Below are 55382 nucleotides of genomic sequence, written 5' to 3'. Positions count from 1 at the left end.
GACGGCAGAAGCTCGGACCGGCGCGCGTGAGCGACGCCGCCCAGCAGGAGGAGAAGCACGAAGGCGGGAAGCGGCATCAGAACGGGGTCGCCCGCGAGGAGATGGCTGCCGACCGCGCCGGCCATGAGCACGGCGAGAAGACCGGCGCCGAGGGCGACGCAACCGGGCGTCCAGAGGAGCACCGCGCCGAGGAGTTGCAGGGCGCCGACCACGTCCATGAACCACAGCGGGTAGCCGAAGCGGACGAAGCCCTCGACCTCGAACGGCACAGCGGCGAACTTCATGCCGGCGGCCACCAGGAACACCGCGGTCAACAGGCCTCGCAGCGCCACGCTGCCGACACTCCGCCTATCCCGAACCCGAGCCATCCCCACACCACTCCCTGCAGGCATCACTCTCGGCGGATCAGACGAAGTGCGTCGGCAGCGCCGCGGTCAGGGCGATCTGGAGGACGGCGAGCGCCAAGCCAGTCAGCATCGACCAAGCCACGATGTGGTCGGTGACGGTCATGCCCTTGGTCATCATCTTGGTGGCCATCGGTGGTTGCCTCATCCGTGCAGCCGTGGATCGGCTGTCCCAGGACGGTCATATGGCCAAGCTGGATTGCGCCGTTATTGCTTCGATTATTGCGTTGGATTGCACCAAATCAGTTGAGACGCCGTTCTCGGTGAGCGATCCACGGCGCCACGCGCGATCGCCGGCACGCCTCCGGGATGCGCCGCGACGCCATGGCCGCGCGGCGACTGACCGCCGCCGGCCACATCGTCGGCTACATGCCGGGGTGAGGCCGTCCTCGCCCACGCTGGCCCGGAGCGCCGTCAGTTTGCCGCCGTCCCGCTCGGCGGTGACGAAGACCTTCGCGTCGGGACGGATCGCCGACGGATCGACTGGCTCATAGGCGACGATCGGTGTCTCAGGCGACACCGCCACGGTCTCCGACGCGCCGCCCCCGTAAGCCTCCGCGGCGGGGACCCGACAACCCGGGAAGACGGGCGCGGCGCTCGGCGACGCCCGGGGTCCAGCCCGCCCGTCCGCGGGCGCGACGACGGTGCTGTCGGGAGGACGCTGCCGATTCAGGCGTCCGCGTCGGCGCGTCCGTCCCACGCGTCGAGGCGCGACGGCGCCATCGGTGCCGCGGCGGCGATCCCGAGCCGGGTCGCGGCAGCCGCAGCGGCGATGATGAGGCCGATGAAGAGCAATGGTTCGAGCATGGCCGTGCCCTCAGCTATGGGCCCGCGCGGCGAGATGGCGGCGCGCCGAACGGTGGCGGGCACGCGCATTGTGCTGCCGCCGCATCTGTTCTTGGAGGATCTCGTCTTCGTGCCGAGGGAAAACTGTGATCGCGGTCGATTGCGGGACACGCAGACCGTCCTCACGCTGCGGATAGATTGGTTTCATGACCGCTCCCCCGTATTACCTACGTAGAAGCTTAACCGTTCTTTAACCGATTGCAACCCGGTGGCAGGGTCGGGTTCCGACGGCGCCGGCGCGCGCTGGAGATCCTTCTCCCTCGGGTAGTCCGCCCTGATCGCCGCGGCGACGCGCCTTCCCTCACCAGCCCGGGCACTGGCCGCATTTCGGGCCCGACGGCTCCGGTCCCGGCAGACCCCCCGATCTCAGAGGCCGGGCGGCTGCTGATCCGGGCCGGGGAACTACCTCAGGCACGGTTGCCGCCTATGTCATCTGACCGGGAGCCGCCGTCGGACTGACTTTGATCGTGGAGGACGCAACGATGCCGCCCAAGCTGACCAAGACCATCATCGGAGCCGTTATCGCCGTCGCGCTCGCCGCTGCAGTCTCCTACGGAGTCATCAGCCAGCAGACGGCCGACAAGATCCAGACTCAGGCGAACCAGACCCTGCAGAACGATCAGGCGCCGGCCAGCACCGGTCAGCAGCCGCCGCCTCCGCCTCAGAACTCGATCCCGCAGGCACCCGCACAGCCGGGGGCGTCGCCGCAGAACCCCGCGCCGGCACCGCGTCAGTGAGCGAATCCGGGCGCGTCGATGGTGGGTCCGCAACGTCGAGCACGCCCCGGGATCGGCCCGGGTCACTGGCATCGGGGTCGACGGCACATCCTCCCCTGTCGGCGATGACCTGAAGCCGCGGCAACGAGATCGCGGCCCTGTTCGAGCAGAATACTTCGGAGATACGGCGGTCATCGCGGAGGTGCCCTTGGCAAAACCGTTTGCCACGCTGCTGCTCGCAGCAGCCGTCTCTGTTCTGTCAGATCTGCCGGCGCGATCTCAGGTCGCGCCCGTCAACAACTGGGCTGAGTTCCGCGAGGCGATGGCGGCGTGCTGGACGGTGCCGCCCGGCACGGAGGGATCCCTGATTGCCTACCGGTTCGGCCTCGACAAGACGGGTGCCATCCGGGGCAAGCCGCTCATCACCGCGCGGCGACTGGTCGGCGACCAGGACGCGCACCGTCGCTACGAGGAGGCGGCATCCGCTGTGCTGGCACGCTGCTTCCCGCTCAAGGTGACACAGGCGTTCGGCGCGATCCTCGGCGAGAGCCCGATCTATCTGCGGTTGGTCAACACGAAGCCGACGGCCGCCTACCAGATCAACAGCAACGTGACGATCTTCGCGCCTCGCTAGGCTGCCCCTCGCGGATGCTCGCCTTGCCCGCCCGGGGGCCTCCCGAGACCGGCTGACAGGCGGTCCGGGAACGCAATGCCTTCGCGGGCAGCGCGCTCGACGGCCCGTTCCATCTGTGTTTGCTGACACGGCCGGCCAGGAGAACGAGCCGCGCGGGAGGGGGGACCATGCGGACCGGTTGGGTTCTTGCCGGCGCGCTCGGCTGCGCGCTCGGCGTCACGCCGGCACAGGCGCGGATCACTCAGATCGAGGTCGTCACCGTCGAGCCGTTCGCCGACGGCGCTGAATTCGGACCTGCCGGCGCGTACGAGCGGGTCATCGGTGCCGCCCGCGGCGAGCTCGATCCGGCAGATCCGGCCAATGCCGGCATCGTCGACATCGCGCTGGCGCCGCGCAATGCGCGCGGCATGGTCGAATACAGGACCGACCTGTTCATCCTGCGCCCGAAGAACCCTGCCCGCGGCAGCGGTACGCTGCTGTTCGAGGTGCTGAACCGCGGCCGCAAGTTCCTCTTCAACTGGGTGCTGGACGCGCCGGCCCAAGGGGCCCAGGCCGTCAACGATCCGCGCAACGCCGTCGACGCCGGAACCGGCCTCGTCCTGCGTCGCGGCGACACGATCGTCTGGTCGGGCTGGGAGGCGGACGCGCTGCGCCAGCAGGGCGGCATGGCCATCGACGTGCCGGTCGCCTCCAGGAACGGCAAGCCGATCGTGGAGATCGTGCGCGACGAACTCGTGAGCGCGACGCGCGGGCCGCCAGAGGCGCCCTTCTATCTCACCTTCAAGGCGGCCAGCCAGGACAAGGCCGGCACGCAGCTGACCGTGCGCCGCCGGGCGGCCGACCCGCCTCGGCCGGTTCCGGAGGAGGCGTGGCACTACGCGACGCCGCGGCAACTCGAGCTCCTGCCCAAGGGAACGAAGCCGCTGCCGGGCTCGATCTACCAGTTCACCTACCGCGCCACCGAGCCGAAGGTGCTCGGCATCGGCTTCGCCGCGACGCGCGACGTGGTCGCCTACCTGCGCGGCGATGCCGCCGGTGGCGCCAACCCGGCGGGCGGAGCGATCCGGCACGCGGTCGCGCTCGGCATCTCCCAGAGCGGGCGGTACCTGCGCGACTTCATCGCCCAGGGCTTCAATCGCGACGAGGCCGGGCGCCGGGTCTTCGACGGCGTGCTGTCGCACATCGCGGGGATCGGCGGCGTCTTCCTGAACGCGCGCTTCGGCCAACCGTCCCGCACCAACACGCAGCACGAGGACCATCTCTATCCGGAGAATGCCTTCCCGTTCTCCGCGGCGGCTCAGCACGACCCGGTGACGGGACGGACCGGCGCGCTGCTGCGCGACGACGGCTTCGACCCGTTGCTGATCGAGGTGAACACCGGCACCGAGTACTGGCAGAAGGGTGCCTCGCTGCTGGCGACGGATCCCCTGGGCCGCACCGACCTGGCCTTGCCCGACACGACACGCGTCTACTTGGTCTCGAGCGGCTTCCACTACGGGCGCGCCGGACTGACCTCGAGCAGAGGCCCCTGCGCCAACATGCGCAGCACCCTCAATCCGGCGCCTGCCCTCCGGGCGCTTCTCGTCGCACTCGAGGACTGGGTGACGCTCGGCACGCCCCCGCCCGACAGCCGGATCCCGCGCCTGTCGGACGGCACGCTGGTGGAGCCGGCCGAAGCCGGCTATCCCTTCATCGTCGGTGTGCCGGTCCCGACCGCCCCGAACACGATCGCCCGCTTCAGCACCTACGTCGATCCCAAGCCCGAGAGCGGGCCGCAGTACCGGCCGCTCGTGCCCCGCGTCGACGCGGATGGCAACGACGTGGCAGGCATTCGCCTGCCGGCCGTCGCCGCACCGCGCGCGACCTTCACGGGCTGGAATCTCTACGCCGATCCCTTCCCGGCGGGGGCCCTCTGCGACCGGGAGGGGAGCCAGCTTCCGTTCGCCCGGACCCGGGCGGAGCGGGAGGCCAACGGGGATCCGCGGCCCTCGCTGGAGGAGCGCTACCCGGATCCGAATGCCTACCTGGCTGCCGTGACCAAGTCCGTGGACGCGCTGGTTCGGGATCGCCTGCTCCTGCGCGAGGACGGCGACCGCCTTGTCCAGGCGGCGCGGCAGGAGTCCGCGCCATGACCGCTCCGGATTCGGTCGTGCCGCCGGCGTAGACATGCGTCGGGCGGACCTTGTCCCTCAGGGAGACGTCTCGGACAGTCGACGGTCTTCCAGGGCGGCGTAGACCATGGTGCGGGTCAGCGTGCGGTAGTGCTGGCGCTGGTCGGCCGAGGAGGTCTGCATCATCAGGAGCGCGAAGAACCCCTCTACAGGGTCAACCCAGAAGTATGTGCCTCCGACGCCGCTCCAGAACCAGTCGCCGACATTGCCGGGGAACGGCGCCTCGCCCGCCGCGAGGCGGACCGCCACGCCCAGCCCGAAGCCGTAGCCCGGCCCCGGCGGATAGTAGGCGGCCTTCGCGATCGCCGCCCCGAGATGATCCGAGGTCATGAGCCGCACGCTGGCCGGCGCCAGGACGCGCGCGCCGTCGAGACTGCCGCCGGCGAGAAGCATGCGCAGGAAGCGGGCGCAGTCCGCCGTGCTCGATACGAGGCCGCCATTGCCCCTCTGGCCGCGCCGCGGCTGCGCGGGATCGTGAAAGACAGGGCGCTGCCCCGGTGCTTGCGGCAGCGGCTGCGCGACGCGTGATCCCATCGCGGCCGAGATCTGGAACAGCGTGTCGGCCATGCCGAGCGGCTCGAGCACGGTCGCGTCGAGGACCCGCTGCAGATCCGCGCCGCCGGCGATCTCCAGGACGCGGCCGAGCACGTCGGTGGCGTGCGAGTAGTGCCACACCGTGCCGGGCTCGTGCTCCAGCGGCAGGCGGGCGATCCGTTCGGCGAACGCCGCGTTGTCGAGATCCTCGGCGAGCAGGCCGTCGGCCGCGTAGGCGCGCCGCGCCGGCCCGTCGCCGAGATAGCCGTAGGCGATCCCGGCGGTGTGGCGCAGGAGATCCTGAACGGTCGGCCTGGCCCTGGCGGGCCTGAGGCCGCCGTCCGGATCGAGCACCGACAGGTGCTCGAAGGCGGGAATGAACGCCGCCACGGGCTGATCGAGGCGCAGGGCGCCGCGCTCGGCGAGCACCATGGCCGCGGCGGAGACGACGACCTTGGTCATGGAGTAGATGCGCCAGAGCGCGTCTGGCCCGAGGGGCGCGCGCGCGACGCGGTCGCGGTAGCCGACGGTGCGTCGCCAGATCGCCCCGTCCGCGCCGCCGACGAGCATGTCGGCCCCGGCGATCGCGCCGCTGTCGACATCGGCCGTCAGGCGGTCGCCGAGGCGGTCGAGGTGGCGGGAGGAGAAGACTGGCGCAGTCCGCATGGCACCGATGTAGCGCGCGCCACCGCGCCCGCATCGCCGCGGCCGCGAAAGGCCGGACGGCGACGCGCATCGGCTCCGGTGTCCTCGGGGCGCCGCGCGCCGGGGCGACGGTCCGGCCCGGCGAAGGATGGCGCGCCACGTAAGGACCGGGCGCGGCTCTAAGCCTCTGTTTCGACGCGCTTGCTTGCGCCGGACCGGTATCCACTTCGGTGCAGAGCGCTCTAGGCCGGCCTGACGTCGTAGAATTGCGGGAAGCCGTTGCGCACGCCCGTCAGGCCCCGATAGGCCGTCGCCTCGTAATAGGCGCCGAGCGGCAGGTACGGCACGTCGATGAAGAACTGTCGCTGGATCTCGGCGCAGATCGCCTTCTGCGCCGCAGAATCGGGCGCGGTGAACCACGCGGCGCGCAGCTCCTCGAGACGGGGCGCGCGGGGCCATCCGAACCAGGCCTGGTCGCCGTTGCCGCGGATGCCGAGCTGGCCGGCGGGATCGAAGTTGTTGGTGCCGTTCAGGTAGGTGACGAAGGTGCTCCAGCCGCCCTTGTCCGGGGGCTGGCGGCTCGCCCGGCGCTGCACCAGGGTCCCCCAGTCCATCGCGACGAGGTCCACGGCGAGGCCGCATTTCTGGAAGGCTTCGGCCGCGACGAGGGCCAGGGGATGGGTGGCCGGGTAATCGGTCGGGTCGAGCATGACGACGCGCTCGCCCCGGTAGCCGGCCTCCGCCAGGGCGCGCCTGACCGCGGCGTAGTCGCGGGGGCCGACCAGCCCGTCGGTGCCCGCGCGCGTCGCCATCGGCGCCTCGGGGCTGAAGACGCCGACATGGTCCTTCCACAAGGCGCGCTCGTCGCCCGCGACCGCGCTCATGAACTCGGTCTGGTCGATGGCGCCGAGCAGCGCCCGGCGGATCGCGGGATTGTCGAAGGGCGGATGCAGGTGGTTGAAGCGCAGGCAGCCGATGCCGCCGGCCGGATCGAGCACCTCCAGCCGGATCCCCGATCTGCTCCTGAGCAGCGCCTGCAGATCCGGCGTCGGGTTCTGCCACCAGTCGACCTCGCCGGCCGCCAGCGCGCTCGCGGCGGTGGAGGCGTCGGGCACGATCCGCCACTCGATCCGCTCGAAATGGGCCCGCTTCGGTCCGGCGGTGAAGCTCGCCGCGCCGTCCGGGCGGGGCACGTAGCCGTCGAAGCGCTCGTAGACGGTGAGCGCCCCCGGGACGCGCTCGTCCGCCTTGAAGCGGAACGGGCCCGAGCCGACCATCTCGGTGACCTGCGTGTTCGGGTCGGTCTTCGCCAGGCGCTCCGGCATGATGCAGGGCATCGAGGTGCCGGTCTTGCCCAGAGCCGCGGGCAGCAGCGGGAACGGCCGCTTGAGGCGGAACTGCACGACGCGGTCGGAGGTCGCCGCGAGTTCGTCGGTGGCGTCGATCAGCGCCCGGCCGAAGGCGTCGCGGGCGGCGAAGCGGCGCACGCTCGCCACCGCGTCGCGCGCCAGCACCGGCGCGCCGTCGTGGAAGCGCAGGCCCTCGCGCAGGGTCAGGCGCCAGAGGCGGCCATCCGCCTCGACGGCGTGGCCCTCGACCATCTGCGGCTGGAACTCGTAGCCCGCGGTCTGGCCGTAGAGGGTGTCGAAGACGAGGTAGCCGTGGTTGCGCGTCACGGTCGCCGTCGTCCAGATCGGGTCGATCACCGCGACGTCGCTTTCCGGGATGAAGCGCAGGACCTTGGCGGGCTGCGCGACGGCGGGCCGCGCGACCGCGGCGGCGGCCAGGGCGGCGAGGACCTCGCGGCGCCTCATCGGCGAGCGCTCGTGCTGGATGCCATCGGAGACCGTGCGCCCGTCACCCTCGTCGCGTCGCATGGTGCCCTCGGAGAGGCTGCGAGGCAAACGCGGGGCCGCGCCCCGCCGCGTCAGCGGGCGGTGCTCGGGGCACAGAGGCGGGGCAACTCGCGCCGCGAGCCCCCTGGACGACCCCGCATCCGCCGGGCCGGAGCCTCCGTCCCGGCGCCTCGGGCCCTAGCGCTCGCGGTCGGCCCCGGAATCGGCCTGTTCGGGCGCGGTCATCTCCGGCGTCAGCAGACCGAGTTCGATCAAGAAGGCCGAAGTCGGTTCCAAGTAGACGCCGATCTGGATCGCATCCGGGTCCGAATGCGGCGTCACATAGGTGCGCCTCTCGTACAGCTCGGACTCGCCGCTCGCCAACAGGTCCAGCAACGCGCACCGGCGCATCCAAGAGATGATCCCGCGCGCGTAGGCGTCTTCGACCAGCTTGAATCCGCCGATCACGGCGTGTTCGAAATCGGGATCCGTTCGGATCACGACTCTGCGGGGTGTTTCCTGCATGTGTGTCCTGCGACGCTCTCGGATCGCGGCCAGCCGGCTCATGCTGATCTTGCGGCCGGCCGCCGAGGCTGACCCAGACTCGGACCAGTCCTGTCCAGGCGCAGAGCCCGCGCGGGCGTTTCCGTCGCCATCATTTGTGGTGCTCGGTGCTCGACCGAAGGACGTAGCACCCTGTCGCGGGCCGCCGCGCCCGCGGCTGAGGCCCCGCGGTCACATCGCTGCGCCGTGTCGTTCGATGTGCCGCACGCCTGCACGATTGCCGCGGAGCCGCCGGAGGGGCCGTTCGGTCGGGCGCTCCCCGAGCCGGCCGCGGTCCGAGCCGGCGGCCACGGCGACCCCGTCGCTCCGGCAACGCCGCCAGCGCGGGTGCTCCGGAACACGCCGGGCCTGAAAGCTTGAGCCTACATCGGGATCACACCGCGACGACAGTCGCGAGCCCGATGGAGACGACGATGACCTGGACGAACCGCATCACCGTAGCCGCGACCCTCATCGGCGGCGCGATCGCGCTGGTGACTTACGCGCAGGCCCTGAGTCTGCCGACGCACTTCGCCTGAGCCCGCCTGCCGGGGGAGCGCCCCGCGCCGCTCCTCCGACGCCGTCGTGACGGCCACCGTCGCGTTGAGACTTATCGCGCAGCCCACGATCGGGCCGCCTCGCTTCGTCCGAGGCGCGCCTGGCGGACCGCTCTGAGCCGCTCCGGGCCGCGCCGTCGGCGCGCGCGGTTCTCGGCAGGATCGGCCACGATCGCCCAGGATCGGGCGCCGGACCGCGTCGGCGCGGACGCGCCCGCCCCGCTTGCCGGGCCCGCCCTTTCGGCGTTTCAAGGCCGTGACCCCTGGAACGTGGCCCGGCCGGCGATGGAACTGAAGTGGATCGAGGACTTCCTCAGCCTCGCCGAGACCCGTAGCTTCTCACGCTCGGCCGAGGCGCGGCACGTCACGCAATCGGCGTTCAGCCGCCGCATCCGCTCCCTGGAGGTCTGGCTCGGCACGGCCTTGCTCGACCGCAGCACCTACCCGATCACCCTCACGGCGGACGGGCGCCACTTCCTCGAGACCGCCGAGGAGGTGGTGCGCCTCCTCACCCTCAGCCGCGCCGACTTCCGCAACCGCAGCGATCGGTCGAGCCTGCCCGTCGTCGCCATCACGGCCCTGCATTCGCTCTGTCTCTCCTTCCTGCCGCGCTGGCTCGGCGCGCTCCGGGGCGAGCTCGGTGCGATGAGCAGCCGCGTGCTGCCGGAGAACTTCAACATCTGCCTCCAGGCCCTGGTCGAGGGCGGCTACGACCTCATGCTGACCTATCACCATCCGGGCATCCCGATCCCGCTCGGGCCCGATCGCTTTCCCTGCCTCGTCGTGGGCCAGGACAGCCTCGTGGCCGTGGCGGCGCCGGCGGATCTCCCCCGCGACCGGGAAGGCCGCCTGCCGCTCCTGCAATATTCCCGCGGCTCCTTCCTGGGCCGGCTCGCCGCCATCGCCCAGGCCCGGGAGGGCGCGCCCGCGACCTATCCGGTCCACACGAACGAGAACTCGATGGCCGAGGCCCTGCGGTCGATGGCGCTCGCGGGACACGGGGTCGCGTGGCTGCCGAGGAGCCTCGTGGCCGGCGAGATCGCGGCGGGCGCGCTCGCCATCGTCAGCCCCGAGATGTCGATGGAGATCCGACTGTACCGCAGCGCGGAGCGGGCCCGGCCGTTCTTGGAGGCCGTCTGGTCGGCCGCCGCCGCGGATTCGAAGAACTATTCCGGTTCGGAATAGTTCTGGTCGCAACTAGCATTGGCGGCCCGCCGGCACCGGGACTATCAGACGCCGGCCGGTCAGGCGCGGCCGCCCGTGAGGGCGGGGCGACTGGCGGCGACCCTTCATCGCGCACCGTCGAGAGCGTCGACGCCCCCTCACGCGGGCCGGTCACTCACGCGCAATCGTCCGCCCAACCGTCCTGCCCTACGGCGCGCCGGATCGCTTCCGCGCGCGAGGAGAGAGCCGTGTCCGAGATCGCTTCCGCCGCCGCCACCCGCACCGAGCACGACCTCCTGGGCGACCGCGAGGTTCCGCAGGCGGCCTACTGGGGCATCCATACCCTGCGCGCGGTCGAGAACTTCCCGATCACCGGCACTACGCTGGCCACCTGCCCGGACCTGATCCGGGCGCTCGCGGCGATCAAGCAGGCGGCGGCGCTCGCCAACCGGGAACTCGGCCTGCTCGACGCGGCGCGCTGCGACGCGATCGTGGCGGCCTGCGAGGAGATCCGGGCCGGCGGCCTGCACGATCAGTTCGTGGTCGATCTCATCCAGGGCGGGGCCGGGACCTCGACCAACATGAACGCCAACGAGGTCGTGGCCAACCGCGCGCTCGAACTGCTCGGCCACGCCCGCGGCGCCTACGGGCAGCTGCACCCGAACGAGCACGTCAACATGGGCCAGAGCACCAACGACGTGTACCCGACGGCCCTCAAGATCGCCGGCATCGGCGCGATCCGTCGGCTCGTCGCCGCGATGGCGTCGCTGCGCGGCAGCTTCGAGGCCAAGGCCGCCGAGTTCTCGGACGTGCTCAAGATGGGCCGCACCCAGCTGCAGGACGCGGTGCCCATGACGCTCGGCCAGGAATTCGGCACCTACGCGCGTATGCTCGGCGAGGACGAGGCCCGGCTGGGCGAGGCCGAGCTGCTGATCCGCGAGATCAACATGGGCGCCACCGCGATCGGGACCGGCATCACCGCGCATCCCCTCTACGCGGCCGCGGTCCGCGCGCGGCTGTCCGAGATCACCGGCATCCCGCTCGTCACGGCCGACGATCTGGTCGAGGCAACCCAGGATTGCGGCGCCTTCGTGCAGGTGTCCGGCGTCCTCAAACGGGTGGCCGTGAAGCTGTCCAAGACCTGCAACGACCTGCGCCTGCTCTCCAGCGGTCCGCGCGCGGGCTTCGGCGAGATCAACCTGCCGGCCCGGCAGGCCGGCTCCTCGATCATGCCCGGCAAGGTCAATCCGGTGATCCCCGAGGTGGTGAACCAAGTGGCGTTCGAGGTGATCGGCAATGACGTGACGATCAGCTTCGCGGCCGAGGCCGGCCAGCTGCAGCTCAACGCCTTCGAGCCCGTGATCGCCTACAGCCTGTTCCGCAGCTTCGCGCATCTCGAAGCCGCCTGCCGCACGCTCGATCTCCACTGCGTGCGGGGCATCACCGCCAACCGCGAACGGCTGCGCGCCAGCGTCGAGCACTCGATCGGGATCGTGACCGCGCTCAACCCCTATATCGGCTACCGCAACGCGACGGCCGTCGCCATGGAGGCGCACGCGACCGGTCGCGGCGTCTACGACCTCGTGCTCGAGAAGGGGCTGATGGCCCGCGCGCAGCTCGACGCGGTCCTCCGGCCCGAGCGGCTGACCCGCCCGCAAGCCCCCGATCCGGTCATCGCCCGGGCCGTCGCCGGGGCCTGATCCAGAATCCGGGATCCGCGCCCGCGACGCCAGCGGTCGGATCCCGCACGCCGAACAACACGATCCCATGGGAGGACAACGGATGACGCACGCCGATACGGACCCGGATTCCACGACATCGCGCTCGGGCCGGCTCACGCTCTATACCGGGCTCGGGCTGGCACTCGGCATCCTCGTCGGCGCCGTCCTGCACGGACTGGCGGCCGGACCCGACGAGGCCAAGGCGTTCGCGGCGCACTTCACCCTCGCGACCGACATCTTCCTGCGTCTGATCAAGATGATCATCGCGCCGCTCGTGTTCGCCACCATCGTGGCCGGCATCGCGAGCTTCGGCGACGCCCGCTCGGTCGGCCGGGTCGCCGCGCTGGCCATGGGCTGGTTCGTCACCGCCTCGGTCGTCTCGCTCACCCTCGGGCTCCTGACCGCGAACCTGTTCCAGCCGGGCGCGGGCCTGGGCCTGCCGCTGCCCGACGCGGGGGCGCAGACCGGCCTGAAGGCCGCCTCGCTGAACCTGCGCGACTTCCTCGTCCACGTCTTCCCGACCAGCATCGTCTCGGCCATGGCCGGCAACGAGGTGCTGCAGATCCTGGTCTTCTCGATCTTCTTCGGCTTCGGTCTCAGCACGATCGACCGGCGCTACAGCGAGCCGATGGTGCAGCTTCTCGACGGCCTCGCCCGCGTGATGTTCAGGGTCACCGACACGGTGATGCGGCTCGCGCCGATCGCCGTCTTCGCGGCCATCGCGGCGGTCGTCACCGTCCAAGGGCTCGGCGTCCTTCTCGATTACGGCAAGTTCATCGCCAGCTTCTACGCGGGCCTGTCCCTGCTCTGGCTGCTGCTGATCGGTGCCGGCTGGGCCGTGCTGGGCCGCCGCGTGGTGGAGCTGCTGCGCCTGCTGCGCGCCCCGATGATCCTCGCCTTCTCGACGGCGAGCAGCGAGGCCGCCTTCCCGCGCACCGTCGAGGTGCTGGAGCGCTTCGGGGTGCGCCCGCGCGTGACGGGGTTCGTGCTGCCGCTCGGGTACTCGTTCAACCTCGACGGCTCGATGATGTACCAGGCCATGGCCGCCCTGTTCATCGCCCAGGCGTTCGGGATTCACATGGGCTTCGGCGAGCAGCTGACGATGCTGCTCGTCATGATGGTGACGAGCAAGGGCATCGCCGGCGTGCCGCGGGCCTCGTTGGTCGTGGTGGCCGCCACCGTGCCGATGTTCGGTCTCCCGGCCGCCGGCATCCTGCTGATCATGGGCATCGACCAGATCCTCGACATGGGGCGCACCGTCACGAACGTCCTCGGTAACGGGCTCGCCACCGCGGCGGTCGCCAAGTGGCGGGGTGAGATCGCGGGCGGCGTCCGGGAGGTGAGCGCGGAGCCCGCGGGGCCGCGCCTCGACCTCGCCGCGCGGCCCGCGGCCGGCGCCGCCCGCGCTTGACGGCGCCGCCGTGGCCCGCTCGATGGCGGACGGGATCGCGCCGCTCGCCGCTGTCACGGACCGCTCCGGGCTCTGAGAGGCGACCGCGCCCGGGCACCGCTCCGGGCGCGGGGGCGCGGCGGCAGGGGCCGTGCCGGCCGGGTCCGGTCTGTCAGGTTCCGACCCGGAGCGGGGCTGTGAGCTTGCGCAGGTAGGCGATGGCCGACAGGGCCGTGATGCGGCCCGTACGGGGGTTCTCGTCGGTCGGGACGTTCTCGATCGTCATCGCGAAGCGCGCGGCGTCGGCCTCCACCTCGATGCGGTGCGTGTTGCGCTCCAGGCCGGGGTCGGCCCAGATCTCGAGCTCGGTCCGGTCGGGACCGATGCCGGCCAGCGAGAGCGCGACCGCGACGTTGAGATTCGCCGGGAAGCCGCGGGCCGCCTCGCGGGGGCTGCCGGCGAAGATGCGCATCGGCTCGGTGATGCCGCCGATCTCGATGCCGTTCTCCGCGAGGTAGGGGGCGCCGACGAGGCCGCGCACGGGCTTGCGGGTGATCATCCGCACCGTGCGGATGGTGCCCTCCGCGGCGGCCGTCACGGCGTCGAGGCCGAGCAGCGCGCCGGTCGGGACGACGATCTGACCGCCGTGGGCGCGGGCCGTCGCCACGAGGTCCTCGTGATCGAGGAGCGCGCCGCAGCTCAGCACGATCGCGGTCTTCCCCGCCGCCACGAAGGGCCGCACGATCGCCGGGAGATGCTGGGACGGCGCGCATTCCAGCACGATGTCGGCCCGCGGCTCCAGGGCGTCGAACGCGGTGACGACCTCCGGCGGCTCCGCGAGCGCCGCGAGGGCGGCCCGGGCTCTCGCGGCATCGCGAACCGCGACGGCGGTCAGCCTCAGCCCCGATATGGCGCCCGCATCGAGCGCGCGCGCCACGGCCAGCCCGACGGTGCCGAGGCCGGCGATCGCGATGCGACCGCCGCGGATGGGCGACCTCGGGGCTTCCTGCAGCGGCATGTCGGGTATCCGTTCATCGGGGCCGGAGCGGCCGACCGCGCCAGCCCTCTGCATCGGCCATGCCGGGGGACGCGCCTCAGCCCTCGCCGCGGGCATCGCGCGACCGGACCGCGTCGCCGCGCAGGGCGCGCGCGGTCCGCGCGACGTGTCCGACGCCGACGTCACGGTCGTCGATCCTTTCCAGGGCGCTGTCGACGTCCCCCGCGACCCTGCCGCGCTGTTCCACGGCGCGCCGCTGCGCCGAGGCGAGGCGGTCCGCCTTCATCTCGAGGTGCCTCAGGCACGCGCACCGCAGGAGCGAGGCGAAATTGCGTGCCTCACCGTGGAGAGCGAGCACTTCGTCGTAGAGAAGGGTCACGAGGCGCGGAAGGGTCATGCCCTGAGCGGCGGCGATGTCCTCGAGCACGTTCCAGAACATCACCTCGATCCTGATCGAGGTCGAGTGTCCGCCGAGCCGGATGGAGCGGGTCTCGCCCTCGTAGTCGGCGGATGGCATCCCCGAGTACAGATTGCACATGTCCACCCCTGCGATCCGCGCCGCTCACCCGCGGCGGCCGCCCGCGCTTCCCCGGGATGAGGAACAATAATGCAGCGCGCGCCCGTTTCCACCGCGTCCCGGGCCCTGGCGCAACGCGCTCCGCGGAGCGTCGCGGGCCCGCTCCGCAGTAGCATGATACTACCACCGCACGCTGGAGCGGCTCTAAGTTTCCGCTCGGCGGGACCCCTCGGGGCCGTCGGCCTCGGGCCTCGACAGGGGGGATCATGCGCGACATGCCCGAGCGGATCCCCGCGATGATCCGGGTCCGGGACGCGGCGCGCTCCGCGCGTTTCTACCGGGCCGCCTTCCGCCTCGACACCGCCGACCGGCCCGGCTTCGAAACCTTCACCCCGATCGATCTCGCGCATGCCGCGTCCGGTCTCGCGTCGGAGCTGACGGTCAACACGGGCCACGACGGCGCCTGCGGCCTGGGCGTGGGGGCCGCCCGGGGCACGGCGCGCTCCTGCTTCATCGACGACCCGGACGAGCACAAGATCGAGGTGCTCGCCCGCGGTTGGCGCTTCGCCTGATGACCCGCGACGGCCCGCCATCGGCCGCCGCGGCACCGGCACGACCGACACGGACAGGGGAGGACGGGATGAGGATGCAGGAGACGGGCGCATACCTGTCCCGCCGCGGCTTCCTGGGCGCCGCCGGCTCGACGCTGCTCGCGGTCGCGGTCATGCCGGACGGCAGCGTGACCGGGCGGGCCTGGGCGCAGATGCCGAAGGCGACGAAGCCCGAGACCTTCGCCTCCCTCGTTCAGATGTCGCGCGACTGCTACCCGCACGACCGCGTCGCCGACAGGTACTACGCCGCCGCGGTGCAGATCCTCGACGACGCGGCGCGGACCGCTCCAGGAGAACTGACGCTCCTCGAGGACGGGATGGCCGCGCTCAACCGGACGGCCGTCGAGAGGCACCGCCTGCCCTACGCCAAAGTTCCGCAGGACACGGACCGGGCGGCCCTCCTCGAGACCATCGAGCCGACCCCGTTCTTCCAGAAGGTGCGGGCCAACCTGATCGTCGGTCTCTACAACCAGAAGGAGCTGTGGCCGATCTTCGGCTACGAGGGCGCCTCCTTCGACAAGGGCGGCTACCTGGAGCGCGGATTCGACGACATCGACTGGCTCTGACGGCGGCCCGGCGCCCGCGCCGGCGGCCGCGCGCGACACGCATTCACCGCTCGGTCCGACCATCCCGCGCGAAGACGGGACGGGGCTGATCCGCGGCAGGAGGAAACCATGTCAGCTCCCTACGACCTCAGCGACGGCTCCGTCTTCGTCATCGTCGGCTCGGGCGCCGGCGGCGGGACCCTCGGGACCCAGCTCGCGCTCAAGGGCATCGACACCGTCATCCTCGAGGCGGGCGACCGGCACGAGACCTTCGACTTCGTCAACGACGAGTGGGATTCGTTCGCCCAGCTCGCCTGGAAGGACAAGCGGCACGCCACCGGGCCGTGGCCGATCGCCAAGACGTTCCCCAACCTGCCGGCCTGGATCGTGAAGGCCGTCGGCGGCTCGACCGTGCACTGGGCGGGCGCGTCGCTGCGCTTCCAGGAGCACGAGTTCAGGACGCGCACGCATTACGGCGCCGTGAAGGGGGCCAACCTTCTCGACTGGCCCGTCGACCTCCCGGAGATGGACCCCTGGTACGCCATGGCCGAGAACCGGATGGGCGTCACGCGCACCAACGGCATCCCGGGCCTGCCGGGCAACAACAACTTCAAGGTGCTCGAGGCCGGCGCCCGCAAGATCGGCTACACGGAGGTGCATACCGGCCGGATGGCCATCAACTCCGAGCCGCGCGACGACCGCGCCGCGTGCATGCAGCTCGGCTTCTGCTTCCAGGGGTGCAAGTCGGGTGCGAAGTGGTCGACGCTCATCGCGGAGATCCCGAAGGGCGAGGCCACGGGCCGGCTCGAGGTCCGTTCGGGCTGCCAGGTGCTGCGGATCGAGCACGATCCCGGCGGCAAGGTCACCGGCGTGGTCTACGCCGACAAGGACGGCGTCGAGCACCGGCAGAGAGCGCGGGCCGTCGCCGTGGCCGGCAACTCCATCGAGAGCCCGAGGCTGCTCCTCAATTCGCACTCGGCGAAGTTCCCCGACGGTCTGGCCAACGCGTCGGGGCAGGTCGGGCGCAACTACATGCGCCACACGACCGGTTCGGTCTAGGCCATCTTCGAGAAGCCGGTCCACATGTACCGCGGCACCACGATGGCCGGCATCGTGCGCGACGAGGCCCGGCACGATCCGAGCCGCGGCTTCGTCGGCGGCTACGAGCTCGAGACGCTCTCCCTGGGCCTGCCCTTCATGGCGGCGTTCCTCGACCCGCAGACGTGGGGCCGCGATTTCGCCGGCGCCCTCGACAAGTACCGGAACATGGCGGGCCTCTGGATCGTGGGCGAGGATATGCCCTGTTCCGACAACCGCATCACCCTGTCGGACGACACGGATGCCTACGGGATGCCGGTCGCGTCGGTCCATTTCGCCGACCATCCCAACGACGAGGCGATGCGCGAGCACGCCTACAGGCAGGGCAGCGCCCTCTACGAGGCCGTCGGCGCGGTCCGCACCATCCGCACCCCGCCCTATCCGTCGACGCACAACCTCGGCACGAACCGCATGAGCGAGAAGCCCCGGGACGGCGTCGTCAACCGCTTCGGCCAAGCCCACGATGTCGAGAACCTGTTCGTCTCGGACGGCTCCCAATTCACGACCGGCGCCGCGGAGAATCCGACCCTCACCATCGTCGCGCTGGCCCTGCGGCAGGCGGACCACATCGCCAAGCGGATGAGTCGCGGCGAGATCTGAGCGCGGATCCTGCGCCCGCATCCGGCCGGCGCAGGCGATCTCCGCGATCTCCGCGACCATCGCGACCATCGCGATCGCGCTTCCCGCGCGGGCCCGCGGAAAGCTCGGCTCCCGCCCCCGGCGTCAGTGGAGGTGAAACTCGCTGCCGACGGCCCGCAATTCCGCGGGCCTGATCAGGCGGCTGTGGGCCACCTTCACCGAATGCAGCGGCCCATCGAGGGCGCCCTGCCAGAAGGCCAGGAAGCGCTTCAGCTCCGGGAAGACGGGGAAGAGATCGTGCTGCTGCCAGATGAAGGTCTGGAGCAGGTGGGGATGGTCGGGCAGGTGATACAGGATCTCGGCTGTCGTCAGGCTGTAGCCTTCCAGCTGACGACGGAAGGCGGTCGAAACGCTCATGGCGGCCCCTCCTGCGCGCATCGTGAGAGTGACCCACGACGAAGCAAGAAAGTTGCCGGCTGAGCTGTTAACAAACGCCGAATCGCCCGTGATCTCAGTCGGTTAGCACTCAGAGCGGCCGATGGCTGCCAGAGCGGTTCGGGGTCGCGCGCACGCGCGCGCTGCACCGAGGTCGGGCCGCGCAGGACGGGCTCGGCGACGCTCGGTTCCAGCGCCCGGACCGCGAGCCGGCCTCTCCGTCGCCGGATCTGATCCTGTTCAGGACCCAAGCGTCTCAAATATTGCGCGTCTTCGAGCAATGAAAATAAATATTACTGCAGTCGAGGCATCGCTCGTGAAGCGTCTGCCGCGCCAATGTCATTCCTCCACCGTCGCGTGGGCGGCGAGGAAATCGACGAAGCTTCGGATGCGCAGCGCCAAGCGCGCGTGGCCGACATAGAGGACGTGGACGTCCTCGGCATCGCCGGGGTTGAACGCCTCCAGCACCGGCACGAGCCGACCGGCCGCGAGATCGGCCGCCACATGGAACCGGGCGAGGCGGGCGATCCCGGCGCCGCCGAGCGCCATCAGGCGCACCACCTCGCCGGAATTGCCGTAGAAATTCCCCTGGATCGGCCGCTGGTTGAGACCGGCTCCGACGCGGAACGGCCAGGTATCGAGGGAGCGGCGGAAGCTGAAGTTGAGGCAATTGTGCGCCGCGAGGCCGTCGGGATGCTCCGGGACACCTTCCCGCGCGAGATAGGCGGGGGCGGCGACCACGATCATCCGGCTGCGCCCGAGGCGTCGGGCCCGCAGGCGGGTGTCGCGGAGTGGGCCGATCCGGATCGCGACGTCCGCCTGCGTGGCGGGCAGGTCGATCACCTCGTCGGTCAGGGCGAGATCCAGGCTCATCCGCGGGTGCTGCGCGAGAAAGCGCGGCAGGACCGGCAGGACGACGTGGGTCCCGTACGGGACCGAGGCGTTCACCCGGAGCCGCCCGCTCGGCTCGGCGGCGGTCTGGGTGAGGCCCCGCTCCATCGCGTCGAGTTCCGCCATCAGCTCGGCGGCCCGCTCGCGGTAGGCCTCGCCTTCCGGGGTCAGGGTCAGGGATCGGGTCGTGCGCCGGAGCAGAGCGACCCCGAGGCGCGCCTCGAGGCGGGCGACGGCCCGGCTCACGGCGGAGGGGGTTTGCCGCAGGGCCTTGGCGGCCGCCGCGAAGCTGCCGCACCGCGTCGCCTGGAGGAACGCCTCCATGTCCCCGAGCCGATTGTCCATCGCGCCGCCACTCGTGCACCGAAGTCACGATCATCGTGCCGCGATGCCTGCTACTCAGCAATCCGGCGGCCGTCCATCTCCCCGGGACCGACACGGCAACGAGGACGAACCGTCATGGATCTTCAGCTCACGGGACGAAGCGCCCTGGTCACCGGCTCGACCGCCGGGATCGGTCTCGCCGTGGCCAAACGGCTGGCCGCGGAGGGCGCGGAGGTCATCATCGCGGGGCGCCAGCAGGCCAAGCTCGACGCGGCCGCGGCCGCGGTCGCCGCGGCGGGCCGCGCGCGCGCGATCCTGGCCGATCCCGCCACGGCCGAGGGCGCTGCCGCGCTCGTGCGCGCGGCCCCCGCGGTCGACATCCTCGTCAACAATCTCGGGATCTACGAGGCCAAGGCCTTCCCGGACATCGCCGACGACGACTGGCACCGCCTGTTCGCGGTCAACGTCGTGTCGGGGGCCCGGCTCGCGCAGGCCTATCTCCCGGGGATGCAGGCGCGCGGCTGGGGGCGCGTCCTGTTCGTCTCGAGCGAGTCCGGGATCGTGCCGCCGCCCGACATGATCCACTACGCCGTGACCAAATCGGCCCAGCTGACGATCGCCCGCGGACTCGCGCAGCTCACCAAGAGCAGCGGCGTCACCGTGAACACGGTGCTGCCCGGGCCCACGCGCTCCGACGGGATCGGCGATTTCCTGAAGAGTGTCGCCTCCGATCCCGACCTGTCGCCCGAGGCGATGGAGGCGGAGTTCTTCCGGCTCCATCGGCCGCTGTCGCTGATCCAGCGCCTGATCGAGCCGGACGAGGTCGCCGCCATGATCGCCTACCTGGCGAGTCCCCTCGCCGCCGCGACCAACGGCGCCGCGCTCCGGGTCGAGGGCGGGATCGTGCCGACCATCGCCTGACCGCCGAGGCCCGCGACGCGGAGACGGGCGCGCGGCGCGGGCCGGATACCGGCGCGGGGAGCGGGCGGCGCGAAGGGCGGGCGATCGATCCCCGACCTCTCCCCGGCCTCTCCCCGGCCTATCCCCGGCCGGTCCGCGGCTCTTCCCCGGCCAACCGTCCTGGCCCGATCACGTTCCGGTCGAGCCTGAGCAGGAGCGTCACCGGGAGGAGACCGATCATCACGATGAGCACGGCGGCGACGGCGCCGTCCTCGTACGTGCCGCGCGCCGCCTCGCCGTAGAGATGCGTGCTCAACGTCTCGACGTTGAGGGGACGCAGGAGCAGCGTCACCGGCAGTTCCTTGGCGATGTCGACGAAGGCGAGGAGGCCGCCGCTCAGTACCGCGGGCCAGGCCAGCGGCAGCTGCACGGTGACCAGCGTGGCGAGCCGACCCCGCCCGAGCACCCGCGCGGCGTCGGGGATGGTGCGCGGGATCCGCGCGAAGCCGGCCTCGCTGGCGCCCACCGTGACGGTCAGGAAGCGCAGGGCGTAGGCGATGACGAGGGCGGCGCCGGTCCCGAGTCCCACCCGTGCGGTCGTCAGGCCGGCCTCGAACAACCCGGCCTCGACCAGCGCCAGAGGACCCAGGAGCCCGACCGCCAGCACGGTCCCGGGCATGGCGTAGCCGATCCCGGCCGCGCCGATGAGCAGGCGCCCGGCCCGGGCGCTCAGCAGGGTGGGAACGGCCGCCACCGCCAGGCCCGCCAGCACCGTCACCGCCGTGGCGAGGCCCGCGTAGTAGACCGTGTTGAGGGCCTGGGCGGCGAGCGCGTCGGGCAAGCCGCTCGCGTCGATCCGGCGCCACGCCTCGAGGCCGAGAGAGCCCGCCGGCACCAGGAATCCGATCGCGACGGGGGCCGTGCCCAGGGCCAGGGCCGCCCCGGCCCGCCAGCCGTCCAGCCGGCGGCGCGCGCCGGCCGTGTGGCGGCGGGCGCCCCCGGCATAGCCGCGGCCGGCCCGCGCGAGCCGTTCGAGGCCGACGACCGCGACCACCGCGGCCAGCATCACCAGCGCGATCTGCGCGGCGCCGGGCAGGTCCGAGCGGTTCACCCAGGTGGCGTAGACCTGCACCGTCAGCGTGCGCACCCCCAGGAACTCGGCCGCGCCGACATCGTTCAGCGCCTCCATCAGGGCGAGGCCGGTGCCGAGGGCGATCGCCGGCCGCGCGAGCGGGAGGGCGATCCGCAGGAAGCTGCGCCACGGCCCGGCCCCGAGCGTGCGCGCGGCTTCCAGCAGCGAGCCGGCCTGCATCAGGAACAGCGCGCGGGTCGGCAGATAGACGTAAGGGTAGAGCACGAAGCCGAGCAGCAGGCTGCAGCCCGGGAGCGAGCGCAGGTCCGGCAGGGCGAGATCGCGCGGGCTCGACAGGCCGAGCAGGCCCCGCAGCCCGACCTGGAACGGCCCGAGCGGGTGCAGCAGGTCGAGATAGGCGTAGGCGACCACGTAGGTCGGCATCGCCAGCGGCAGCAGCAGGGCGGCCTCGAGGAGGCGCCGACCGGGGAAGTCGAACGCCGCGACCAGCCACGCCGTCGCGGTCCCGAGCCCGATCACCAGGAGGCCGACGCCCGCGAGCAGCAGGGCGGTGTCGCGGATCGCCTGCGGCAGCACGTAGGCGGCGAGGTGCGGCCACAGCTCGCCGCCGCCCTCGGACGCCGTGAAGCCCAGGGAGATCACGGGCGCGAGCAGCAGCGCCGCCAGGGCGACCGCCCCCGCCCAGCCCAGAGAGCGGGTCACCGACATCCGGCCCGGCTCGAACTCAGTTGTCGAAGCCGACCTTGTCGACGAGCAGGCTCGCCGCCTTGCGGTTGCGGGCGATCTCGACGAGCGGCGTCGGATCGACGCTCAGCGGACCGAGTTCCGCGAGCAGCGGCTCGATCGGGGCGCCGGCCTTCACCGGATACTCGTAGTCGACCTTGGCGTAGAGCGCCTGCGCGGCGTCGGAGACGAGGTACTCGAGGAGCTTGACCGCCTGGTCGCGGTTCGGCGCGTTCTTGGCGACGACCGCCCCCGACACGTTCACGTGCGTGCCCCCGCCCTCGAAGGTCGGCAGCACGACCTTGATGGCCGCGCCCCATTTCTGCTGGTCCGCCCCGCCGCGACCCGAGCGCATCAGTCCGACATAGTAGGAATTGCCGAGGCCCACCTCGCAGAGGTCGGCCGCGATGTCGCGGGCCACGTCCCGGTCGCCGCCCGTCGCCTTGCGGGCGAGGTTGTCCTTCACGCCCCGCAGCCACGCCTCCGTCTTCTCCGCGCCGTGGCGGACGAGGAAGGCGGCGATCAGGGCGGTGTTGTAGGGATGCTGGCCCGAGCGCAGGCACACCTTGCCCTTCCAGCGCGGGTCGGCGAGCGATTCGTAGGTCTCGGCCGCGAGATCGTTCAGGCCCGTGTCGGCGTAGAGCACGCGCGCGCGCATCGAGAGGGCGAACCAGCGCCCGTCGGCGCCGCGCAGGGGCGCCGGCACGGCCGCTTCGAGCACGGGCGAGCGCACCGGCTGGGTCAGGTCGCGGTCGACGAGTTCGATCAGGTTGCCGATATCGACCGTCATGAGGACGTCGGCGGACGAGCGCGCGCCCTCCGCGGCGACCCGCTCGGCCAGCCCCTTCTCCACGAAGACCGTGTTCACGGTGACGCCGCTCTGCGCCGTGTAGGCGTCGAGCAGCGGCCGGATCAGGCCCGGCTCGCGGGTGGTGTAGAGGTTGACCTCGGCCGCGTAGGCCGGTCCGCCGAAGCAGAGAGACAGGCACAGGCTCGCCCAGGCTCCGGTTCTGCAGACGTCCAACATGATAAACCCCGTTCGTCGAGCGACGAGCCGGTGCTATACAGTAAGAATGCTCCCCTGCAAGGCGGATTTATTTAGATGTATTCTAATTACAATCTGACAACACTTGGACTCCGTCCGGCAGCGGGAAGACGTGGGCGCGCCCGGGCAGCAGCTCGATGCCGACCTGCTCGCCCGGGACGGCCTCCGGCGGGAGGTCGAGGCGCAGCGGCGCGCCGAGGCCCGCGACCGCGATGTCCAGGCGCAGGCGCGGCCCCGCGAAGGCCCGGCCCAGGATCCTGGCCGGCACCCCGGCACCCGCCGGCCCGAGGCGGATCGCCTCCGGGCGCAGGCAGACCTTGACCGCGCCCTCCGGCACGGCGTCGGGCCGGGGCAGCGTGCCGAGGGGTGTCGCGACGTGGCCGTCGACGGCGCGGCCCGAAATCTCGATGATCTCGCCGAGCGCCCGGGCGGCGAACGGCGTCGCCGGCGCGGCGTACAGCGCCTCGGCGCTGCCGCTCTGGACGATCCGACCCCGGTGCATCAGGACGATGCGGTCCGCGCAGGCGACCGCCTCGGCCGCGTCGTGCGTGACGAGGATCGCGCCGATGCCGTCCCGCCGCAGGACCGCCAGGGTGTCGGCGCGGACACGCTCGCGGGTGCCGGAATCGAGGTTCGAGAACGGCTCGTCGAGGAGCAGCACCCGCGGACGCGGGGCCAGCGCCCTGGCGAGCGCCACCCGCTGCGCCTCTCCGCCCGACAGCGTGCCCGGATAGCTGTCGGCGCGGTGTGCCAGCCCGACCTGATCGAGGCGCTCGCGGGCGATGTCCCGCGCGTCCGCGCCGCGGAGATGGGCGAGGCCGAAGCGGACATTGGCCAGCACGGTGAGGTGGGGAAACAGCGCGTAGTCCTGGAACATCAGGCCCACGCCGCGGCTCGCGGGCGGCGCGTTGCGGCCGCGCCCGGCGACGCGGCGATCGCCGAAGGCGATCTCACCCGCGTCCGGCGCGTCCAGGCCGGCGATGAGCCGCAGCAGCGTGCTCTTCCCGCAGCCGGAGGCGCCGAGCACCGCCAGGATCTCGCCCGGACCGAGCGTCAGCGACACGTTGTCCAGCGCCAGCGTCCGGCCGTAGCGTCGGCTCACGCCCGACACCGTGAGTTGCCCCGCAGCGGGACCTGAACCGGCGCCGGGCGACGCGTCGGTCGGAGAAGTCTTGCGGCGTCGAAACACGGGCAGGAGATCCGGCGGGCGACGGGCCCTCGATCGAGAACGGGTGGAGTCACCGTTCTCATCCGGCCCTCCGGCACGGCGCGGCCCGCCGGGCGGTGCGGCTCCAGGGTGTCGTTGGTTGGGCCGCCCCGGTACCTGACGCCCGGCTGTCTCGGCTCCGGTCTCCGGCGCCGCGGGTCCGGGGGGCGTAAGAAGGCTTGCCGCTGGGTCGTGCCCGGAAGTCCTGCCCGCGAGACTTGCCGCGGGGGCGTGTCCTCCTGGCTGCGCGGCCACACCGTATCGGTCGGCTCAGCACGCGACACGGCAGACGGTGCACGGCGCAATCGGTCATCGGCACGCCGGGAGCCGCTCTTGCCGAGGGATCGCGTTGTCTGGTCGATCGCGGCTCGGTGCCGACAGGTCAGGCGCGCGGAGATCCCGCGCTCTGCATTCATCAAATCAATCGAATTTGAAAGGTCATGGCAGCACTATTGAATTGGTTCGCTGCCATACTCCTCGCGTGCGGTGGGGGACATCATGCGCGCGTGGCTGGTGGCAGGTGTGGCGTTCTCTACACTTGTGGGTAGCATCGACACCGTCGAGGCGCGCGGGCGCGGGCGTCTGTTCTTCGGGCGGTCGTCGACGGCGCAGCGACCCGCGTCGCCTCCGTCTGTCGCCGCGACCGACACGGCCCCGAGCGGCCGTGCCGGCTACCGTCCCACCATCGCGATCGCGCCGGCCCCCATCGCTGCGGCCGTTCCTGCGGCGGCCGCGGCAGCGGTGGCGAACACGCCGGCCGAAGCGCGCGAGCCGGAGCTTCGGCCACAGCCGACCCTCCGCCGCCCGCCGCCCGAAACGCCGCGTGTCCAAGCGGTGCGCGCCGTCGCCCCGAGTTGCGAGACCGGGAGGCGCGTCGGCGGCGTCGACAGGGCGGAAGCCGGCTTCTGCCTGATCAACTAGATCGGGGATCCTGGCCGCCTCCCGATCGGGGCGGCGCAGCACGACGCGACGGTAGGGCCATCGCTCCGTCGACGTGGCGCGATCGGAGCGGAGGCGAGCGGTCGGTCCGCTCACTCGGCAGCATACGGAGGTCGGCTGTGCCGCGCTGCGGCCGAACGTTGCGTAGCGCAGCGTGGCGGATCGGCCCGCACGCGGGTGCGCGGCGCGTCGCTCTAGGACCCCGCCGGTCGATCCCTCAGCGGACAGGCTCCCGGTCTGGCCGGGGATTACTGCGCGCGTCCCGGCCCGTCTCTCAAGCCGAGCCGCAGAGCCCGCGCGAACAGGTCGCTGAGCGTGATCCAGTCAGCACCGTCGATCCGCCAGCGCGCGCAGTCGTCATCCGGCTCGACCGTGTACCCGCGGCACCGAAGCACGGCGACAGCGTCGAGCACCGGGTCATCCCCTTCGCCCAGGTGGGCATCCTCTCGGTCATGGGCGTGGGTCAAGGCTGACGCTCATCACATCCGCGAGTTGAAAGAGGAGGTCGCCCACGACACCGATCGGCAGCAGGACGCAGAACTCACTGTCGTCGGGCGACCGCAATCGGATCGCCAGTGTGCCGCCGCCGTCGATGACCTCGACCGAGCGCACCGCCGCAGCGCCCAGCACGTAGGGGACCGCGCTGTCCGAGACCGTCATCCTCGGAGGCCGATCACGCGATTTCCATCTCGAGCGCGACGTCGGCCAGATAGGCCGCGATGCGCGCGCTCGCCCGGGTGTCCGACGCTTCGATGATGAGGCCGGCGCCGCCGGGCGGGCCGTCGTAGCGCCGGAGAACGGATTCGGCCTTGAGCGCCGCCTCGCGCTCCGAGGTCGCGCGCAGGACGCGCCGATCGCCCTCGATGCGGATCAGGATGCGGAAGGGAGCGCGCTTCATGCTGGGACCGCCTCGGCCATCTGACCCGCGCCGTCGCGGCTCGATGGGTCAGTTACGGCGAGGCTGGCAAAACCGTTCCGCGACGGAGCGGGGGGAGAGTGAGGGGGACGTCGACCGCTTCGTGGAAGCCCGAGTGACGTTCAGGACGCCCGAGATCGGTCGGTATCTCGAACGGCATCCGTTTCACGCAGCCCTGACATTGGTCAGAAGCCGAACAGGGACGCGGTATGGGCGCAGGCGACTAACCTCTGAGGCACGTGCTCATGAACGCCTTGCGCTCGGCGCCCTTGAGGCTCTTGGCCGAGGCATCCGCATTGCAGCTCTTCATCTTCATCTGCTGCGGCGTCAGCTCCTTGGCCGGCGCGGCGCTCTTTCCCGCGAGGCAATCTGCCATGAAGCTCTTGCGGGCGGCGCCCGACAGCCGTTGCGTCCCAGCATCCACGTTGCAGGATTTCATCCGATCCCGCTGCGCGGTCTGAGCCGCCGAGGGTGCGGGGGCCTGCGCTCGGACGGACACCGTGCAGGCGAAGACGAGGGCCGAGGCGAGAGCGAGCGTACGCACGGTGGAGGACCTCCGGTGATGCGGAGAACCCTAGCGACCTGCGGTTGTACGAGCCAGCGTCAGTGCCGCGTCTGTCCCATCAATTCGCGGCGATGTCTCGCCACCGCCGTCGTCGAATGGTCACGAGGCTATGCCTTCGTTCGCCGAGCCCGATGTCTCCAGAGGTCCTGGTGCGCTCTGTCATCTGCGCCCTCGCTGGCATCACGCTCGTTCTCATCGCGCCGGTCGGCCGTGCCTTGGCCGAACCGGCCGCGGATCCGCTGGCGACGGCCGCGCGGATCGCCGCGGAGGGCCTCGCCATCGGTTCACCCTCCGGCGCAGGCGGCGATCCGCAGACCTCGGTCGCTCAGCCCGTGTTCTCGGCCGGTCGCGCGGCGGAGGTCACGACCTCGTTCCAGCCTCTCCTCGGAGCCGCCGGCGATCCCGGCGGGTTCCGCGCCTTCCTGGAGAGCCGCGGGATCACCTTCGGCCTGATCAGTGTGGCCGAGACCTACCGCAACCTGCGCGGCGGCCTGCGGCGGGGTTCCACGGGCCTGACGCTGCTCGATCTCGACGTCGATGTCGATCTCGACACACTCGCCGGGTGGAAGGGGGCGACGGCCCACGCCACCGTCTACCAGATCCAGGGCAGCGGAGCCTCCCGCAGCCGCGTCGGCAACCTCATGACGATCAGCGAGATCGAGGCCCTGCCGGCTTCGCGACTCTCGGAGCTGTGGCTGGAGCAGAGCCTGTTCGACGACAGGCTGTCCGTCCGTATCGGCCAGCTCTCCGCCGACACCGAGTACATGGTGAGCCAGACCAGCATCCTGTTCACCAACGGTACCTTCGGCTGGCCGGAGATCTTCGCCGCGAACATGGTGGACGGAGGGCCGGCCTATCCGCTCTCGGCGCCGACCGTCCGCCTGAAGTACGTCCCGACGCCCGATCTCTCGTTCCAGGCGAGCGTGATCGACGGCACACCCGGCGGCGGCCGTCCCCGCTCGGGCGTAGACCCGCAGCGCCGCAATCCGAACGGTATCCGCTTCCCCGTCTCCGACCCCCCGCTCGTCATCGCCGAGGTCGCCTACGCCTACAACGCCCGTCCGGGTTCCGAAGGCCGGCCGGGCACCGTCACGCTGGGCGGCTGGTACCGCTTCGGCCGCGTCGATGCCCTCACGCCGGATCCGGTGAGTGGCCTCGATCGGAGGGTTTCGGGCAATTCGGGCCTCTACGGGCTCATCGACCAGACGATCTACCAGGAGCCGGACGATCCCAACGACGGCGCCAGCGTCTTCCTGCGTGCGTCCGTCTCGCCGGGGGACCGCAATCTCGTGGACCTCTACATCGACGGCGGCATCGCCTATCGCGGCCTGATCCCCGGACGGTCGGACGACACGCTGGGCCTCGCCGTCGGCATCACCCGCATCTCCCCGGCGGCACGCCGGCTCGATGCGATCGCCGCGCTCCAGAGCACGACACCCGCACCGCGCCGGAGCGCCGAGATCTTGCTCGAAGCGACCTATCAGGCCGTGCTCGCGCCCGGCATCGCCCTGCAGCCGACGGTGCAGTACATCGCCCATCCGGGTGGCGGGATCGCCAATCCGCGCGATCCTGACGGCAAGCGGGTGCGCGGCGCCGCGGTGTTCGGCCTGCGTGCCATCACCCGCTACTGAGGTGAACGCGGCCCGCTTGCGTGCCCCCGCGCGCGCCGAGCGCGTTGCGGTCTCGGGAGGAGCGCGGCGGTTCGGCGCGAGCTCACGTCCGCGGGTGCGGGACGTCGCGCGCGGGAAGCCGCCTGTGTGGCCGCGGCATCGGAACGCCCCGTCGGCTGACGGGTTTGTGAGCCGGCAGAAGGGGTCAGGTGAAGGTAGCGGTATGGCATCGATCCGGGAGATCGCGGACACGCTGAGGAGGATCGCCGCGCCGGGCATGAAGCCGAAGGCGATCCGTTCCGCCATCCGTGAGCGGCATCCGGAGGCGAGCAAGAAGGAGATCGTCCGCGCCGCGTTCTACGCCGTGACAGAAGGGCGGACCGCTACCGAGGGCGCGACCGCGGAGCTTCACGACTTCGCGCTGGCTGAGCGCATCGCCGAGGACAACGCGGACGTGGTCTTGAAAGCGAGCAAGCGCAAGAGGAAGAAGCGCTCGTCGGACGCATCAGACCGATCGCCGGCGCACTGAGCAGGGCGCGCATCGTCCGGTCTCTGCACGCTGGAGATCCGCTTCCGGGACACGCGCCGATACGCTCTGACGGCAGGGTCGGGTCGGTGGGAGGCCGTCCGCATTCGCAGCGGTCGCGCTCCACGGCGGCCATTCCGCTCTCGGCCAGCATCCGCCATCGCGCGACGCCCGCCTGAACGTCTCAGACGGATGGCTTCCGGCTGGTCGGCTTTTGAGCGACATAGGTCCGGAGCAGACGTCGTTCTCGTCTCCTCTCTCGCTGTTCGTGCGCTGGCCACCCTGCAAGGTGTCCCCCGACGAACGCGTAGCGCGCGCCCGCGGATGACGCGTCCAGACCGGTGGGGCGGCCTACTTGAGGAGGCCGTTCGCCAAGCACCGGAAGGCCTCGGTGGCCCTGGCGAGGACGGCCGGCGGATCGTCGGACGCGGCGACCCAGAGCGCGGCGTTGAGCGCCGCGCCGTTGATCAGGCGCGCCGCGGCCTCGGCATCGACAGGCTTGACCGTCCCGGCCTCCACGAGGGCCTGGATCGTCTCGGTCGTCGTGCGCAGGCAGGCGGTCTGGCCCGGCCACCGCGACGGATCGCCCAGCACTGCCGGTCCGTCGAGGAGCACGATGCGCTGGATCTCCGGCTCGAGGGCCAACTCGATGTAGGCGACGCCCTCGTCGAGGAAGCCGAGCCAGGGCGTTGGCGCCCTCTCGCGCGCGACCCGCGCCTTAGCGACCATCTCGGCGTCGAGCTGCGCGATGACGGCCTGAAGCAGGCCCTTCTTGTCGCCGAAGTTGTGATAGAGCGCGCCACGCGTCAGGCCGGCCGCTTCCGTCAGCTCATCCATCGACGCCGCTGCGTAGCCCTTCTCGGCAAAGGCTGCACGCGCCGCGCGGATCAGCCGCGCGCGGGTTTCCTCCATCTTCAGCGCGCGCCGTCCCGATGCCACAGGATGCCTCGATCCTTCGCGGATGCCCGCATGTGTTGACATACGTCGCGTATGTCACGATGTTCCTACATACGCGGCGTATGTGAATGGTGCCGCGAGGTCGATGGAAGCCGTCGGCACCCTTCGCAGAGGACACGCGATATGTCGAAGCGCGATGCAGTCTTTCCGCCCGGACGGCAAGCCCTCTACGACAAGCACCGCTACTCGGCCGCGATCCGGTCCGGCGACCTGCTTTTCGTCTCTGGCCAAGTCGGCAGCCGCGAGGATGGCTCGCCTGAACCGGATTTCGGTGCGCAGGTTCGCCGTGCCTTCGACAGGCTGAACGCCGTTCTCGCGGCGGCCGGCTGCAGTTTCGACGACGTGGTGGACGTGACAACCTTCCACACCGACCCTGAAACGCAGTTCGACACAGTGATGGCGGTACGCGACGTAATGATCGGCGAACCGCCTTATCCGAACTGGACTGCCGTCGGCGTGACCTGGCTCGCGGGCTTCGACTTCGAGATCAAGGTCATCGCCCGTCTTCCGACCCCGGTCTGAGTCGGTGTTCGGCTCGGACGATGCCGGGAAGAATCGCCAAGCCGCTTGTTCCTCCACGGTCCCGATACCGGCATCATCGTCGATGAGACAGATTTAGACGATCGCTCCTGACCCTGTACGAACTTTGAACTTGGATCACCGCGTGGGGCCCATCACCCGGCGAGGAGCCCCGCCGATTGGACCACCACAACCGCGAGCATGCAGACCGCCGCCGCGGCCGCCGCGTACGACACGATTTTCGTGAATCCCTTCATGGATCTCCTCCTGACAAATCGGATCTTCGGGCGTCGACAGAGATCGCGGCGCGCGACCGTGCTCCGGGAAGGCAAGACGGCCCGGATCGCCGCGTCACACACCGTATCGGGGTGTCACGTCGTCAACGCTTCTCGGTGGCGAGCGTAAACAACGACAGGAAGATTCGGTTCACCTCGGATGCGCGCGTCCTGTCCTCAAGCGACAACTTGCCGCTCGCGACGCGGCACGTCCTGGAACTTCGCAGTCGATAGGTGAGCGGGACGCGCGGCCCGCGCAGGGGCGCACGGGGCGTCCATGACCGGCCCGGTGCCGACGCCCGTCGCGCGAGCGGCCCGAAGGCGCCCTCCCCTCCCCTCCCGGTCCCGCTCCGTAGCGCTCCGATGTGTCGGGCGGTCACCGACCGCGTCGTCGCGGGCCGCGACCGGATGCCCGACCGTCTCTGGGCCACGCGGACCTTCCGGTCAGCGACGCCACTGGCCGACGCGTCGCCGCACCACCATCCTGATCCTGCGGTGCGCGGCTCGCATCTGGGTCGTCCCTGCCGATCGGTTCACGCCGCCTCACGGGCGCGCGGGTTACGGTCCGCCGCTGGAAGCGCGTCGGCGAGGTCCCGAGCAGGCCGGGTCGCCACCCTTCGTGCGGCTGATCGCACGCCTCGCGTCTCTGTCCTGTGGCGTCCGAGCGCACCCGAGACGCGTCGCCGGTCAGTGGCTCCCCAACGCGCTGGTGCCGGGCCTGCCGACGCGACCGCTTACAAAAATCAGCGCCCCCGGTCCGCTCCTGAGAAAACTCAGCGCGGTCCAAGCGGTGTCCGACGGCGCGGGACTTACAAAAATCAGCGCAAGTGGACGCGCCTGCCGCGGTTTGGAAGGTCGCCAAGCGCCCTCACCCGTCACCGACGGCGTGCGCCACGCTGACTTTTGCCAGCGGACGGTCGGCGAGCGCTGATTTTTCGCACTCGCGCCGCCGCGACCGGCGCCAACGGCGGTCGCAGCCGTGCCGGGACGCCGTCGCGGCTCGACCGCTGGGCGGCCGTGGGTCGCCGACGCTGAGTTTTGTAAAGAATCCCGGTCGGCGCGCTGAGATTTGGAAACCCGATGATTGCGCCCGGTCGGCGACTCGCGACTGATAGCCTCCAAATTGCCCTGTGCTCGGCACGAGGAGAGCGAGACCGGCATGAACGCGGCAGAGACCCGCCAGCTGAGCCTGTGGGAGCAGAGCCTGCTGCGCCCCGAGGCCGGAGCCGACCGGCCGACGACCGGGCTCGGTCCCGCGCTCGACGGCCGCATGGATGTGTCGTTCCTCCACAAGGGCTTCTGCATCGCCGGCCTGCCGCTGCGCCGGCCCAAGAACACGATGGAGCCGTGGAACCGGCGCGACGGTCGCTTCTCGCTGACCGTCGAGCCGGCCCGGTTCGTCCTGCCCAACGGGCGCCAGATCGAGGTGGGCGTCCCGTTCGGACCCAAGGCGCGCCTCCTCTCCATGTGGCTGGCCACGGAGGCCCGCGATCCGCGCCGGAGCGCCGGCGACCGCTGGATGGAGATGGGGCGGATCACCGAGTGGTTGAAGGCCGTCGGTTTGCCGGTCACGGGCGGCGAGCGGGGCTCGATCGGGCCGACCAAGGACCAGCTCGTCCGGCTGAGCTTCCCCATCTTCACGATGGTCCTGAACGGCGACGAGGGCGGCCACGTCTTCAAGCGTGAGAGCCTGATCGAGGGGGGCGCGTTCAAGGATGACGACCTCGAGGTCTGGGCCGCCGGGGGACACAGCGCCATGCGCTGGCCGGAAGCGCTGATGCTCAGCCAGAACGCCTACGACCGCTTCACGCGGCACTCGATCCCGGTGCCGACCGCCAGGCTGCGCCAGGTCGCCCACAACGCCATGGCGATCGATATCCTCGTGTACCTCTGCTACCGGCTGCCGCTGCTGTCGCGCGGGGAGAGCGAACTGCTGACCTGGCGCGATCTGATGGCGCAGTTCGGATCCTCGGAATTCGCCTCCCGCTTCAAGCAGGCCTTCTCGGAATCGATCAAGCGCACCCTCGACGCGTACCCGGAAGCCAACGTCGCGATGACGGACGAGGGTCTGGTGCTGCGGCACTCGGATCCGGCGGAGCTGCGGCGCGCCTTCGTCGCCGTCGCGGGGGGCCCGACCCGTCGCGCCCGTGCCGCGCCGCGGGCGCGCAAGGCCGCGTGGGTCCCGGATCAGACGGGCCCCTGCGAGAGCGCGGACCTGCTGACGCCGGCCGGTGCCGCGCGCGCCTGACGGCGGGCCACCCCCACTCCTCTAGACGGAGCAACCCGGCAAAAGAAAAGGCCCCCGAGACGTTCGCCCCGGAAGCCCTCTCTGTCGTCTGGACAACCTCAGAGAATCACTCCCGGACATCGCTGTCAACCACGCGACGCGGCCATCGCCTCGGCGGGCGCTGCTCTCTTGCCTCATCGCGGGCGAGGACCATGCATCCCGGACACGAACCCACGACGCCCTTCGGGCGGCGACCGCTCTCGCTCGGCATGATGGCCGCGCAGGCGGCGGCCAAGGCCTGCCCCGACGACGCGGTCGGGCACAAATGGCGCATCTTCCGCGACGTGACCGAGGCGAAGGATCACCTCGCCGTCTCGGACCGCGCCCTCGCGGTGCTGAGCGCGCTGCTCACGTTCCATCCCGAGACGGCGCTGTCGCCCGGCTCGCCGCTCGTGGTCTTCCCGTCGAACCGCGAATTGTCGCTGCGGTCGCACGGCCCGTCCCCGGCGACGCTGCGGCGCGCGCTGGCCCAGCTCGTCGCGGCCGGCCTGGTGATCCGGCGGGACAGCCCGAACGGCAAGCGCTATGCGCGCCGCGACGGCGCCGGCGCGATCGCGCGCGCCTTCGGGTTCGACCTGACGCCGCTCGTGGCGCGCGCGGGGGAATTCGCCGCGCTCGCCCGGGCGGTGCGGGCGGCCGCGCGCCGGCGCCTGCTCCTGCGCGAGGAGATCGCCCTGCACCGCCGCGACCTGTCGAAGATCCTCGCCCTGGCCGCCGAATCCGGATGGCCCGGGCCCTGGGCGGCGCTCGCGGACCGGTTCGCGGCCTGCGGCGGCATGCCGGGTCGGACCGCCGGCGAGCCCCACCTGCACGCCGCCGCCGAACCGCTGCGCGCGCTGCGCCGGGAGGTGGACAAGTGGCTGCCAAGTTTGGCGAATGCGCCGGAAATGGTCGGCACTGCGTCTCACGGTGAGCGCCACCATCAGAATTCAGATCCAGATCCTGCTGACGATTCTGAACGGTGCCCCCGGCGAGGCCCGGCCGGAGCCGCGCGATCCGACGTCGCTCCCGCGCCCGGCCAGCCGCGTCCCCTCCCCGCGCCGATCCCCTCTTCCCTCCCCTCGCCCCTGCCTCTGCCGATGGTGCTCGAGGCCTGTCCCGACGTCGTGCTCTACGCCCGCGACGGCATCCGGAGCTGGTCCGATCTGGCCGGAGCGGCGGAGGTCGTTCGTCCGGCGCTGGGAATCGGTCCGGACGTCTGGGAGGCGGCCCTGGCCGCGATGGGGCGGGACCACGCGCTGGCGGCGCTGTCGGCGATCCTCCAGCGCGCCGAGTCGATCGGCGCGCCCGGCGCCTATCTCCGCGACCTGACGCGGAAGTCCCGCTCCGGTCGGTTCTCGGCCTGGCCGATGCTCTTCGCCCTGTGGCGCCAGCGCCGTCGAGCGTCAGCCGACGGCCCAAGCGGTCCCGTCCGCGTCGCGGGAGTTGACCGCGGTCAACACGCTCGCCCGCTCGGAAGCGGAGCGGCGCGAGCGTCAACATTCTGTTAAGGTTGACTGTGATCTTGTCACGGTGCGGCGGCGTTTGCGGCCGAGAAAACCGTGACAGGAGTTCGGAACCGTGGCCAGCCCCGCGGCGCTCGCCGCCCTACCCTCTTCGGGGTCAACCTCCATGGCGATGCACGATCTGATCGCCGGCGACGCGCAGGCGCTGTCGGCCAAACTGCAGTCGCACCGGCAGCGGCTGTTCCCGCCCGAGGCGCGCAAGCAGCTGCGGCGATTCTCGTCCGGCGAGGCCGCCAAGCTGATCGGGGTCGACGACGGCTACCTGCGGCGCCTCTCGCTCGACGGCAAGGGGCCCGCCCCCGAGATCGGGCCGTCCGGGCGGCGATCCTACTCGAGCGCCGACATCCAGGCGCTGCGCGGCATGCTGGACGAAGGGGCCAAGACTGGCCGGCGGTACCGGAAGGAGCGGCGGGCCGAGGAGCATCTCCAGATCATCGCGGTGGTGAATTTCAAGGGCGGCTCGGGCAAGACCACCACGGCGGCCCATCTCGCGCAGCACATGGCGCTGCAGGGCTACCGCGTCCTCGCCGTCGACCTCGACCCGCAGGCGAGCCTGTCGGCCCTGCACGGGATCCAGCCCGAATTCGACGTGCGGGACAACGAGACCCTCTACGCCGCGATCCGGTACGACGCGGCGCGCCGTCCCCTGACCGACGTCATCCAGAAGACCTACTTTCCGGGCCTCGACCTCGTGCCGGGCAATCTCGAGCTGATGGAATTCGAGCACGAGACACCGCGCGCCCTCCTCCAGCGGAGCAGCGACGGCGATTCGCTGTTCTTCACGCGCTTCGCCCAGGCCCTGGCGCCGGTCGCCGACCGCTACGACGTGGTCGTGGTCGATTGCCCGCCGCAACTCGGCTACCTGACGCTCTCGGCCCTGTGCGCGGCGACCAGCGTGCTCGTCACCGTGCATCCGCAGATGCTCGACGTGATGTCGATGTGCCAGTTCCTGCTGATGACCTCCGAGATGCTCGGGGTCGTCGCCAAGGCCGGCGGCGACATGAACTACGACTGGATGCGCTACCTCGTCACGCGCTACGAGCCGACCGACGGTCCGCAGACCCAGATGGTCGCGTTCATGCGGACGCTGTTCGGGGAGCGCGTGCTCACCAACGCGATGCTGAAGAGCACGGCGGTCTCGGATGCCGGCATCACCAAGCAGACCCTGTTCGAGGTCAGTCGCGACCAGTTCACGCGCGCGACCTACGACCGCGCGATGGAGAGCCTGGACGCGGTCAACGGCGAGATCGAGGCGCTGATCCGCACGGCATGGGGACGCTGATCCGATGGCCCGCAAGAACCTCCTCGCCGGCCTGCTCGATCCGGCCGACCAGACCGAGTTGACCGCGGTCAACTCGCCCCGCGACGACGCGGCGGCCGGACGATCGGAGCGGGGCCCCGCCCCGGCCGTTCCCAGCTTCACCGGCCGCGGCGCGGTCGGCGCGATGAGCCGGTCCCTGGAGCGCCTGACCTCCGAGGTCGTCTCGGCGCGCGCCGCGGAGGACCAGCTCAGGTCCGGCAGCGTCGCGGTCGATCTCGATCCGGGCCTCGTCGACCCGTCGCCGGCCCCCGACCGGCTGCCGGTGATCGACGGCCCCGGCGAGGACGCCTTCGTGGCGGTCATCCGGGCGCAGGGGCAGCAGACCCCGATCCTGGTGCGGCCCCATCCCACCGTCAGCGGGCGCTATCAGGTCGCGTTCGGCCACCGGCGGCTGCGGGCCGCGGCCGCGCTGGGGCGGCCGGTCCGCGCGCTGGTGCGGACGCTCACGGATGCAGAACTCGTCGTCGCCCAGGGTCAGGAGAACAACGCGCGGGCCGATCTCAGCTTCATCGAGCGGGCCGCCTTCGCCCTGACGCTGGAGCGGCTCGGGCACGGGCGCGACGTGATCATGGCCGCCCTGCTCGTCGACAAGACCGAGCTGTCGCGCCTGATCGCGGCGCGGCGCGCCCTGCCCGATTCCGTGATCGCCGCCATCGGTCCCGCCCCGAAGGCGGGACGCCGCCGGTGGATGAGCCTCGCGGATCGCCTCGCCAGCCCGGAGATGCGGGCGCGGGTCGATGAGATCGTCGCCGCGGACGCCTTCGCGACCCTGTCCTCCGACCAGCGGTTCGTGCGCGTGTACGCGGCCGTGGCGCCGGTCCCCGTCCCGGCGCCGCCGGTGGTCCGCGCGGGGCCGGAGGCGGGGCTGGCGGAGGACGGGCGCCGCTTGGCGCGCATCGAGCGGACCCCGACGACCGTGGGCCTGATCATCGACGAGACGCTCCATCCCGCCTTCGGCGACTTCCTCGTCGCGCGCCTCCCCGAGCTGTTCGCGGCCTACGAGCGCGAACAGGCGCGCGGCCCGGAGCGATCCGGGCTCTGAGGTCGCGCCGCGCGGGCCTCGCGCCGCCGGGGCGGACCGGTCGCGAGGCCGCCGGTTCCCGAGATCCGCCGCGCGCGATCCGCCCGCACGGGGGAGGGGGCTCCGGCGCGCTGCGTGAGGCGCCGGCTACCTGCAGGCCTCGGCCCGCTTGTCGATCAGGCCGCGCAGCCCGGAGAGGCTGATCTCCTCCGTCATGGCCTCGTGCCATCGGTCCAGCAGGCGGATGCTGAAGCGTCGACCGGCCAGAATATTTTTCAATACGTCCCCATTCAGCGTGATCACTCCGGCGTCCTGCATCTGCGTTGTGGGAAACATCGCGTTTGAAACAGGTCCGTCGTCGATCCGATACTGATAATTGAAGATGGAATTCTTCGGTAGGCCGGTGATCTCGATGCGGTCGCCGACGATCTGGATGCGCGACCGCGCCTTCGGCGCCAGAACGCAGGCGGCGTCGCCGCTCGACGGGGCCGCCGATTTCCTGAGCACCCAATCGCCCTCGCCGGCGACCGTCTGTCCGGCCTCCTGAGCGTGGCCCAGGCCCGCGACAAGGCAGAGCGCGACGGCGCAGATCGTGACCCTCATGAACGACATCCCCGCTTCACCCGCCGGTCCGGCCCTGGGACCAACATCGTTCGCGCGGCGGCGCCGTCGATCTGAGACACATTCGCCCGGTCACCGGCAGGCGCGCACCGGCGGACCCGCGATCTGGTCCGCCCCGCCTCTGCGGCTCCTCCGAGGCCCTCGGCGGCCCTACGGCGTCACGCCGGCCGACCGGAGCCGCGCCGCGAGGCGCGGATACACGCGCAGCGCGTTCCCGGCGTAGATCTTGGCCCGGTCCGCGTCCGGGATCGCCGCGGCCTCGACGTAGCGCTTAGTGTCGTCGTAGGCGTGGCCGGTCTCGGGATCGACCCCGTTCACCGCGCCGACCATCTCGGAGGCGAACAGCACGTTCTCGCGCGGGACGACCTTGAGCAGCAGGTCGATGCCGGGCTGATGGTAGACGCAGGTGTCGAAGAAGACGTTGCGCATCAGCTCGGACAGCGGCGGCCGCTTCATGTCCTGGGCCAGTCCCCGGTAGCGTCCCCAGTGATAGGGCACGGCACCCCCGCCGTGCGGGATGATCAGGCGCAGCGTCGGGAAGTCCTTGAACAGGTCCGAGGTCACGAACTGCATGAAGGCGGTGGTGTCGCCGTTGATGTAGTGCGCCCCGGTCGCGTGGAAGTTGGGATTGGCCGAGGCGCTGACATGCACCATGCCGGGCACGTCGAGCTCGACCATCTTCTCCCAGAGCGGGTACCAGAACCGGTCGGAGAGCGGCGGATCGGTCCAGTAGCCCCCGGACGGGTCCGGGTTGACGTTGCAGCCGACGAAGCCGAGCTCCTTGACGCAGCGCTCGAGCTCGGCCGTGCAGTTCTTGGGCGAGACACCCGGCGATTGCGGCAGCTGGCAGACGCCGACGAAGTTCTGCGGCATCAGGCTCGTCACACGGTGGATCATGTCGTTCGACACGATCGACCAGTCGAGGCTGGTGCGGGCCGTGCCGATATGGTGGCCCATCCCGCCGGCCCGCGGCGAGAACAGCGCCAGGGAGATGCCGCGCTCGGACTGGAGCTTGAGCTGCCGCCCGCTCACGCTGGCGCGCACCGCGTCGTCGCTGACTTGCAGGTCCGACGGCTTGGGGGACTGGCCCGGGTCGTTGAGCGCGCCGATCTGGCGCTTGCGCCAGTCCAGCATGGCGGCCGGCTCGGTGGTGTAGTGCCCGTGGCAGTCGATCACCAGACCCGTGTAGCGCGACGGCTCGGCCCGCGCGGCGCCGGCCGTCAGCGCCGCCGCCCCCAGCCCCGCGAGGCGGCCCAGGAAGCCGCGCCGGGGCAGGCAGCACGCGCAGCCCGCGCCGGCGACCGGCGTGGCCGGATCGGCCGCCGCGATCATCGCGCGCCGCCCTCCGGCAGGGCGGCGCGCTTGCGCAGCACCATGTCGCCCCGGAACAGGAACTTCTGCGCGCGCTTGCCGGTGTCGACCTCGGTGGTGAAGACGTTGCCCTTGGAGTCGATGGCGAGGTTGTGGACCCAGTGGAAGTCGCCGGCCATCCGGCCGTTGCGGCCGAAGCGGCCGAGGATCTCGCCGGTGTCGCGGCTCAGGGTGCGGACCTCGTTGTTGGCCCCGTCGGCGTTGAGCAGGTAGGTCTGGCGCTCGTCCGGCCACAGGGCGAGTTCCCAGACCGAGCCGTTGGCCCGGGTGTTCTTCTCGACGAACATCTCCTTCACGAAGGTGCCGTCCTTCCGGAACACCTGGATCCGGTCGTTGGTCCGGTCACACACGTAGACGAGGCCGTCGCGGGCAACCTGCACGCAGTGCACCGGGTTGGCGAATTGCTGGGACGGGGCCGCCGCCGGATCGTAGGGGCCGAGCTTGTCGTCGGTCGGCGGCTTGCCGTAGGCGCCCCACATCCGCTTGAACGCGCCGGTCTCCGCGTCGAACACGATGACGCGGTGGTTGTAGTAGCCGTCGGCCACGTAGAGCTCGTTCGTCTCCGGATCGACCATCATGCCAGCCGGCTTGCCGAGGCGGCTCGTGTCCCGGCTGTCGGTCTGCGGCCCCTGCTTGCCGATCTGCAGCACGAACTTGCCGTCCGGGGTGAACTTCAGGATCTGGCCGTCGGTGTCGCCGTTGCCGGCGAGCCATACGAAGCCCTTGTGGTCGACGTGGATGCCGTGCTCGTTCTGGGGCCACTGATAGCCCTCGCCCGGGCCGCCCCAGGACTTCACCAGGCGCCCGGCCTGGTCGAAGACGAGGACCGGGGGCGCCGGCTTGCAGCAGCGGGTGCGGGGCGGATCGAGGCTCGCGGCCTTCTCGTCGTCGGTGAGGGTGCGCGGCCGCTGGATCACCCAGACATTGTCCTGCGCGTCGACCGCGACGCCCGCCGCCTGACCCATGATCCAGTCGTTCGGCAGGCGCTGCGGCCAGGCCGGATCGACCTCGAAGCGCAGCGGCTCCTCGGCGAAGGCCGGAACGGCGAATGTCAGCACTGTCAGCGAGGCCGCAGCCGTCAGCCGACGCAGCACGCGTCGCAGCATCTCGGTTTCCTCTCCCGGTTTTTACTCAATTCGTGCCGCCATGAGAGGCTGAAAGGCCGCCCTCGTCCAGCATCGCGCAGCATATCCGGGTAACATCCCGGGACGCTTGCGCCCGGATGTGCCCGTCCGCGCGCGGTCCCGGCCGCCGCCGGGTCGCGCCGAGATGCGCGCCGAGATGCGCGCCGAGATGCGCCTTGGGCGGCCCGAGGCTGTATCCTTCCCGCGCCGACGGCGAACAGGGACGGTACGTCCCGCATCGACGAGTCCGGATGGAGGCGCCCCCATGATGACGCGCAGAACGCTGACCCGCACCCTTGCCGCCGGCGCGGCCACCGCGCTGCTGCCCGGACCGGCCACCGCCCAGGACCTCCCGCGGGCGCGCAACGTCGTGCTGGTCCACGGGCTGTTCGCCGACGGGTCGTGTTGGTCGGAGGTGATCCCGCACCTGCAGGCGGCCGGCCTCTCCGTCACCTCCGTGCAGAATCCGCTGACCACCCTCGCGGAAGCGGTGGCCTCGGCGCAGCGCGTGCTGGCCCGCCAGGAGGGACCGACCGTCCTCGTCGGCCACTCGTTCTCCGGCATGATCGTGACCGAAGCCGGGATCGACCCGAAGGTCTCGGCGCTGGTCTACGTGGCGGCGCGGGCGCCGGACGCGAACGAGGATTACGCGGCGCTGGCGAAGGCCTACCCGACCCCGCCCGCCTCGGCCGGCATCGTGTTCGACGGCGACGAGGGGCGCCTGAGCGAGGCGGCGTTCCTGCGGGATTTCGCGGGCGACCTGCCGGTGGAGAAGGCGCGGGTGCTGCTCGCGGTCCAGCAGCCGTTCCGCAAGGCCCTGCTGACGGGACGGACCACCCAGGCCGCCTGGCGCTCGAAGCCGAGCTTCTACGCGGTGTCGACCGAGGATCGGACCATCGACCCGGACCTCGAACGGTTCATGGCCAAGCGCATGAACGCGCGGACCGTCGAGCTCCGGGCGAGCCACCTGTCCCTGATCTCGCGCGCTCCGGATATCGCGGACCTCATCCTTGAGGCGGCCGGCCAGCCCCGCCGTCGGCGCTGACCGGACGCGGCTCGCTTGCGGGCGCTCGTCCCTCCCCACGGTTCCCGGTCCGGGGTTCCCGTGCCGGGCCGGGCGGCGGGGAGGGGGCTGGGCTGCGTGCGGCGAAGGTCCCGGGATGTCCGGACGCGGTCCCTCAGCCCTACCTATCGGTCATCGGGCCGAAACGGATCTGGAGCGCGCGCATGCAGGACATCCCGTTGGGGGCGAAGGGGAGCTTCGCCATGCTGGTCGGGCCGTCACATCTGGCCAGCCAGTTCAAGGACAACATCCTGCCGCCGGTCTTCGCCACGCCGATGATGGTCCTGATCATGGAGAACGCGGCGCTGAACGCCGTCCGCCAGTACCTCGATCCCGGCGAGAGCGCCGTCGGGACCAAGGTGGACGTGACCCACATGGCGGCGACGCCGGTCGGGCACCGCGTCCGGGCGGAAGCCGAGGTGGTCGGCGTCGCCGGACGCCAGATCCAGTTCCGCGTCGCGGCCTGGGACGAGTCGGAGCAGATCGGGGCCGGGACGCACGAGCGGATGATCGTCGACATCGAGCGGCTCGGCAAACGTCTCGCCGCCAAGCAGCCCGCCCCGTCGAAGCGCGCGTAGCGTCCGGGCCGTGGCCCCTGGCACCGTGGGACCGGCGAGCCCGGCTCGGTGCCGACGGGCTTCGACCCTCAATCCGGGCGGCCCGCGCCAGCGGACTCGGTCTGCCGCACCGCGACGGCAGCCCTGATCGCCTCGTAATCGGCCTTCTTCAGGACACGCCGGGTCACGAGATCCTCCGGGGAGCCGTAGGGCCGGAACGCGACGATCCGGCGCCCGATCATGCCGGCCCCGAGGGCGTTCAGCTCCTCGACGGACGCCGTGTTGAGGTCGACGCCCTGGCCCGGAGAGGCCGGCGGCTGGCCGGAGCCCGGCGCGCCCTCGACCTGCTGCGGCGGCGCCGCCGGCTTCGCCACCCCGCTCGCCACGGGGGCATCCGGCGATGCGGGCGGCGATGCGGGCGGGGTTGCCGCCAGGGACGACGGGGGGGCGGCTGTCGCGTTCCGCGGTGCTGGGGCGACGCGCGGGGCGGATCCGGCGTTCGGCCCCGGATAGACGGACCGGATGGCCTCGCCCTGCGGGTCGATCCCGGATCGGTCCTGCTTGGACACGGGAATCGGTGTGGACGCCTGCCTGTCGCGGCTCGCGTGAGGGCGGGGCCCGTAGGAGATCCAGAGGCCCGCCAGGACGACTGCGGCCGCCGCCAGACCGGCGCTGATGGACAGCGTGGATCGGCTCATTCTCACAACCTCCTCTTGGCGGGCGGGGCACTGCCCCACGGCGATGGCACTGTCGAGGCGGGCTAACCCAGCCCGAGCGGCATCGCCATCCGCCGCGTGAGGTTCGCTGATCCGAATCGTGCGGCGCGCTGGCGCAGCTCACGGTCGCGCGGGCCGCGCGGCGAGGCGGCCGGCGTCGTCGCCCGCGCGGGGCCGCACGTCTGATAACGCCGCAGCGCGGGTCCGGCCGTCAGAGCTCGAGCGTCACGGCGTCCCGCGCGCGCGAGACGCAGGGCATCATGCGGCTCCGGCGCTTGGCGAGCGGCAGGACCGCGTCGCGGTGGAGGACCGCGCCGTCGCGATAGCCGCACTCGCAGGCGCCGCAGACGCCGAGCTCGCAGGAGGAGGGCAGGTCGAGCCCCGCGCCGCGCAGCACGTCGAGCAGCGATCGGTCGGCGGGCACGTGGAGCACCTGCCCGGTGGAGGCGATGCGCGCCTCGAACGGCTCCGGGACGAAGCCCTCGTCGCGCAGCGGCTCGAAATGCTCGCTGTGCACCCGCTCGGCGGCCCAGCCCCGCGCGACCAGGCCCTCCTGGACCGCGTCCATGAGGCGCCGCGGCCCGCAGGCGTAGGCGTGGGTCCCGGTCTCGGCCGGGCCGAGGGCGTCGGGGTCGCAGCGCTGCCCCTCGGACCCGAACCAGCACCGGAGGCGCGGCCCGCAGACCGCCCGCACCGCTGCCAGCAGCGGCGCCGCCTCGGGGGAGGGGGCGCAGAGGTGGAACGCGAACTCCGCCCCCGACGCGGCGAGCGCGCGCGCCATGGCGAGCAGGGGCGTCACCCCGATCCCGCCGGCCACGAGCAGGTGGCGGCGCGCCTCGGGGTCGAGGGGGAAGTTGTTGCGGGGCGCCGAGACGTGGGCGAACGCCCCGGGCGCGAGCGTCTCGTGCGCCCAGGCCGAGCCGCCCCGGCCGGCCGCCTCCCGCTTGATCGCGATCTCGTAGCGGCTCCGGTCGGCCGGATCGCCGCACAGCGAGTACTGTCGCACCCGCCCGTCCGGCAGGCGCAGGTCGACGTGGGCGCCGGCCGTCCAGGCGGGGAGTTCCGGGCGCGCGGGATGGACCAGACCGAGGTGCAGCACCTCCGGCGTCGTCGCGACCGCGTCGGCGACGCGCAGCTTCATGATCAGGCGGGCCGTCATCGCGCGCAGCTCCGTCAGTCCAGCAGCGCGATCGCGTCGCCGGGCCGGATCACGCCGCCGCTCTCGATCCCGCAGTTCAGGCCCGAGCGGTTGTAGAGCGGCAGGTAGACCGGCATTCCGAGCAGCTCCTCGAGATAGCGGCAGGGGAAGTTGAGGCGCCCGCCCCGCAGGATCACCGCGCCGACCCGGAAGCGCCGGCCGACCAAGTGGTTGAGCGGCACGCCGCGCACCGTGAGGTTGCGCCGATGGTCCCCCGGCAGGAGGCGCAGCGGCCCCTCCTGCAGCGGCGGGTCGTTGCGGTTGAGGGCGTCGAGGGCCTCCTGCTCGATCAGCGTGACCTCGCGCACGTCGGGCTTGGGCGAGTAGGTGCCGGTGCCGAGGAAGTAGCGGTCGCCCTCGATCCCGCGGCCGGCCACGCACACGGCCTCGGACACCTCCTCCATCTCGTAGCTCGCCGCGGGGGCGATGTGGATGTGGGTCAGGTTGCCGACCCAGCCGGCGGCGCCGCCCGGAACCCGGACGGCGGCCGATCCGGCCGCGTGCGCGAAGGCCTCGACCATGCGGGGTGCGGTCTCGCCGGTCATCGTGCTGGTCGCCTCGGTTGTCATGCGGCCTCCGTGGCGAGCGCGATCGCCTCGATCTCGACCCGGGCGTCGCGCGGCAGGCGCGCGACCTCGACCGTGGAGCGGGCCGGGGCCTCGCCCGGGAAGTGCTCGGCGTAGACCGCGTTCATCGCGGCGAACTCCGCCATGTCCTTGAGGAACACGGTCGTCTTCACGACGCTCGCGAGGCTGGCGCCGCCCGCCTCAAGGACGGCGGCGAGGTTGGCGAGGGAGCGCCGGGTCTGCGCCTCGATCCCCTCCGGGAACGCGCCGGTGGCGGGATCGATCGGCAGCTGTCCGGAGGCGAAGACCAGCCCGCCGGCCCGGATCCCCTGTGCGTAGGGCCCGACCGCCGGGGCGGCCTTCTCGGTGCGTATGGTGTGCTTCGTCATGCGGTCGATCTCGCGTCGGTCTGTTTCAGATAGTGGACGATAATCCACTGTATGGGAAGCCGCCGTGCGCGTCCGGGGCGGCGGCTCATCCGGTCAGTCGATCGGCTTGCGCGCCGTCTCCGGGGCGAGGAGCGTCGCCGTCAGGGTGATGCAGGCGAGGGCGATCAGGTAGACGGAGATCGGCCAGGTCGCGCCGGAACTCCAGCCCAGCAGGGCCGCGGCGATCAGCGGGGTGAAGCCGCCGCTGAGGGCCGCGCCCACCTGGAAGCCCAGCGAGGCGCCGCTGTAGCGCAGGCGCGCGTCGAACAGCTCTGACATCCAGGCGGCGCCGGTGGCGAACATGATCCCCTGGCCGAAGCTCAGGGCCACCGCGACGGTCAGGGTGATGATCGTCGGGTCGCGCGTGTCGAGCAGGGTGAACAGCGGGAACGCGAAGGCGATCGAGAACAGGCAGGCGGCGACGAACAGGGTCCGGCGGCCGTAGTGGTCCGACAGCCAGCCGAAGGCCGGCAGGGTGAAGAGCTCGATCACCGCCGCCACCAGGATGCCGTTCAGGATGATGCTGCGCGACAGCCCGAGCTGGCCGGTCACGTAGGAGATCGAGAACACGGTCACGACGCTGACGTAGGCGATCTCGGAGACCTTGAGGCCCACGGCCTTCAGGAAGGTGCGCGGGTGCTCGGTGAGGATCTCCATGACCGGCAGCCGCGCCACGGCTGACCGCCGCTTCACTCGCTGGAACGCGGGCGTCTCGTGCAGGCGCAGGCGGATGAACAGCCCGAGGCCGACCAGCAGCGCGCTGGCCAGGAACGGGATCCGCCAGCCCCAGGCGAGGAAGTCCGCCTCCGGCAGGAAGCCGCACAGCGCGAAGGCCCCGATCGACGCGATGACGCCGAGGGGGTAGCCGAGCTGGACGATGCTGCCGAAGAAGCCGCGCCGCTCCGCCGGGACGCTCTCCACCACCATCAGGACCGCGCCGCCCCACTCGCCGCCGATCCCGATGCCCTGGACCAGGCGCAGCGCCACGAGCAGGATCGGGGCCCAGATGCCGATCTGCGCGTAGGTCGGCAGGCACCCGATCAGGAACGTGCCGAGGCCCATGATGATGATGGTCAGGGACAGCATCGCCTTGCGGCCGATCTTGTCGCCGAAATGCCCGAAGATGACGCCGCCGAGGGGGCGCGCGAGGAAGCCCACCGCGTAGGAGCCGAACGCCGCGATGGTGCCGACCAGCGGGTCGAAGCTCGGGAAGAACAGCTTGTTGAACACGAGCGCCGTGGCCGTCCCGTAGATCAGGAAGTCGTACCATTCGACCGTCGTGCCGATGACGCTCGACCAGACGATCTGGCGCCGGTCGGCGACCGGCACCGGGCCGGCATCGGGAGCCGGGGACGCCTCAAGGGGCAACGCGGTATCGGCCACGGCACATCCTCCACTGTGATGGATAAAAATCCATTCTTGTGGAGGCAAGCGGCGTGCCAGCCCGGCGACGCGCGTTTCGGAGTGCGCTTCGGCGCAAGGTGCGGCGCAAGGTGCATTTCGGCAGCCCCTGCGTTAGGCGGGGGCGACTCTCTCGGTGCCGCGCCCGGTTGCGCGGCCCGGACGCGGGCGCGGAAGACGGGGCATGACGGCGAGGACGATCATCGGGGCGGACCCGGCAGCGACGGAGACGTCCCCGCAGATCCACATCGCCGAGGAGATCCGGCGGCGCCGCCGGGAGCAGGGCCTGTCGCTGGAGACGCTGGCGGCGCGCTCGGGCGTCAGCCGCTCGATGATCTCGAAGATCGAGCGCTCCGAGGCCGTGCCGTCGACGGTGGTGCTGTCCCGCCTCGCGGAGGCGCTCGGCGTCACCTTCTCGCGGCTGATGGCGCCCGCGACGGAGCGCGAGATCCTGGTGATCCCGGCGAGCCGCCAGCCGATCCTGCGCGACGAGGCGTCCGGCTACCTGCGGCGCTGCATCTCGCCGGTCCTGCCCGGGCGGGGCATCGACTGGGTGCTCAACACGCTGCCGCCGGGCGCCAGCACCGGCGAGTTCACCGCCCATCGCCGCGGCGTGTCCGAGTACATCTACGTCCTGCGCGGCCGCCTGCGGGCGGTGATCGGCGAGCGCGCGGTCATCATGGAGACCGGCGACAGCCTGTATTTCGAGGCCGATGCCGGGCACGCCTTCACCAATGTCGGCACGGAGGCGTGCGAGTACTTCCTGGTGATCGACCCGTCGCGCGTCCGCTGAGTCGGGGCGCGCCGGACGTTCGCGGCGCGCGGCCTCCGCGCGACGGGCGCGGTCGGGCGCGTCAGTGGAAGGCCTTGAAGGCGATGATCGTCTCGGAATCCTTCACGCCGTCGAGGCGCAGGAGGAAGTCGTTCACGAACAGCCCGATATCGACGCCGTTGTCCACGTGGAACTTGGCCATGATGTCGAACCGTCCGGCCGTGGAGTAGATCTCGGACGCGATCTCCATCGCGACGAGCGCGTCGGACACGGCGTAAGTCTTGCCGATCTCGCATTTGATCTGCACGAAAAATGTCTTCATGTCCGTCTCGCTGGATGGCGCGCCGCCGCGGCCGCGCGGATCGGGGCCGCCGACCCCGCCGGAGCGGCCGAACCTAGCACCGTTCCGCGCGTCCGCTCAGGCGGCACCCGGCCGGAGAAACGCCAGGACCTCGCGAGCGAACAGCTCGGGGGCCTGGAGCTGCGGGACGTGGGCGCAGTCCGGCAGCGTCACGAACCGCGCGTCCGGCAGCCCGGCCGCGAGCTCGCGCGCCATGGCCGGCGGGGTCGCCTCGTCCTCCTCCCCGACGAGCACCAGCGCAGGCGCGCGGATCTCGGAGAGGCGCGCGCGCAGGTCGAGGCCGGCCAGGGCCGCGCAGGCCGCCCGGAACACGTCGACGTCCGTGCGCAGGAAGGCGGCCCGGCGCTCGGCCATCAGGTCCGGGTGCGCGGCCTGGAACGCCGGCGCGAACAGCCGGCGCATGGCCGTGTCGGCGATCGCCGCGAGCCCCTTCTCGGCCGCCGCGCCGGCCATGCCGCGGAACGCGGCCCGGCCGGGCTCCGGGAAGCAGGCGCCGCAATCGGCGAAGACGAGCCGGTCGAAGAGGTCGGGGTGGCGCAGGGCGCAGAGCAGCAGCACGAAGCCGCCGTAGCCGTTGCCCAGCCCGGCCGCCGGTCGGCCCCCGGCCGCCGCGCGCAATGCCGCGCCGACCCGGTCGGCGACGGCCTCGAGGCCGCCCGGCGCGGGCGCGGAGGCGCCGAACCCGGGCAGGTCGGGGAGAAGGAGCCGGAAGTCGCGGCCGAGCGCCGGGGTGACCCGGTCGAAGCTCGTCCGGTCGGCGAGCAGCGAGTGCAGCAGGACGAGGGGCGGGCCCTCGCCGGACAGGGTCACCGCGACTTGGCCATCCGCGAACATCGCCTGCATCCGAGACCTCCCCCGCCGCCTCTGCCGGCGGCTCCACGACGCTGTCGCATCCGACGCGTTCGCTCGCAATCCGGTTGACGTGATATTTCACGAATGGCAGCATGTGTCGATCGAACGAGGCCGTGCGTGCTGCTCCGAGACAACATCTACGCGGCGATCCGCGCCGACATCCTGGCCTGCGTCCTGCGCCCCGGCGCGGAGGTGCGCGAGCAGGAACTGGCCCAGCGCTACGCCGTGAGCCGGCAGCCGGTCCGGGAGGCGCTGCTGCGCCTGGAGCGCGAGCGGCTCGTCACGGTTCACGCGCGTCAGGGATATCAGATCAACGCGATTTCGGTGGCGGACGCGCGTGATCTGCTGCGCATGCGCCTCGCCCTGGAGCCGGCCTGCGCGGCCGAGGCCGCGGCCGGCGCGCCCGCTTCCGTCCTGGCGTCCCTCGACGCGTTCCGCGCCGTCGCGGACGGCGCCGACTTCATCGCGGAGAACCGCGCCTTCCACATCGCCCTCGCCGAGGCGTCGGGGAACCGCCGCATGGCCGCGACCGTGCGCGACCTCGTCGAGCAGGCGGACCGGCTCGTCCGGGTCAGCCTCGACGGCATCCGCGGGCGCGACCCGGCGCAGCTGGTGGACGAGCACGCCGCCATCATCGACGCCGTGCAGCGGCGCGACGGGCGCGGGGCGCGCCGCCTCGTGCGCGCGCACGTCGCCCAGGCCGAGCGCCGCATCCTGACCGCCCTGGAACGCAGCGCGATCGTCCTCTGAACGAGCCCGCGCCCGGCGCGGAGCCGAGGGACGCGGTCGAACACGACACCGGGCCCGACCCGGCCCGACTACGGACCCGACACGGGAGAGACGCCATGACCCTGCACGCGCCGGAACCGACCGTCGAGACACGGGGCAACTTCATCGACGGGCGCGAGGTCGAGGCCGGCGACGGGACGCTGATCGACGTGCGCAATCCCGCCACCGGCGCGGTGATCGCCCGGATCCCCAATTCGGGGCCGGCCGACGTCGACCGGGCGATGCGCGCGGCCCGGGCGGCCTTCGAGGGCCGGGAATGGGGCGGGATGGACATCCGGGCGCGCGCCCGGCTGGTGAACCGGCTCGCCGACGCGTTCGAGGCCAACCTCGACACGCTCTACCGGCTGGAGACCACCAACAACGGCCGGCCGGTCAACGAGACCCGGGCGCAGCTCTCGCGGCTGCCGGACTTCTTCCGCTACTTCGCGGGCGTGGCGCTGGCGCGGCGCGACGACGTCATCCCGGTCGAGGGCAACTACCTCAACTACACCCGCCGCACCCCGATCGGCGTGGTGGCGAACTGCACGCCGTTCAACCACCCGCTGATGATCCTGTGCAAGTCGCTGGCGGTCGTGCTCGCCACCGGCTGCACCACAGTGGTGAAGCCCTCCGAGTACACGCCGCTCACGACACTGAAGCTCGCGCAGATCTTCACCGAGGCCGGCCTGCCGCCGGGCGTGTTCAACATCGTGCTGGGGCTCGGCGCCTCCACCGGCAAGGCGCTGGCCGAGCACGGCGACATCAACAAGCTCGTGCTCACCGGCGGCACCGAGGCCGGCCGGATCGCCGGCTCCGCGGCCGCGAAGGTCTTCGCCCACCAGACCATGGAGCTCGGCGGCAAGACCCCCGTGATGGTGTTCGACGACTTCGACGTCGAGCGGGCGGTGAATTACGCGGCCTTCGGCGCCTTCATCGGCGCCGGCCAGACCTGCGTGTGCGGCAGCCGCCACCTCGTCCAGGCCTCGATCTACGACGAGTTCGTCGAGCGGCTCGCCGCCAAGACCGCCGCGATCCGCCTCGGCGACCCCTTCGACCCGGCGACCCAGCTCGGGCCGGTCATCTCCGAGCGCCAGCGGGACCGCGTCCTCGCCTATGCCGGCTACGGCCGGGACCAGGGCGCCCGCGCGGTGGCGGGCGGGCAGGCGGCCCGGGTGCCGGGCTTCGAGGGCGGCTACTTCGTGGAGCCCACCGTGTTCGCGGACGTCACCGCCGACATGCGCATCTTCCAGGAGGAGGTGTTCGGGCCCTTCACCAGCGTCACCCGCTTCGAGGACGAGGCCGACGCGCTCCGGCTGGCCAACGACTCGCCCTTCGGCCTCGCCGCGGCCGTGCGCACCCGCGACGTCGCCCGGGCCCACCGGGTGGCGCACGCGGTCAAGGCCGGCATCGTCTGGATCAACGACCACCACCGCCTCGACCCGGCCTCGCCCTGGGGCGGGGTCGGCGACAGCGGGCTCGGCCGCGAGTGCGGGATCGAGAGCTTCAACGACCATTTCGACGTGAAGAGCGTAATGGTCGCCACCGGCGACGGGCCCTTCGACTGGTACCGCGACACGGCCGGCCAGCGCCGCCTGAACTGACGACCGGCGGCGCGGGGGATGCGAGGTCCGCGCCAGACGGACCCCTTCCGCGCCGGCCCCGAACCCGAGGAAGGAAACGCCCCATGTCCGAAGCCGTGAGCCCGGCGGTCAACGCCGGAGGCCGCCTCGACCGCCTGCCGATCGGCCCGTTCCACCGCCGCATCATGTGGCTGATCGGGATCGGCATGTTCTTCGACGGGTTCGACATCTACATCGCCGCCACCGTGCTCGGCGCGACCCTGAAGAGCGGCTTCTCGACCCTGCCGCAGAACGCGTGGTTCGTCTCGGCCACCTTCGTGGGGATGATGGCGGGCTCGTTCCTGACGGGCTTCTTCGGCGACCGCTACGGGCGGCGCTTCACCTACCAGGCCAACCTCCTGGTCTTCGGGCTGGCCGCCATCGGGGCGGCCTTCGCGCCCAACATGACGGTGCTGATCGTGCTCCGCTTCATCATGGGCGTGGGGCTCGGGGCCGAGAACGTCGTGGGCTACTCGACCATGACCGAGTTCGTGCCGGCACGCTCGCGCGGGCGCTTCCTCGGCCTCATGGCGGTGTTCGTCGTCACGGGCCTGCCGGCCGCCTCCCTGATCGGCTACCTGATCATCCCGACCTTCGGCTGGCGGGCGATGTTCGCGCTGGGCGGCCTCGGGGCGCTCGCCGTCTGGTACGCCCGCAAGAGCCTGCCGGAATCGCCGCGCTGGCTCGAGGCCGTGGGGCGCCACGCCGAGGCCGAGGCGCTGATGCGCGCGATCGAGGCCGAGGCGGGCCGCGGCGCGCCGCTGCCGCCCGCCGCCGCCGCGGCGCCCGTCACGCAGCTCGGGCTCGCCGCCCTGTTCCGGCCGCCGCTGCTGTCGCGGCTGCTTCTGGGCTGCCTGTGCCTCGTGGTGATCAACACCCTGCTGTACGGCTTCGTGACCTGGCTGCCGACCTTCTTCATCCGGCAGGGCCTCCCGGTGGCGACATCCTTCGGCTACGCGCTGCTGATGGGGCTCGGCGCGCCGGTGGGCAGCGCCATCGGCGCCCTGACCGCCGACCGCTGGGGCCGCAAGCCGACGATCATCGGCGCCTCGGCGGCGGCCATCCTGTTCGGGATCCTCTACCCGATGACCCTGGACCCGGTCCTGCTGCCGCTGGTCGGCTTCGGGCTGACGGTGCCGATCTACGTGCTGGTGGCCCTGCTGTTCGGGATCTACATCCCCGAGCTGTTCCCGACCGAGGTGCGCCTGCGGGCGTCGGGCCTGTGCAACACGGTCGGGCGCGGGGCGACCATCGTGACGCCCTTCCTGGTCGTGACCCTGTTCGAGACCTACGGCATCGCGGGCGTGACCGGCCTGATGATCGGGCTGCTCGCCCTGCAGATCGTGGCGGTCGCGGCGTTCGGCGTCGAGCCGCGCAGCCAGAGCCTGGAGAGCCTGGAGGCCGGCGTGGCGCCGGCCGAGGGCGGCCCGGCCGCCCGGGCGCGGGGCACGGTTCCGCGCCCGATCCACTGAGACCGGGAGGCGCTCCGCCCGGCCGTCCCCCGGCTGGGCGGAGCGATCAGTTCCAGGTGTGCAGGACCGTGCGCCAGGCGCCGTCGCGCTTCTCCAGCACGTTCACCCAGTTGCCCTCGAGCTTCTTCTTCGCGCCCCCGTCCCCGGGGCCGGTCATCTCCCAGCGGCCGGACACGATGAGCAGGTTGTCCTTCGGCAGCGCGGATTTGACCGTCGTCTTGTGCTCGTCCCATCCCTTCGCCTTCAGCCCGGCGAAGAACTTCTGGATGCCGTCGCTGGTCTGCGGCGCGCCCTTCGTGACGACGATCGCGTCGGGCGTGTAGAGCTTGGCCAGCGCGTCCATGTCGCCGCCGTTATACGCCGCGTCCCACTGGCTCGCGGCGCTCTGCGCGTCGGCCTGGACGGTGTCCGCCCGGCACAGGCTCGGCGTCATCAGGGCGACAGCGAATACGGTCGCGTGCAGGACGTGGGGGCGCAGCATGTCTTCCTCCATCGTGAAGTGTTCTGGTCGATCACGGTGCGAAGGCGCGGGAGCTCCGGATCTTGACTAAGGGTACTTCTCCCAGGTGAGCGTGATGACGCTCATCCTGCCGTCGACGTTGAACTTGAACGGCACCGTCGTGAGGACGAGCCGCCCGTTCTCCTGCGCGACGTGCCGGACCTGGGAGGTCCCGGTCCAGGCCTCGTTCCAGGACGTGTCGATGTCGTGGACGATCCGGTCGCCCTCGAGCCGGTAGGTCCCGGCATAGGCGAAGAAGGTCTTGTGGAGCTTGATCCGGTCCGCGTCGGACATCTTGTCGTTGGCGATCGGCCGCTCCCGGCCTTCGTGGGCGCAGACCACCATCATGCGCCCGTCGCGGCCGTAATGGATCCAGCCGGTCGGCTTCGGGCCGCCATAGGCTTCGATGGTCTCGCCCGTGTCCACGATCCGGCGCGTGGCCGCGGCGAGGCGCCAGGTCCCGACGACCGCGTCCGCGTCCACCGCCCACCCGGGCGAGATGCCGAGACAACCCGAGACCAGGACGGCGGCGCCCGCGACGCCGACCATCGCCGCCTCGGCGAGCCGAGACCTGCGCAACCCCTGTTCGACGACGCGCATCGCAGCGACCCCCGGTAAGGCCATGGGGACTCAGAGCACGAACCAGACCGTACGCGACCGAACCATCATTGAATACCATGATCGGTGCGAATGCAAGGCATATGTGCTGATTTGATAAAAGCGAAAACAGTCAAAGATCTGATATGGTCCGAATTGAGCTGGAAAGATAAGTATAGATGCGCCGGAGAGACCTGCGCGGCCTGCCGGCCGAGTCGACGGCGCGCGGGGGCGACGTTCGGGAGGGGGATCGGCCGCCCGCATGCGGAAACGTCCTGATCCGCGTGACCGGATCGTCCACTCCACCTGCGCGAGGCGTGCGAACATCTGCGCGTCCGAGACGATTGACCGCTCATCGGGAGAATGCCGTGCGCCTATCGAGGGTGGCGCGCAGGGGCTACGCTCCCACTGATGTCCGTGGTAACCGACCCCCACCCCGACCCCAGGCCGACCCTCGCGCGGCCCGACGACGATCCATACCTCTGGCTGGAGGAGGTCGACGGGCCCGACGCGCTCGCCTGGGTCGAGGCACGCAACGCGGAGACGCTCGCCCGCTACGGCGATGCCGGCTTCCTCCGCGACCGCGACATCGCCCGCGCGCTTCTCGACCGGCCGGACCGCATCCCGTTCGTCCAGCGCTTCGGCACCTGGCTCTACAATTTCTGGACGGACGGCGCGCATCCGCGCGGCCTGTGGCGGCGCGTCGACGCGGCCGGTTACCGCGCCGCGGTCCCGGACTGGGAGATCCTGCTCGATCTCGACCATCTCGCGGCGACTGAGGGCGAGGACTGGGTCTGGGCCGGGGCGACGATCCTCAGGGACGCGCTCGATCGCGCCCTCGTGCGCCTCAGCCGCGGCGGCAAGGACGCGGCCGTGATCCGCGAGTTCGATCTGGACACCCGCACCTTCGTGGCCGACGGTTTCGTCCTGCCCGAGGGCAAGGGCGGCGCGACGTGGCTCGATCGCGAGACGGTGCTCCTGTCGAGCGCCCTCGGCCCGGGCATGGCCACGCGGTCCGGTTACGCGCGCACCGTCCGGCTCTGGCCGCGCGGCACGGACCCGCGCGACGCGTCCGTCCTGTTCGAGACCGCCGAGACCAGCATGGCGGTCTGGGGCGCGTCCGACCGGCAGGCCGGGACCGAGCGGATCACGGTCGTCGAGCAGCTCGGCTTCTTCGACGCGGCTGTCCATATCGGCGATCGCGGCGGCCTGCGCGCGCGCCTCGACCTGCCCACGCATGCCGGGGTCCAACTGCACCGCGACCACCTGTCCGTGCGGCTGCGGCGGCCCTGGACGGTGGACGGCGTCGCGCACGACACCGACACGGTGCTGGCGATCGCGCTCCCCGACCTGCTGGCGGGAGGTCGCGCCTTCACGGTCCTCTGGCAGCCGGACGCGCGGCTCGCCCTGCAGAGGGTGTTCTGGTCGGCCGGGCGGCTGATCGTGGACGTGCTCGAGGACCTGCGTCCCACCTACCGGGTCTTCGAGCCGGGGCCGGGCGGCTGGACCGAGCGGCCCCTCGCGGGGTTGCCCGCCCTGGGTTCCGTCCATCTCTGGCCCCTCGACGGCGATCCGGAGCGGGCGGACGGAGCCCTGCTGGCGCTGGCCCACGATCCGGTGACGCCGCCGGCGCTGCTCGCCTTCCCGCCCGCGCTCGACGCCCCGGCCGTCCTGCGTCGGGCGCCCCCGGCCTTCGACGCGCGCGGCATCCGGGTGACGCGCCACGAGGCCATGTCGGCGGACGGGACGCGCGTTCCCTACGTTCAGGTCGGGCCGGAAGCCGAGACCGGTGCGGCCCCCGTCTACCTGACGGCCTATGGCGGGTTCGGGCTCTCGCGCCTGCCGGATTACCAGCCCGTGCTGGGCAAGCTCTGGCTGGAGCGCGGCGGCACCTGCGTGACCGCCAACATCCGCGGCGGCGGCGAGTTCGGCACCCGCTGGCACCACGCGGGCCGGCGCGAGGGCAAGGCCCGGGCGCACGACGACTTCGCCGCGGTGGCCGCCGATCTCGTCGCCCGCGGCGTGACGCGGCCGGGGCGGATCGCGGCCGAGGGCGGCTCGAACGGAGGCCTGCTGATCGCCAACATGCTCACCCGCTACCCGGAGCGGTTCGGGGCGCTGGCCTGCACGATCCCGCTGATCGACATGCGCCGCTACACGAAGCTCCTGGCCGGCGCGAGCTGGATCGGGGAGTACGGCGATCCGGACGACCCGCAGGACTGGGCGTTCCTGTCCGGCATCTCCGCCTACCACGCCGCCGAGGCCGGGCGGGCCTACCCGCCGATCCTGCTGGCCACGAGCCGCGGCGACGACCGGGTCCATCCCGGCCACGCGCGGAAGATGGCGCAGAAACTCCGCGTCCTCGGCTGCGACGTCGCCTTCTACGAGCCCGCGACCGGCGGGCACGGCGCCGGCAAGGACAGCGAGCAGACGGCGGCGTTCCGGGCGCTGGGGCTCACCTTCCTGCGCCGCGCCATCGGATGGGATGACCCGGTCGCGTGAGCGCGGCCTCGACCCGAACCGCGGCATCGTCCGGGTCCGCATACGGGAACGGCGGGGCTCTCGCCCCGCCGCTCACGCCGTCCGTTCGGGCAGTCCGTCGCCCGGGCGGCCCCGAGGGCCGCCGCGGCTCAGAAGCCCATCAGCACCCCGGCCGAGCCGGTCACCGTCATCGCGAGGCCGCCCAGGAAGGCGCCGATCATCGCGTAGGAGAAGCCCTTCAGGACCATGTCGTGCACTCCTTTCATCAAGCGGCGGGTCCTCAGCCGGACCCGGTCGGTTCGTCTGCAATGATGATGCCGGATCGGCCGGGCGCGTGCGGTGCGAAGAGT

The 55382-nt window shown here is 71.6% G+C and carries 53 protein-coding genes and 2 pseudogenes (1 of these 55 running past the window's edge); 25 read left to right on the top strand and 30 right to left on the bottom strand.

The features are described from left to right. From BM314_RS26105 to BM314_RS30755, 3 genes are all read right to left on the bottom strand, one after another. Positions 1-368: the 5' portion of a DoxX family protein gene (locus BM314_RS26105; protein ID WP_091981257.1), read on the bottom strand. It extends 31 nt beyond the left edge of the window; only the first 368 of its 399 coding nucleotides appear in the window; its start codon is at positions 366-368; its stop codon lies off the left edge, out of view. A 37-nt stretch (positions 369-405) separates the two neighbouring features. Then, on the bottom strand, positions 406-537 hold the full coding sequence (locus BM314_RS31305) for a hypothetical protein (RefSeq protein WP_280142571.1): 132 nt from the start codon (positions 535-537) through the stop codon (positions 406-408). Between the two features lie 536 nt (positions 538-1073). Beyond that, on the bottom strand, positions 1074-1211 hold the full coding sequence (locus tag BM314_RS30755; protein WP_170868188.1) for a hypothetical protein: 138 nt from the start codon (positions 1209-1211) through the stop codon (positions 1074-1076). A gap of 521 nt (positions 1212-1732) precedes the next feature. On the opposite strand from BM314_RS30755, the gene BM314_RS26090 reads away from it, so the two are divergent. The 3 genes from BM314_RS26090 (at position 1733) to BM314_RS26080 (ending at position 4732) form a co-directional block, all read left to right on the top strand. Further along, positions 1733-1987, top strand: coding sequence for a hypothetical protein (locus BM314_RS26090; protein WP_026605357.1), 255 nt, complete (start codon positions 1733-1735; stop codon positions 1985-1987). Positions 1988-2168: 181 nt separating this feature from the next. Next, positions 2169-2600: a hypothetical protein gene (locus tag BM314_RS26085; protein ID WP_244535047.1), complete on the top strand. Its 432-nt coding sequence runs from the start codon at positions 2169-2171 to the stop codon at positions 2598-2600. Positions 2601-2767: 167 nt separating this feature from the next. Next, positions 2768-4732, top strand: a complete 1965-nt coding sequence (locus BM314_RS26080) for an alpha/beta hydrolase domain-containing protein (protein ID WP_091981253.1) — start codon at positions 2768-2770, stop codon at positions 4730-4732. A gap of 57 nt (positions 4733-4789) precedes the next feature. Here BM314_RS26080 and BM314_RS26075 read toward each other — a convergent pair whose 3' ends face one another. The 3 genes from BM314_RS26075 to BM314_RS26065 all read right to left on the bottom strand — a co-directional run bounded on the left by BM314_RS26075 (position 4790) and on the right by BM314_RS26065 (position 8310). After that, complete coding sequence (locus BM314_RS26075) at positions 4790-5971, bottom strand: serine hydrolase domain-containing protein (RefSeq protein WP_091981251.1); 1182 nt, start codon at positions 5969-5971, stop codon at positions 4790-4792. A gap of 221 nt (positions 5972-6192) precedes the next feature. Beyond that, complete coding sequence (locus BM314_RS26070; protein ID WP_056524301.1) at positions 6193-7764, bottom strand: ABC transporter substrate-binding protein; 1572 nt, start codon at positions 7762-7764, stop codon at positions 6193-6195. A 219-nt stretch (positions 7765-7983) separates the two neighbouring features. Continuing rightward, positions 7984-8310, bottom strand: coding sequence for a hypothetical protein (locus BM314_RS26065; protein WP_210187356.1), 327 nt, complete (start codon positions 8308-8310; stop codon positions 7984-7986). A gap of 860 nt (positions 8311-9170) precedes the next feature. On the opposite strand from BM314_RS26065, the gene BM314_RS26060 reads away from it, so the two are divergent. The 3 genes from BM314_RS26060 to BM314_RS26050 all read left to right on the top strand — a co-directional run bounded on the left by BM314_RS26060 (position 9171) and on the right by BM314_RS26050 (position 13181). After that, complete coding sequence (locus BM314_RS26060) at positions 9171-10070, top strand: LysR family transcriptional regulator (RefSeq protein ID WP_091981246.1); 900 nt, start codon at positions 9171-9173, stop codon at positions 10068-10070. 227 nt (positions 10071-10297) lie between these two features. Then, positions 10298-11749, top strand: coding sequence for an aspartate ammonia-lyase (gene aspA, locus BM314_RS26055; RefSeq protein WP_091981245.1), 1452 nt, complete (start codon positions 10298-10300; stop codon positions 11747-11749). A gap of 82 nt (positions 11750-11831) precedes the next feature. After that, the gene (locus BM314_RS26050) at positions 11832-13181 is read left to right on the top strand and encodes a dicarboxylate/amino acid:cation symporter (RefSeq protein WP_056524126.1); all 1350 of its coding nucleotides are present in this window, start codon (positions 11832-11834) and stop codon (positions 13179-13181) included. A gap of 151 nt (positions 13182-13332) precedes the next feature. Here the strand turns inward: BM314_RS26050 and BM314_RS26045 are convergent, their stop codons facing one another. Together BM314_RS26045 and BM314_RS31085 are read right to left on the bottom strand one after the other, a co-directional pair. Further along, positions 13333-14178: an aspartate dehydrogenase gene (locus tag BM314_RS26045; RefSeq protein ID WP_091981243.1), complete on the bottom strand. Its 846-nt coding sequence runs from the start codon at positions 14176-14178 to the stop codon at positions 13333-13335. A gap of 277 nt (positions 14179-14455) precedes the next feature. Then, a pseudogene (locus tag BM314_RS31085) lies at positions 14456-14695 on the bottom strand (ribbon-helix-helix domain-containing protein); the annotation flags it as partial. Between the two features lie 254 nt (positions 14696-14949). Here BM314_RS31085 and BM314_RS26035 point away from each other — a divergent pair. The 3 genes and pseudogenes from BM314_RS26035 to BM314_RS26025 all read left to right on the top strand — a co-directional run bounded on the left by BM314_RS26035 (position 14950) and on the right by BM314_RS26025 (position 17528). Further along, positions 14950-15246, top strand: a complete 297-nt coding sequence (locus tag BM314_RS26035) for a VOC family protein (RefSeq protein WP_091981273.1) — start codon at positions 14950-14952, stop codon at positions 15244-15246. 68 nt (positions 15247-15314) lie between these two features. After that, positions 15315-15851 (top strand): gluconate 2-dehydrogenase subunit 3 family protein, encoded by a 537-nt coding sequence (locus BM314_RS26030; RefSeq protein WP_244540040.1) that lies wholly within the window; start codon positions 15315-15317, stop codon positions 15849-15851. Positions 15852-15959: 108 nt separating this feature from the next. Further along, positions 15960-17528 (top strand): annotated as a pseudogene (locus BM314_RS26025) (GMC family oxidoreductase). Between the two features lie 123 nt (positions 17529-17651). On the opposite strand, the gene BM314_RS26020 reads toward BM314_RS26025, so the two are convergent. Both BM314_RS26020 and BM314_RS26015 read right to left on the bottom strand, forming a co-directional pair. After that, positions 17652-17924, bottom strand: a complete 273-nt coding sequence (locus tag BM314_RS26020) for an usg protein (RefSeq protein WP_020095930.1) — start codon at positions 17922-17924, stop codon at positions 17652-17654. 357 nt (positions 17925-18281) lie between these two features. After that, positions 18282-19178 (bottom strand): LysR family transcriptional regulator, encoded by an 897-nt coding sequence (locus tag BM314_RS26015; RefSeq protein WP_020095931.1) that lies wholly within the window; start codon positions 19176-19178, stop codon positions 18282-18284. A 114-nt stretch (positions 19179-19292) separates the two neighbouring features. On the opposite strand from BM314_RS26015, the gene BM314_RS26010 reads away from it, so the two are divergent. Beyond that, the gene (locus BM314_RS26010; RefSeq protein WP_091981237.1) at positions 19293-20078 is read left to right on the top strand and encodes an SDR family NAD(P)-dependent oxidoreductase; all 786 of its coding nucleotides are present in this window, start codon (positions 19293-19295) and stop codon (positions 20076-20078) included. Between the two features lie 118 nt (positions 20079-20196). On the opposite strand, the gene BM314_RS26005 is transcribed toward BM314_RS26010, so the two are convergent. The 3 genes from BM314_RS26005 to BM314_RS25995 form a co-directional block, all read right to left on the bottom strand. Continuing rightward, the gene (locus BM314_RS26005) at positions 20197-21858 is read right to left on the bottom strand and encodes an ABC transporter permease (protein WP_091981235.1); all 1662 of its coding nucleotides are present in this window, start codon (positions 21856-21858) and stop codon (positions 20197-20199) included. A 16-nt stretch (positions 21859-21874) separates the two neighbouring features. Further along, entirely contained in the window at positions 21875-22900 is a 1026-nt protein-coding gene (locus tag BM314_RS26000) for an extracellular solute-binding protein (protein WP_091981233.1), read from the bottom strand. Positions 22901-22982: 82 nt separating this feature from the next. Continuing rightward, a complete protein-coding gene (locus BM314_RS25995) occupies positions 22983-24029 on the bottom strand; it encodes an ABC transporter ATP-binding protein (protein WP_091981231.1) in 1047 nt (348 codons plus the stop codon). Positions 24030-24623: 594 nt separating this feature from the next. Between BM314_RS25995 and BM314_RS25990 the strand changes: the two genes are divergently transcribed. Then, complete coding sequence (locus BM314_RS25990; RefSeq protein ID WP_091981228.1) at positions 24624-25046, top strand: hypothetical protein; 423 nt, start codon at positions 24624-24626, stop codon at positions 25044-25046. Between the two features lie 266 nt (positions 25047-25312). On the opposite strand, the gene BM314_RS25985 is transcribed toward BM314_RS25990, so the two are convergent. The 4 genes from BM314_RS25985 to BM314_RS25970 form a co-directional block, all read right to left on the bottom strand. Continuing rightward, the gene (locus tag BM314_RS25985) at positions 25313-25531 is read right to left on the bottom strand and encodes a hypothetical protein (RefSeq protein ID WP_020095937.1); all 219 of its coding nucleotides are present in this window, start codon (positions 25529-25531) and stop codon (positions 25313-25315) included. Beyond that, complete coding sequence (locus BM314_RS25980; protein ID WP_020095938.1) at positions 25515-25724, bottom strand: hypothetical protein; 210 nt, start codon at positions 25722-25724, stop codon at positions 25515-25517. The genes BM314_RS25985 and BM314_RS25980 overlap by 17 nt, the downstream gene beginning before the upstream one ends. A gap of 13 nt (positions 25725-25737) precedes the next feature. Next, positions 25738-25962 carry a hypothetical protein gene (locus tag BM314_RS25975; RefSeq protein WP_091981226.1) on the bottom strand — a complete coding sequence of 75 codons (225 nt, stop codon included), beginning with the start codon at positions 25960-25962 and terminating at the stop codon, positions 25738-25740. A 241-nt stretch (positions 25963-26203) separates the two neighbouring features. Continuing rightward, the gene (locus tag BM314_RS25970) at positions 26204-26524 is read right to left on the bottom strand and encodes a PsiF family protein (RefSeq protein WP_026605361.1); all 321 of its coding nucleotides are present in this window, start codon (positions 26522-26524) and stop codon (positions 26204-26206) included. 170 nt (positions 26525-26694) lie between these two features. On the opposite strand from BM314_RS25970, the gene BM314_RS25965 reads away from it, so the two are divergent. Next, positions 26695-28176 (top strand): carbohydrate porin, encoded by a 1482-nt coding sequence (locus tag BM314_RS25965; RefSeq protein WP_348272748.1) that lies wholly within the window; start codon positions 26695-26697, stop codon positions 28174-28176. A 202-nt stretch (positions 28177-28378) separates the two neighbouring features. Beyond that, the gene (locus tag BM314_RS25960; protein WP_091927594.1) at positions 28379-28684 is read left to right on the top strand and encodes a hypothetical protein; all 306 of its coding nucleotides are present in this window, start codon (positions 28379-28381) and stop codon (positions 28682-28684) included. Positions 28685-29032: 348 nt separating this feature from the next. Here the strand turns inward: BM314_RS25960 and BM314_RS25955 are convergent, their stop codons facing one another. Continuing rightward, on the bottom strand, positions 29033-29620 hold the full coding sequence (locus BM314_RS25955) for a TetR/AcrR family transcriptional regulator (RefSeq protein WP_056524163.1): 588 nt from the start codon (positions 29618-29620) through the stop codon (positions 29033-29035). Between the two features lie 141 nt (positions 29621-29761). On the opposite strand from BM314_RS25955, the gene BM314_RS25950 reads away from it, so the two are divergent. From BM314_RS25950 to repB, 5 genes are all read left to right on the top strand, one after another. Beyond that, complete coding sequence (locus BM314_RS25950) at positions 29762-30160, top strand: RidA family protein (RefSeq protein ID WP_091682109.1); 399 nt, start codon at positions 29762-29764, stop codon at positions 30158-30160. 1431 nt (positions 30161-31591) lie between these two features. Then, positions 31592-32680, top strand: coding sequence for a replication protein RepA (locus BM314_RS25945; RefSeq protein WP_091981221.1), 1089 nt, complete (start codon positions 31592-31594; stop codon positions 32678-32680). 191 nt (positions 32681-32871) lie between these two features. Further along, complete coding sequence (gene repC / locus BM314_RS25940) at positions 32872-34209, top strand: plasmid replication protein RepC (protein ID WP_091981219.1); 1338 nt, start codon at positions 32872-32874, stop codon at positions 34207-34209. A gap of 121 nt (positions 34210-34330) precedes the next feature. Further along, on the top strand, positions 34331-35506 hold the full coding sequence (gene repA, locus BM314_RS25935) for a plasmid partitioning protein RepA (protein ID WP_020096188.1): 1176 nt from the start codon (positions 34331-34333) through the stop codon (positions 35504-35506). Positions 35507-35510: 4 nt separating this feature from the next. Continuing rightward, positions 35511-36587 carry a plasmid partitioning protein RepB gene (gene repB, locus BM314_RS25930; RefSeq protein WP_091981216.1) on the top strand — a complete coding sequence of 359 codons (1077 nt, stop codon included), beginning with the start codon at positions 35511-35513 and terminating at the stop codon, positions 36585-36587. A gap of 126 nt (positions 36588-36713) precedes the next feature. Here repB and BM314_RS25925 read toward each other — a convergent pair whose 3' ends face one another. From BM314_RS25925 to BM314_RS25915, 3 genes are all read right to left on the bottom strand, one after another. Beyond that, positions 36714-37169 (bottom strand): hypothetical protein, encoded by a 456-nt coding sequence (locus BM314_RS25925; RefSeq protein WP_139237879.1) that lies wholly within the window; start codon positions 37167-37169, stop codon positions 36714-36716. A gap of 168 nt (positions 37170-37337) precedes the next feature. Next, positions 37338-38366: an amidohydrolase family protein gene (locus BM314_RS25920; protein ID WP_056524304.1), complete on the bottom strand. Its 1029-nt coding sequence runs from the start codon at positions 38364-38366 to the stop codon at positions 37338-37340. Between the two features lie 149 nt (positions 38367-38515). Then, the gene (locus tag BM314_RS25915; RefSeq protein WP_091981212.1) at positions 38516-39664 is read right to left on the bottom strand and encodes an NHL repeat-containing protein; all 1149 of its coding nucleotides are present in this window, start codon (positions 39662-39664) and stop codon (positions 38516-38518) included. 283 nt (positions 39665-39947) lie between these two features. On the opposite strand from BM314_RS25915, the gene BM314_RS25910 reads away from it, so the two are divergent. Beyond that, positions 39948-40727 (top strand): alpha/beta fold hydrolase, encoded by a 780-nt coding sequence (locus BM314_RS25910; RefSeq protein WP_091981209.1) that lies wholly within the window; start codon positions 39948-39950, stop codon positions 40725-40727. Between the two features lie 182 nt (positions 40728-40909). Beyond that, a complete protein-coding gene (locus BM314_RS25905) occupies positions 40910-41323 on the top strand; it encodes a thioesterase family protein (RefSeq protein ID WP_091927586.1) in 414 nt (137 codons plus the stop codon). 68 nt (positions 41324-41391) lie between these two features. Here the strand turns inward: BM314_RS25905 and BM314_RS31080 are convergent, their stop codons facing one another. The 5 genes from BM314_RS31080 to BM314_RS25880 all read right to left on the bottom strand — a co-directional run bounded on the left by BM314_RS31080 (position 41392) and on the right by BM314_RS25880 (position 45539). Beyond that, positions 41392-41688, bottom strand: a complete 297-nt coding sequence (locus BM314_RS31080) for a helix-hairpin-helix domain-containing protein (protein ID WP_244540039.1) — start codon at positions 41686-41688, stop codon at positions 41392-41394. 541 nt (positions 41689-42229) lie between these two features. Then, on the bottom strand, positions 42230-43177 hold the full coding sequence (locus tag BM314_RS25895) for a PDR/VanB family oxidoreductase (protein WP_091981205.1): 948 nt from the start codon (positions 43175-43177) through the stop codon (positions 42230-42232). Between the two features lie 14 nt (positions 43178-43191). Then, positions 43192-43761 (bottom strand): MOSC domain-containing protein, encoded by a 570-nt coding sequence (locus BM314_RS25890; protein ID WP_091981271.1) that lies wholly within the window; start codon positions 43759-43761, stop codon positions 43192-43194. A 20-nt stretch (positions 43762-43781) separates the two neighbouring features. Continuing rightward, complete coding sequence (locus BM314_RS25885) at positions 43782-44171, bottom strand: RidA family protein (protein WP_091981203.1); 390 nt, start codon at positions 44169-44171, stop codon at positions 43782-43784. 93 nt (positions 44172-44264) lie between these two features. After that, positions 44265-45539: an MFS transporter gene (locus BM314_RS25880; RefSeq protein WP_170868189.1), complete on the bottom strand. Its 1275-nt coding sequence runs from the start codon at positions 45537-45539 to the stop codon at positions 44265-44267. A gap of 256 nt (positions 45540-45795) precedes the next feature. On the opposite strand from BM314_RS25880, the gene BM314_RS25875 reads away from it, so the two are divergent. Further along, positions 45796-46404, top strand: coding sequence for a helix-turn-helix domain-containing protein (locus BM314_RS25875; RefSeq protein ID WP_020096176.1), 609 nt, complete (start codon positions 45796-45798; stop codon positions 46402-46404). Positions 46405-46465: 61 nt separating this feature from the next. On the opposite strand, the gene BM314_RS25870 is transcribed toward BM314_RS25875, so the two are convergent. Further along, positions 46466-46705 carry an Lrp/AsnC ligand binding domain-containing protein gene (locus BM314_RS25870; protein WP_012329666.1) on the bottom strand — a complete coding sequence of 80 codons (240 nt, stop codon included), beginning with the start codon at positions 46703-46705 and terminating at the stop codon, positions 46466-46468. 96 nt (positions 46706-46801) lie between these two features. Continuing rightward, positions 46802-47587 (bottom strand): alpha/beta fold hydrolase, encoded by a 786-nt coding sequence (locus BM314_RS25865; protein ID WP_091981199.1) that lies wholly within the window; start codon positions 47585-47587, stop codon positions 46802-46804. 126 nt (positions 47588-47713) lie between these two features. Here BM314_RS25865 and BM314_RS25860 point away from each other — a divergent pair, with 126 nt between their 5' ends. The 3 genes from BM314_RS25860 (at position 47714) to BM314_RS25850 (ending at position 51455) form a co-directional block, all read left to right on the top strand. Next, positions 47714-48346 carry a GntR family transcriptional regulator gene (locus BM314_RS25860; protein ID WP_020096173.1) on the top strand — a complete coding sequence of 211 codons (633 nt, stop codon included), beginning with the start codon at positions 47714-47716 and terminating at the stop codon, positions 48344-48346. 95 nt (positions 48347-48441) lie between these two features. Then, the gene (locus BM314_RS25855; protein WP_091981197.1) at positions 48442-49965 is read left to right on the top strand and encodes an aldehyde dehydrogenase; all 1524 of its coding nucleotides are present in this window, start codon (positions 48442-48444) and stop codon (positions 49963-49965) included. 83 nt (positions 49966-50048) lie between these two features. Beyond that, positions 50049-51455, top strand: a complete 1407-nt coding sequence (locus tag BM314_RS25850; RefSeq protein ID WP_091981195.1) for an MFS transporter — start codon at positions 50049-50051, stop codon at positions 51453-51455. 46 nt (positions 51456-51501) lie between these two features. Here the strand turns inward: BM314_RS25850 and BM314_RS25845 are convergent, their stop codons facing one another. Together BM314_RS25845 and BM314_RS25840 are read right to left on the bottom strand one after the other, a co-directional pair. Continuing rightward, positions 51502-51936: a YybH family protein gene (locus tag BM314_RS25845; protein WP_091981193.1), complete on the bottom strand. Its 435-nt coding sequence runs from the start codon at positions 51934-51936 to the stop codon at positions 51502-51504. Positions 51937-52002: 66 nt separating this feature from the next. After that, positions 52003-52554: a lipocalin-like domain-containing protein gene (locus BM314_RS25840; RefSeq protein ID WP_244540038.1), complete on the bottom strand. Its 552-nt coding sequence runs from the start codon at positions 52552-52554 to the stop codon at positions 52003-52005. 408 nt (positions 52555-52962) lie between these two features. On the opposite strand from BM314_RS25840, the gene BM314_RS25835 reads away from it, so the two are divergent. Further along, the gene (locus tag BM314_RS25835; RefSeq protein ID WP_091981188.1) at positions 52963-55053 is read left to right on the top strand and encodes a prolyl oligopeptidase family serine peptidase; all 2091 of its coding nucleotides are present in this window, start codon (positions 52963-52965) and stop codon (positions 55051-55053) included. Positions 55054-55382 lie beyond the last annotated feature (329 nt).

Source organism: Methylobacterium sp. 13MFTsu3.1M2, from assembly GCF_900112625.1.
In the GTDB taxonomy this organism is placed as follows: Bacteria; Pseudomonadota; Alphaproteobacteria; order Rhizobiales; family Beijerinckiaceae; genus Methylobacterium.
The sequence above is the reverse complement of the archived record's forward strand: the minus strand, read 5'-3'. Positions and strand labels throughout refer to the sequence as shown.

Bases quoted from the DNA above. Each gene is read 5' to 3' on its own strand.
- BM314_RS31305 (WP_280142571.1), bottom strand. From the start codon at position 537: ATGGCCACCAAGATGATGACCAAGGGCATGACCGTCACCGACCACATC.
- BM314_RS30755 (WP_170868188.1), bottom strand. From the start codon at position 1,211: ATGCTCGAACCATTGCTCTTCATCGGCCTCATCATCGCCGCTGCGGCT.
- BM314_RS26090 (WP_026605357.1), top strand. From the start codon at position 1,733: ATGCCGCCCAAGCTGACCAAGACCATCATCGGAGCCGTTATCGCCGTC.
- BM314_RS26080 (WP_091981253.1), top strand. From the start codon at position 2,768: ATGCGGACCGGTTGGGTTCTTGCCGGCGCGCTCGGCTGCGCGCTCGGC.
- BM314_RS26075 (WP_091981251.1), bottom strand. From the start codon at position 5,971: ATGCGGACTGCGCCAGTCTTCTCCTCCCGCCACCTCGACCGCCTCGGC.
- BM314_RS26070 (WP_056524301.1), bottom strand. From the start codon at position 7,764: ATGAGGCGCCGCGAGGTCCTCGCCGCCCTGGCCGCCGCCGCGGTCGCG.
- BM314_RS26065 (WP_210187356.1), bottom strand. From the start codon at position 8,310: ATGCAGGAAACACCCCGCAGAGTCGTGATCCGAACGGATCCCGATTTC.
- BM314_RS26060 (WP_091981246.1), top strand. From the start codon at position 9,171: ATGGAACTGAAGTGGATCGAGGACTTCCTCAGCCTCGCCGAGACCCGT.
- BM314_RS26050 (WP_056524126.1), top strand. From the start codon at position 11,832: ATGACGCACGCCGATACGGACCCGGATTCCACGACATCGCGCTCGGGC.
- BM314_RS26045 (WP_091981243.1), bottom strand. From the start codon at position 14,178: ATGCCGCTGCAGGAAGCCCCGAGGTCGCCCATCCGCGGCGGTCGCATC.
- BM314_RS26035 (WP_091981273.1), top strand. From the start codon at position 14,950: ATGCCCGAGCGGATCCCCGCGATGATCCGGGTCCGGGACGCGGCGCGC.
- BM314_RS26030 (WP_244540040.1), top strand. From the start codon at position 15,315: ATGAGGATGCAGGAGACGGGCGCATACCTGTCCCGCCGCGGCTTCCTG.
- BM314_RS26020 (WP_020095930.1), bottom strand. From the start codon at position 17,924: ATGAGCGTTTCGACCGCCTTCCGTCGTCAGCTGGAAGGCTACAGCCTG.
- BM314_RS26015 (WP_020095931.1), bottom strand. From the start codon at position 19,178: ATGGACAATCGGCTCGGGGACATGGAGGCGTTCCTCCAGGCGACGCGG.
- BM314_RS26010 (WP_091981237.1), top strand. From the start codon at position 19,293: ATGGATCTTCAGCTCACGGGACGAAGCGCCCTGGTCACCGGCTCGACC.
- BM314_RS26005 (WP_091981235.1), bottom strand. From the start codon at position 21,858: ATGTCGGTGACCCGCTCTCTGGGCTGGGCGGGGGCGGTCGCCCTGGCG.
- BM314_RS26000 (WP_091981233.1), bottom strand. From the start codon at position 22,900: ATGTTGGACGTCTGCAGAACCGGAGCCTGGGCGAGCCTGTGCCTGTCT.
- BM314_RS25990 (WP_091981228.1), top strand. From the start codon at position 24,624: ATGCGCGCGTGGCTGGTGGCAGGTGTGGCGTTCTCTACACTTGTGGGT.
- BM314_RS25980 (WP_020095938.1), bottom strand. From the start codon at position 25,724: ATGACGGTCTCGGACAGCGCGGTCCCCTACGTGCTGGGCGCTGCGGCG.
- BM314_RS25975 (WP_091981226.1), bottom strand. From the start codon at position 25,962: ATGAAGCGCGCTCCCTTCCGCATCCTGATCCGCATCGAGGGCGATCGG.
- BM314_RS25960 (WP_091927594.1), top strand. From the start codon at position 28,379: ATGGCATCGATCCGGGAGATCGCGGACACGCTGAGGAGGATCGCCGCG.
- BM314_RS25950 (WP_091682109.1), top strand. From the start codon at position 29,762: ATGTCGAAGCGCGATGCAGTCTTTCCGCCCGGACGGCAAGCCCTCTAC.
- BM314_RS25945 (WP_091981221.1), top strand. From the start codon at position 31,592: ATGAACGCGGCAGAGACCCGCCAGCTGAGCCTGTGGGAGCAGAGCCTG.
- repC (WP_091981219.1), top strand. From the start codon at position 32,872: ATGCATCCCGGACACGAACCCACGACGCCCTTCGGGCGGCGACCGCTC.
- repA (WP_020096188.1), top strand. From the start codon at position 34,331: ATGGCGATGCACGATCTGATCGCCGGCGACGCGCAGGCGCTGTCGGCC.
- repB (WP_091981216.1), top strand. From the start codon at position 35,511: ATGGCCCGCAAGAACCTCCTCGCCGGCCTGCTCGATCCGGCCGACCAG.
- BM314_RS25925 (WP_139237879.1), bottom strand. From the start codon at position 37,169: ATGAGGGTCACGATCTGCGCCGTCGCGCTCTGCCTTGTCGCGGGCCTG.
- BM314_RS25915 (WP_091981212.1), bottom strand. From the start codon at position 39,664: ATGCTGCGACGCGTGCTGCGTCGGCTGACGGCTGCGGCCTCGCTGACA.
- BM314_RS25910 (WP_091981209.1), top strand. From the start codon at position 39,948: ATGATGACGCGCAGAACGCTGACCCGCACCCTTGCCGCCGGCGCGGCC.
- BM314_RS25905 (WP_091927586.1), top strand. From the start codon at position 40,910: ATGCAGGACATCCCGTTGGGGGCGAAGGGGAGCTTCGCCATGCTGGTC.
- BM314_RS25895 (WP_091981205.1), bottom strand. From the start codon at position 43,177: ATGACGGCCCGCCTGATCATGAAGCTGCGCGTCGCCGACGCGGTCGCG.
- BM314_RS25890 (WP_091981271.1), bottom strand. From the start codon at position 43,761: ATGACCGGCGAGACCGCACCCCGCATGGTCGAGGCCTTCGCGCACGCG.
- BM314_RS25885 (WP_091981203.1), bottom strand. From the start codon at position 44,171: ATGACGAAGCACACCATACGCACCGAGAAGGCCGCCCCGGCGGTCGGG.
- BM314_RS25875 (WP_020096176.1), top strand. From the start codon at position 45,796: ATGACGGCGAGGACGATCATCGGGGCGGACCCGGCAGCGACGGAGACG.
- BM314_RS25870 (WP_012329666.1), bottom strand. From the start codon at position 46,705: ATGAAGACATTTTTCGTGCAGATCAAATGCGAGATCGGCAAGACTTAC.
- BM314_RS25865 (WP_091981199.1), bottom strand. From the start codon at position 47,587: ATGCAGGCGATGTTCGCGGATGGCCAAGTCGCGGTGACCCTGTCCGGC.
- BM314_RS25855 (WP_091981197.1), top strand. From the start codon at position 48,442: ATGACCCTGCACGCGCCGGAACCGACCGTCGAGACACGGGGCAACTTC.
- BM314_RS25850 (WP_091981195.1), top strand. From the start codon at position 50,049: ATGTCCGAAGCCGTGAGCCCGGCGGTCAACGCCGGAGGCCGCCTCGAC.
- BM314_RS25845 (WP_091981193.1), bottom strand. From the start codon at position 51,936: ATGCTGCGCCCCCACGTCCTGCACGCGACCGTATTCGCTGTCGCCCTG.
- BM314_RS25840 (WP_244540038.1), bottom strand. From the start codon at position 52,554: ATGCGCGTCGTCGAACAGGGGTTGCGCAGGTCTCGGCTCGCCGAGGCG.
- BM314_RS25835 (WP_091981188.1), top strand. From the start codon at position 52,963: ATGTCCGTGGTAACCGACCCCCACCCCGACCCCAGGCCGACCCTCGCG.